This is a genomic window from Nonomuraea sp. NPDC049421, assembly GCF_040677005.1.
Classification (GTDB): domain Bacteria; phylum Actinomycetota; class Actinomycetes; order Streptosporangiales; family Streptosporangiaceae; genus Nonomuraea; species Nonomuraea salmonea.
Map to the genome: position 1 here is coordinate 415,504 of NZ_JBFAQA010000001.1, position 55,991 is coordinate 471,494.

The 55,991-nt window shown below is 72.4% G+C and carries 51 protein-coding genes and 1 riboswitch (2 of these 52 only partly in view); of the genes, 27 read left to right on the forward strand and 24 right to left on the reverse strand.

All coding sequences use genetic code 11. The annotated features are described in order from the left end of the window. Positions 1 to 1,333 carry the 3' portion of a ubiquinol-cytochrome c reductase cytochrome b subunit gene (locus AB0K18_RS01915; RefSeq protein ID WP_364908444.1) on the forward strand. The gene continues 362 nt to the left of window position 1, outside the view, so the window shows 1,333 of its 1,695 coding nt (coding positions 363-1,695); its start codon lies off the left edge, out of view; it ends in the stop codon at positions 1,331 to 1,333. 317 nt (positions 1,334 to 1,650) lie between these two features. Here AB0K18_RS01915 and AB0K18_RS01920 read toward each other — a convergent pair whose 3' ends face one another. Then, a complete protein-coding gene (locus AB0K18_RS01920; protein WP_345400981.1) occupies positions 1,651 to 1,938 on the reverse strand; it encodes an Lrp/AsnC ligand binding domain-containing protein in 288 nt (95 codons plus the stop codon). A 17-nt stretch (positions 1,939 to 1,955) separates the two neighbouring features. After that, entirely contained in the window at positions 1,956 to 3,680 is a 1,725-nt protein-coding gene (locus tag AB0K18_RS01925) for a DEDD exonuclease domain-containing protein (protein WP_364908448.1), read from the reverse strand. Between the two features lie 75 nt (positions 3,681 to 3,755). Between AB0K18_RS01925 and AB0K18_RS01930 the strand changes: the two genes are divergently transcribed. Then, on the forward strand, positions 3,756 to 5,267 hold the full coding sequence (locus AB0K18_RS01930) for a serine/threonine-protein kinase (protein ID WP_364908451.1): 1,512 nt from the start codon (positions 3,756 to 3,758) through the stop codon (positions 5,265 to 5,267). Next, positions 5,257 to 6,765, forward strand: a complete 1,509-nt coding sequence (locus tag AB0K18_RS01935) for a serine/threonine-protein kinase (protein ID WP_364908454.1) — start codon at positions 5,257 to 5,259, stop codon at positions 6,763 to 6,765. The genes AB0K18_RS01930 and AB0K18_RS01935 overlap by 11 nt, the downstream gene beginning before the upstream one ends. 726 nt (positions 6,766 to 7,491) lie before the next feature. On the opposite strand, the gene AB0K18_RS01940 is transcribed toward AB0K18_RS01935, so the two are convergent. Beyond that, positions 7,492 to 7,632 (reverse strand): hypothetical protein, encoded by a 141-nt coding sequence (locus AB0K18_RS01940; RefSeq protein WP_364908457.1) that lies wholly within the window; start codon positions 7,630 to 7,632, stop codon positions 7,492 to 7,494. A gap of 10 nt (positions 7,633 to 7,642) precedes the next feature. Between AB0K18_RS01940 and AB0K18_RS01945 the strand changes: the two genes are divergently transcribed. Continuing rightward, positions 7,643 to 9,085 carry a hypothetical protein gene (locus tag AB0K18_RS01945; protein ID WP_364908460.1) on the forward strand — a complete coding sequence of 481 codons (1,443 nt, stop codon included), beginning with the start codon at positions 7,643 to 7,645 and terminating at the stop codon, positions 9,083 to 9,085. A 107-nt stretch (positions 9,086 to 9,192) separates the two neighbouring features. Here the strand turns inward: AB0K18_RS01945 and AB0K18_RS01950 are convergent, their stop codons facing one another. From AB0K18_RS01950 to AB0K18_RS01975, 6 genes are all read right to left on the reverse strand, one after another. After that, the gene (locus tag AB0K18_RS01950; RefSeq protein ID WP_364908462.1) at positions 9,193 to 12,192 is read right to left on the reverse strand and encodes an FtsX-like permease family protein; all 3,000 of its coding nucleotides are present in this window, start codon (positions 12,190 to 12,192) and stop codon (positions 9,193 to 9,195) included. Beyond that, positions 12,189 to 13,001: an ATP-binding cassette domain-containing protein gene (locus tag AB0K18_RS01955; RefSeq protein WP_364908465.1), complete on the reverse strand. Its 813-nt coding sequence runs from the start codon at positions 12,999 to 13,001 to the stop codon at positions 12,189 to 12,191. Before AB0K18_RS01955 ends, AB0K18_RS01950 begins: the two co-directional genes overlap by 4 nt. A 136-nt stretch (positions 13,002 to 13,137) precedes the next feature. Further along, the gene (locus AB0K18_RS01960) at positions 13,138 to 13,800 is read right to left on the reverse strand and encodes an ATP-binding cassette domain-containing protein (RefSeq protein WP_364908468.1); all 663 of its coding nucleotides are present in this window, start codon (positions 13,798 to 13,800) and stop codon (positions 13,138 to 13,140) included. A 185-nt stretch (positions 13,801 to 13,985) separates the two neighbouring features. Further along, on the reverse strand, positions 13,986 to 15,716 hold the full coding sequence (locus AB0K18_RS01965; RefSeq protein WP_364908471.1) for a PH domain-containing protein: 1,731 nt from the start codon (positions 15,714 to 15,716) through the stop codon (positions 13,986 to 13,988). Further along, positions 15,713 to 16,204: a PH domain-containing protein gene (locus AB0K18_RS01970; protein ID WP_364908474.1), complete on the reverse strand. Its 492-nt coding sequence runs from the start codon at positions 16,202 to 16,204 to the stop codon at positions 15,713 to 15,715. Before AB0K18_RS01970 ends, AB0K18_RS01965 begins: the two co-directional genes overlap by 4 nt. Next, on the reverse strand, positions 16,201 to 16,425 hold the full coding sequence (locus AB0K18_RS01975) for a hypothetical protein (protein WP_364908477.1): 225 nt from the start codon (positions 16,423 to 16,425) through the stop codon (positions 16,201 to 16,203). Before AB0K18_RS01975 ends, AB0K18_RS01970 begins: the two co-directional genes overlap by 4 nt. A 111-nt stretch (positions 16,426 to 16,536) precedes the next feature. Here AB0K18_RS01975 and AB0K18_RS01980 point away from each other — a divergent pair, with 111 nt between their 5' ends. Both AB0K18_RS01980 and AB0K18_RS01985 read left to right on the forward strand, forming a co-directional pair. Continuing rightward, the gene (locus tag AB0K18_RS01980) at positions 16,537 to 17,781 is read left to right on the forward strand and encodes a histidine kinase (protein ID WP_364908480.1); all 1,245 of its coding nucleotides are present in this window, start codon (positions 16,537 to 16,539) and stop codon (positions 17,779 to 17,781) included. Next, positions 17,778 to 18,449, forward strand: a complete 672-nt coding sequence (locus tag AB0K18_RS01985) for a response regulator transcription factor (protein ID WP_364908483.1) — start codon at positions 17,778 to 17,780, stop codon at positions 18,447 to 18,449. Before AB0K18_RS01980 ends, AB0K18_RS01985 begins: the two co-directional genes overlap by 4 nt. Here AB0K18_RS01985 and AB0K18_RS01990 read toward each other — a convergent pair. Continuing rightward, a complete protein-coding gene (locus tag AB0K18_RS01990; protein WP_364908486.1) occupies positions 18,431 to 19,507 on the reverse strand; it encodes a phosphotransferase family protein in 1,077 nt (358 codons plus the stop codon). The two genes, AB0K18_RS01985 and AB0K18_RS01990, sit on opposite strands and share 19 nt — an antisense overlap. Before the next feature lie 144 nt (positions 19,508 to 19,651). On the opposite strand from AB0K18_RS01990, the gene AB0K18_RS01995 reads away from it, so the two are divergent. The 6 genes from AB0K18_RS01995 to AB0K18_RS02020 all read left to right on the forward strand — a co-directional run bounded on the left by AB0K18_RS01995 (position 19,652) and on the right by AB0K18_RS02020 (position 27,114). Continuing rightward, positions 19,652 to 20,974 (forward strand): NYN domain-containing protein, encoded by a 1,323-nt coding sequence (locus tag AB0K18_RS01995; protein ID WP_364908489.1) that lies wholly within the window; start codon positions 19,652 to 19,654, stop codon positions 20,972 to 20,974. A 146-nt stretch (positions 20,975 to 21,120) separates the two neighbouring features. Then, positions 21,121 to 22,035, forward strand: a complete 915-nt coding sequence (locus AB0K18_RS02000; RefSeq protein ID WP_364908491.1) for a C40 family peptidase — start codon at positions 21,121 to 21,123, stop codon at positions 22,033 to 22,035. Between the two features lie 735 nt (positions 22,036 to 22,770). Further along, positions 22,771 to 22,936: riboswitch (cyclic di-AMP (ydaO/yuaA leader) on the forward strand. Between the two features lie 94 nt (positions 22,937 to 23,030). Then, complete coding sequence (locus AB0K18_RS02005; protein WP_364908493.1) at positions 23,031 to 23,537, forward strand: C40 family peptidase; 507 nt, start codon at positions 23,031 to 23,033, stop codon at positions 23,535 to 23,537. Positions 23,538 to 23,669: 132 nt separating this feature from the next. Further along, entirely contained in the window at positions 23,670 to 24,503 is an 834-nt protein-coding gene (locus AB0K18_RS02010) for a hypothetical protein (RefSeq protein ID WP_364908495.1), read from the forward strand. An 11-nt stretch (positions 24,504 to 24,514) separates the two neighbouring features. After that, positions 24,515 to 26,017: a M48 family metallopeptidase gene (locus AB0K18_RS02015; protein ID WP_364908497.1), complete on the forward strand. Its 1,503-nt coding sequence runs from the start codon at positions 24,515 to 24,517 to the stop codon at positions 26,015 to 26,017. Then, positions 25,984 to 27,114, forward strand: a complete 1,131-nt coding sequence (locus tag AB0K18_RS02020) for a glycosyltransferase family 4 protein (RefSeq protein ID WP_364908500.1) — start codon at positions 25,984 to 25,986, stop codon at positions 27,112 to 27,114. The genes AB0K18_RS02015 and AB0K18_RS02020 overlap by 34 nt, the downstream gene beginning before the upstream one ends. 3 nt (positions 27,115 to 27,117) lie before the next feature. On the opposite strand, the gene AB0K18_RS02025 is transcribed toward AB0K18_RS02020, so the two are convergent. The 3 genes from AB0K18_RS02025 to AB0K18_RS02035 are packed head-to-tail and all read right to left on the reverse strand — an operon-like array spanning position 27,118 to position 30,124. Beyond that, positions 27,118 to 27,975, reverse strand: coding sequence for a carbohydrate ABC transporter permease (locus AB0K18_RS02025; protein ID WP_364908503.1), 858 nt, complete (start codon positions 27,973 to 27,975; stop codon positions 27,118 to 27,120). Then, positions 27,972 to 28,844: a sugar ABC transporter permease gene (locus tag AB0K18_RS02030; RefSeq protein ID WP_364373916.1), complete on the reverse strand. Its 873-nt coding sequence runs from the start codon at positions 28,842 to 28,844 to the stop codon at positions 27,972 to 27,974. The genes AB0K18_RS02025 and AB0K18_RS02030 overlap by 4 nt, the downstream gene beginning before the upstream one ends. Then, positions 28,844 to 30,124 carry an ABC transporter substrate-binding protein gene (locus AB0K18_RS02035; protein WP_364908505.1) on the reverse strand — a complete coding sequence of 427 codons (1,281 nt, stop codon included), beginning with the start codon at positions 30,122 to 30,124 and terminating at the stop codon, positions 28,844 to 28,846. Before AB0K18_RS02035 ends, AB0K18_RS02030 begins: the two co-directional genes overlap by 1 nt. A 133-nt stretch (positions 30,125 to 30,257) precedes the next feature. Here AB0K18_RS02035 and AB0K18_RS02040 point away from each other — a divergent pair, with 133 nt between their 5' ends. Next, entirely contained in the window at positions 30,258 to 31,547 is a 1,290-nt protein-coding gene (locus tag AB0K18_RS02040) for a hypothetical protein (RefSeq protein WP_364908507.1), read from the forward strand. Between the two features lie 5 nt (positions 31,548 to 31,552). Here AB0K18_RS02040 and AB0K18_RS02045 read toward each other — a convergent pair whose 3' ends face one another. Next, a complete protein-coding gene (locus AB0K18_RS02045; protein ID WP_364908510.1) occupies positions 31,553 to 33,304 on the reverse strand; it encodes an AMP-dependent synthetase/ligase in 1,752 nt (583 codons plus the stop codon). A gap of 165 nt (positions 33,305 to 33,469) precedes the next feature. Between AB0K18_RS02045 and AB0K18_RS02050 the strand changes: the two genes are divergently transcribed. The 7 genes from AB0K18_RS02050 to AB0K18_RS02080 all read left to right on the forward strand — a co-directional run bounded on the left by AB0K18_RS02050 (position 33,470) and on the right by AB0K18_RS02080 (position 39,418). After that, complete coding sequence (locus AB0K18_RS02050) at positions 33,470 to 34,237, forward strand: metallophosphoesterase (RefSeq protein WP_364908513.1); 768 nt, start codon at positions 33,470 to 33,472, stop codon at positions 34,235 to 34,237. Between the two features lie 49 nt (positions 34,238 to 34,286). Further along, the gene (locus tag AB0K18_RS02055; RefSeq protein ID WP_364908516.1) at positions 34,287 to 34,724 is read left to right on the forward strand and encodes an SRPBCC family protein; all 438 of its coding nucleotides are present in this window, start codon (positions 34,287 to 34,289) and stop codon (positions 34,722 to 34,724) included. Between the two features lies 1 nt (position 34,725). Beyond that, positions 34,726 to 35,907 carry an ArsA family ATPase gene (locus AB0K18_RS02060; RefSeq protein WP_364908519.1) on the forward strand — a complete coding sequence of 394 codons (1,182 nt, stop codon included), beginning with the start codon at positions 34,726 to 34,728 and terminating at the stop codon, positions 35,905 to 35,907. Between the two features lie 27 nt (positions 35,908 to 35,934). Then, entirely contained in the window at positions 35,935 to 36,486 is a 552-nt protein-coding gene (locus tag AB0K18_RS02065; protein WP_364908522.1) for a DUF5304 family protein, read from the forward strand. A gap of 14 nt (positions 36,487 to 36,500) precedes the next feature. Then, the gene (locus tag AB0K18_RS02070; RefSeq protein WP_364908524.1) at positions 36,501 to 37,433 is read left to right on the forward strand and encodes an ROK family glucokinase; all 933 of its coding nucleotides are present in this window, start codon (positions 36,501 to 36,503) and stop codon (positions 37,431 to 37,433) included. A 126-nt stretch (positions 37,434 to 37,559) separates the two neighbouring features. Continuing rightward, complete coding sequence (locus tag AB0K18_RS02075) at positions 37,560 to 38,270, forward strand: endonuclease/exonuclease/phosphatase family protein (RefSeq protein ID WP_364908527.1); 711 nt, start codon at positions 37,560 to 37,562, stop codon at positions 38,268 to 38,270. A gap of 38 nt (positions 38,271 to 38,308) precedes the next feature. Then, a complete protein-coding gene (locus tag AB0K18_RS02080; protein WP_364908530.1) occupies positions 38,309 to 39,418 on the forward strand; it encodes a hypothetical protein in 1,110 nt (369 codons plus the stop codon). A 25-nt stretch (positions 39,419 to 39,443) separates the two neighbouring features. Here AB0K18_RS02080 and AB0K18_RS02085 read toward each other — a convergent pair whose 3' ends face one another. Both AB0K18_RS02085 and AB0K18_RS02090 read right to left on the reverse strand, forming a co-directional pair. Beyond that, positions 39,444 to 39,920: a hypothetical protein gene (locus AB0K18_RS02085; protein WP_364908532.1), complete on the reverse strand. Its 477-nt coding sequence runs from the start codon at positions 39,918 to 39,920 to the stop codon at positions 39,444 to 39,446. Positions 39,921 to 39,966: 46 nt separating this feature from the next. Further along, entirely contained in the window at positions 39,967 to 40,725 is a 759-nt protein-coding gene (locus AB0K18_RS02090; RefSeq protein WP_364908534.1) for an alpha/beta fold hydrolase, read from the reverse strand. 162 nt (positions 40,726 to 40,887) lie between these two features. Here AB0K18_RS02090 and AB0K18_RS02095 point away from each other — a divergent pair, with 162 nt between their 5' ends. Beyond that, entirely contained in the window at positions 40,888 to 41,595 is a 708-nt protein-coding gene (locus AB0K18_RS02095) for a lysophospholipid acyltransferase family protein (protein ID WP_364908537.1), read from the forward strand. A gap of 63 nt (positions 41,596 to 41,658) precedes the next feature. On the opposite strand, the gene AB0K18_RS02100 is transcribed toward AB0K18_RS02095, so the two are convergent. Next, the gene (locus AB0K18_RS02100) at positions 41,659 to 42,120 is read right to left on the reverse strand and encodes a MarR family transcriptional regulator (RefSeq protein ID WP_364908538.1); all 462 of its coding nucleotides are present in this window, start codon (positions 42,118 to 42,120) and stop codon (positions 41,659 to 41,661) included. An 81-nt stretch (positions 42,121 to 42,201) separates the two neighbouring features. Between AB0K18_RS02100 and AB0K18_RS02105 the strand changes: the two genes are divergently transcribed. Then, positions 42,202 to 42,627 (forward strand): DoxX family protein, encoded by a 426-nt coding sequence (locus tag AB0K18_RS02105; RefSeq protein WP_364908540.1) that lies wholly within the window; start codon positions 42,202 to 42,204, stop codon positions 42,625 to 42,627. A 109-nt stretch (positions 42,628 to 42,736) separates the two neighbouring features. Here AB0K18_RS02105 and mmuM read toward each other — a convergent pair whose 3' ends face one another. The 3 genes from mmuM to AB0K18_RS02120 all read right to left on the reverse strand — a co-directional run bounded on the left by mmuM (position 42,737) and on the right by AB0K18_RS02120 (position 46,669). Continuing rightward, positions 42,737 to 43,603 (reverse strand): homocysteine S-methyltransferase, encoded by an 867-nt coding sequence (gene mmuM / locus AB0K18_RS02110; RefSeq protein WP_364908543.1) that lies wholly within the window; start codon positions 43,601 to 43,603, stop codon positions 42,737 to 42,739. Between the two features lie 61 nt (positions 43,604 to 43,664). After that, positions 43,665 to 46,073: a VIT domain-containing protein gene (locus tag AB0K18_RS02115; RefSeq protein ID WP_364908546.1), complete on the reverse strand. Its 2,409-nt coding sequence runs from the start codon at positions 46,071 to 46,073 to the stop codon at positions 43,665 to 43,667. After that, positions 46,070 to 46,669 carry a MerR family transcriptional regulator gene (locus AB0K18_RS02120; RefSeq protein ID WP_364908549.1) on the reverse strand — a complete coding sequence of 200 codons (600 nt, stop codon included), beginning with the start codon at positions 46,667 to 46,669 and terminating at the stop codon, positions 46,070 to 46,072. Before AB0K18_RS02120 ends, AB0K18_RS02115 begins: the two co-directional genes overlap by 4 nt. A gap of 116 nt (positions 46,670 to 46,785) precedes the next feature. On the opposite strand from AB0K18_RS02120, the gene AB0K18_RS02125 reads away from it, so the two are divergent. Together AB0K18_RS02125 and AB0K18_RS02130 are read left to right on the forward strand one after the other, a co-directional pair. Then, a complete protein-coding gene (locus tag AB0K18_RS02125) occupies positions 46,786 to 47,253 on the forward strand; it encodes a DNA starvation/stationary phase protection protein (RefSeq protein ID WP_355429387.1) in 468 nt (155 codons plus the stop codon). 255 nt (positions 47,254 to 47,508) lie between these two features. Further along, on the forward strand, positions 47,509 to 48,531 hold the full coding sequence (locus tag AB0K18_RS02130; protein WP_364908553.1) for an alkaline phosphatase PhoX: 1,023 nt from the start codon (positions 47,509 to 47,511) through the stop codon (positions 48,529 to 48,531). A gap of 4 nt (positions 48,532 to 48,535) precedes the next feature. On the opposite strand, the gene AB0K18_RS02135 is transcribed toward AB0K18_RS02130, so the two are convergent. Continuing rightward, entirely contained in the window at positions 48,536 to 49,390 is an 855-nt protein-coding gene (locus AB0K18_RS02135; protein WP_364908556.1) for a helix-turn-helix domain-containing GNAT family N-acetyltransferase, read from the reverse strand. A 103-nt stretch (positions 49,391 to 49,493) separates the two neighbouring features. On the opposite strand from AB0K18_RS02135, the gene AB0K18_RS02140 reads away from it, so the two are divergent. Next, the gene (locus tag AB0K18_RS02140; RefSeq protein WP_364908559.1) at positions 49,494 to 50,408 is read left to right on the forward strand and encodes a beta-propeller fold lactonase family protein; all 915 of its coding nucleotides are present in this window, start codon (positions 49,494 to 49,496) and stop codon (positions 50,406 to 50,408) included. 52 nt (positions 50,409 to 50,460) lie between these two features. Then, a complete protein-coding gene (locus AB0K18_RS02145; protein WP_364908561.1) occupies positions 50,461 to 51,786 on the forward strand; it encodes a N,N-dimethylformamidase beta subunit family domain-containing protein in 1,326 nt (441 codons plus the stop codon). 43 nt (positions 51,787 to 51,829) lie between these two features. Here AB0K18_RS02145 and AB0K18_RS02150 read toward each other — a convergent pair whose 3' ends face one another. After that, entirely contained in the window at positions 51,830 to 53,299 is a 1,470-nt protein-coding gene (locus AB0K18_RS02150; protein WP_364908562.1) for a glycerol kinase, read from the reverse strand. A gap of 152 nt (positions 53,300 to 53,451) precedes the next feature. Here AB0K18_RS02150 and AB0K18_RS02155 point away from each other — a divergent pair, with 152 nt between their 5' ends. Then, the gene (locus AB0K18_RS02155; RefSeq protein ID WP_355429403.1) at positions 53,452 to 54,477 is read left to right on the forward strand and encodes a 6-phosphofructokinase; all 1,026 of its coding nucleotides are present in this window, start codon (positions 53,452 to 53,454) and stop codon (positions 54,475 to 54,477) included. Between the two features lie 137 nt (positions 54,478 to 54,614). On the opposite strand, the gene AB0K18_RS02160 is transcribed toward AB0K18_RS02155, so the two are convergent. Together AB0K18_RS02160 and AB0K18_RS02165 are read right to left on the reverse strand one after the other, a co-directional pair. After that, positions 54,615 to 55,433 carry an MHYT domain-containing protein gene (locus tag AB0K18_RS02160; protein ID WP_364908565.1) on the reverse strand — a complete coding sequence of 273 codons (819 nt, stop codon included), beginning with the start codon at positions 55,431 to 55,433 and terminating at the stop codon, positions 54,615 to 54,617. 117 nt (positions 55,434 to 55,550) lie between these two features. Next, a protein-coding gene (locus AB0K18_RS02165) for an MHYT domain-containing protein (protein ID WP_364908568.1) crosses the window boundary here: on the reverse strand, positions 55,551 to 55,991 show its 3' end. The gene runs 555 nt beyond the window's last position; the window shows 441 of its 996 coding nt (coding positions 556-996); its start codon lies off the right edge, out of view; the stop codon is at positions 55,551 to 55,553.

Consider the following 55,991-nt stretch of genomic DNA (forward strand, 5'->3'; position numbering starts at 1 on the left):
CGGCATGATGGTCCACGCGCTGCGCGTGTTCTTCACCGGCGCCTACCGCAAGCCGCGCGAGATCAACTGGATCATCGGCGTGCTGCTGCTGACGCTGGCGCTGGCCGAGGGTCTGACCGGCTACTCCCTCCCCGACGACCTGCTCTCCGGCGCCGGTCTGCGGATCACCGAGGGTGTGGCGATCTCGCTGCCGCTGGTCGGCACGTACATCACGTTCTTCCTGTTCGGCGGCGAATATCCGGGTGAGGATGTCATCTCCCGGTTCTACTCGCTGCACATCCTGCTCATCCCGGGCATCATCCTGGCGCTGGTCTCCGCCCACATGGTCCTCATGTGGGTGCAGAAGCACACCCAGATGCCGGGCAAGGGCCGGACGAACAAGAACGTCGTCGGCGCGCCGTTCTACCCGGCCTTCATGGCGAAGGCGGGCGCGTACTTCCTGTTCACGCTGGGCGTCATCACCGGCCTGGCGACCTTCACCCAGATCAACCCGATCTGGCTGTTCGGTCCGTACACGCCGGCCGACGTCTCGGCGGGTTCGCAGCCCGACTTCTACATGGGCTTCCTCGAAGGCGCGCTGCGCATCATGCCGCCGTGGGAGATCAACCTCTTCGGCACCTCGCACGCCGGCACGTTGCCGCTGAGCGTCATCATCCCGGCGCTGGTGCCGATGGGCATCATCATGACCGGCCTGGCGCTCTACCCGTTCCTCGAACGCTGGGTCACCGGCGACAACCGTGAGCACCACGTCGTCGACCGTCCGCGCAACAACCCCCACCGCACCTCGATCGGCATCTCGGCGATCACCTTCTACGGGGTGCTGTGGCTGCTCGGCGCCAACGACGAGATCGCGGCGAACTTCCACATCAGCCTCAACGTGACGACCTACGCCGGTCGAGTGCTGATCTTCGTCGCCCCCGCGCTCGCCTACCTGATCACGTACCGCATGTGCCTCGGCCTGCAGCGCGCCGACCAGGCGATCATCTCGCACGGTGTGGAGTCCGGCGTGATCAAGCGGCTGCCGCACGGTGAGTTCATCGAGATCCACACGCCGCCGTCCGAGGACATGGAAGCGCACATGCGCGGCAAGGCGACCGTGCCGATGCTTCCGGTGGACGAGGACACCTCGGGCATCCCGCCGAAGGGGATGCGCGGGCCGCTCGGCAAGCTCCGCGGCCGGATGTCGCGTGCCTACGGCGGGGAGAAGATCCCGCTGGAGGACCCGCACGGGCACCACGGCCACGGCGAGCACGACGAGCACGGCGAGCACGAGGAAGAACACGCCGCCGTCGGCTCCGGTGCGAGCGACGAGCAGCACAGCATCACCCGCTGATATCTGACGCCACACAACCGACGGGCCCGGCCGAGCACCCGCTCGACCGGGCCCGTCGGCGTCCCCGGACATCCGCGATCCTGAGCACCGGGCCTCATCGGGGCAGCGTGAGGCGGCCCGGCGGCGTCAGGTGTGAGCGGTGAGGGCGCGGGATGCCCGGCGAATGGCTCAGGGAGCCACGGAAGTGTGGTCGGCAGCCCGGGGGTGGCCGTTCTGAGGCGCGCGGCCGGGGCGCGGTGCCTGGGCATGGATGCTCAAACCCCGTTCGCCGGGGTGCTGAGCCTTGGGCGTGGGGCCGGGGGTGGGGCCGGGGTGGATCAGTCGGCTTCGGGGAAGCCGATGGAGAAGGCGGCGTCGAGGTCGTGGCGGGAGTAGGCGCGGAAGGCGATGTGGGTCTCCGTGTGGAGCACGCCCGCCACCTTGTTGATCCGCCCCGGGACGACCTCGGCGATCTCCTCGTAGGCGGCGACCCTGACCATGGCCAGCAGGTCGTATTCGCCGGTGATGGAGTAGACCTCGCTGACTCCTTGAATCTCGGCGATCGTCTGGGCGACCTCCGGGATCCGGTCTACCTCTGCATTGATGTGGACGATAGCCGTGACCATGCATCAACTCTATCGTTTCACCTCAAAGGTCGCCCCTCCCGAGGACGACGCTGATCGAGATGCCGGTACGCGAGCTCGATGCGCGCCTTGTGCCGGGCCGCACCCCGCGCCGGCAGGCTCCACTCGCCGTCGACCTCCACCAGCCGCACCCCGGGCGACTCCAGCCAGCGCAGAATGCACTCGGTCTCCTCGGCGCTGGCCGCGGGGACCGGCCCGGGACCGGGCAGCACCGCCTCGGCGGCGGCCTTGAGCGAGGCCACGAAAGGGGTGGGGTGGGCGCCCTTGGGCATGACCCCGGCGGCGGCCAGGCGGCCGTGGCGGACGACGTGGATGTCCCAGCCGCCCCCGAAGGCGGGGCTGGCGGCCACCAGCTCGGGGATGCGGGTGATGGCGCTCAGCCGCTGCATGCGGGCCGCCGTACGGACGAAGGAGGCCAGCCGGTCGCGGTCGACCGAGGCCTCCTCGTAGCGCTGCTCGACCGACAGCCGCTCCATGCGGGCGGCCACGGCGCTGAAGACGGTGCCGGCGTCGAGCGTCATGGCGCGGCGCGCGGTCTCGACGTGGACGGCGTATTCCTCCGGGCTCTCACGCCCCTCGCACGGCGCCCCGCAGCGGCCCATCTCGTGCAGCACGCACGCCGGGCGCCGGGTGCGCAGCGTCACCGGCTGCGTGCACTGGCGCAGCGGGACGGCCTCGTGCAGCGCGATGCGGGCGTCGTCGGCCAGCCGGGCGCTGGTGAAGGGGCCGAGGTAGGTGGCGTCGTCGTCCTTGACCTCGCGCACGATCGACAGCCGGGGGAACACCTCGCGCGTCAGCTTCAGCCACACCATCTTCTCGGGGAAGCGGGAGCGGCGGTTGTAGCGCGGCTTGGCGCCGCCGATCAGGCGCAGCTCCCTGACCTCGGCCTCCAGCGCGGTGGCGCAGACGATGTGGCGCACCCGCTCGGCGATGCCGATCATCTCGCGGATGCGCGGCCGGGTCTCGCCGGCGGTGAAGTAGGAGCGTACGCGGTTGCGCAGGTTGGTGCTCTTGCCGATGTAGAGGACCTCGCCGCGCTCGTCCTCGAACATGTAGACGCCGGGCGCGTGGGGCACGGAGTCGGCGAGATGGCGTTTGCGCTGCTGCTCGGGCGTGGGGGCGCGGACGAACGACTTGAGCTCTTCGAGCGTGTGGACCTGGAACGACCCGGCCCGCTCGATCAGGCCGTGGAGCACGTCGACGGTGGCCCTGGCGTCCTGCAGCGCGCGGTGGCACGGCTCGACGGGGCTGCGGAAGAACCTGGCCAGCGTGGCCAGCTTGGCGTTGGGCGTCTCGTCGCGGGTCAGCACCCGCCTGGCCAGGTCGACGGTGTCGACCACCGGGTTGGCGGGCGGCGGATAGCCGAGCGCGGCGCAGGCCGCCTTGACGAAGCGGGTGTCGAACCCGGCGTTGTGCGCCACCAGCGTGGCGCCGCGGATGAACTCGAGGAAGCTCGGCAGCACCGACTCGATCTTGGGCGCGGCCATGACCATGGCGTCGGTGATGCCCGTCAGCACGGAGATGAACGGCGGGATCGGCCCCCCGGGATCGACCAAGGTGGAGAACTCGCCGAGCACCTCACCGGCCCGCACCTTGACCGCGCCGATCTCGGTGATCGCGTCCTCGGCGGGCGCGCCGCCGGTCGTCTCGAGGTCGAACACGACGAACGTGACGTCGCTCAGCGGCGTGCCGAGCTCGTCGAGAGTGCCTTGAACCGGGTCCACGAACCAAGACCATAGAAGGACGGACCGACAGGAACGAGTAAGCACCCCCCATGATCCTTAGTTACCCTTCCCTTTATGTCCGCGGGAAGACTTGCCGGCCGCTACTCCCTGCTGCGCCCGCTGGGCGCTGGTGGCATGGGGAAGGTGTGGCTGGCCAGGGACGAGATGCTTGAGCGCGACGTCGCGGTCAAGGAGCTCACGCTGCCCGAGGGCATGCCGGACAAAGAGCGCTCCGAGGCGGTGACGCGGGCGGTGCGCGAGGCGCAGGCCACCGCGCGGCTGCGCCACCCCGGCATCGTGGCCCTGCACGACGTGGTGGTCGAGCAGGACAGGCCGTGGCTGGTCATGGAGCTGCTGCGGGGCCGCACGCTGGGCGACACCGTACGCGACTTCGGCCCCATGCCCCCCGACTACGCGGCCAGGGTGGGCGCCGACGTGCTCGAGGCGCTGATGGTCGCCCACGCCCAGGGCCTGCAGCACCGCGACGTCAAGCCGGGCAACGTGTTCCTGACCGAGAGCGGCCGGGTGGTGCTGACCGACTTCGGCATCGCCAGGCAGGAGGGCCAGGCCACGCTCACCGAGCAGGGCCTGATGATCGGCTCGCCCGGGTTCATCGCGCCGGAGCGGCTCGAAGGCCACCCCGGCGGCCCCGCCAGTGACCTGTGGTCGCTCGGCGCCACCCTCTACGTCGCGCTGACCGGCGCGCCGGCCTACTCGGGGTCGATGGCCGACCGCGTACGCGCCACGCTCACCCAGCCGGTCCCGGTCGCGCCGGGCCCGCTCGGGCCCGTGGTGGCCGCCATGATGACCCAGCATCCCGGCGCCCGCCCCGACCCGCGGCTGGTCGTGGACGCGCTCAGGCAGGTCGCCGCCGGCCTGCCCGCACCCAAGCTGCCGGTCGGCGAGGTGGCGACCGCGCCCAGCGGCTCCGGGGGGCGCGGCAAGCTCGGCGTGCTGGCCGCCGCGGTCGTCGTGGTGGCGCTGGCCGCCGCGGCCACGACCGGGTTCCTGCTGCTGCGCGACCGCGACGGCGCCGCCGCCTCGGCGTTCACCACCCCCATGGACGTCTGCACGCTGATCGGCGCGCAGGACCTCGGCGGCATCCTGAAGACCGCCAACCCGCCCAAGGCGCAGCCCGACTCCGACGACGCGGGCCCGGAGTGCGGCTACCCGCTGTCGGCCGCGAAGACCGGCGTGAGCCTGCAGGTGCAGAAGGACTCCGACACCGTCGATCCGTGGTCGATGACCGAGGTGTCGGCGCGCAAGCTGTTCCAGAGCCAGAAGCGCACCTGGGGCAGGAACGACACGATCAGCTGGACCTGGCCCGAGATCGGCGTGGCGGGCAACCAGCGGGCCACCCGCACCCCGGTGCACGACGTCCAGGGAGTCGGAGAGGAGGCGTTCGGCTTCGAGCTGCAGGGCCCCGACGGCCGGACGCACTCCGCCTACGTCTTCTACCGGCTGGCCAACCTCGTCGTGAGCGTCTCGTACACCACGCTCAGCGACCGGCCGACCGACGACCAGATCATGCAGTCGGCGCTGAGAGCCGCGCAGGCGAGCGAGCGGACGTTGCGCGATGGTGGGTGACCTCTACCTCCTGGCGAGCCGCTACCGGCTGATCGAGCGGCTCGGGCAGGGCGGCGCGGGCACGGTGTGGCGGGCCATCGACGAGGTGCTCGACCGGCAGGTCGCCGTCAAGCAGGTACGCGTGCCCGAACGGCTGAGCCCGCAGGAGCACGCCGAGTTCATCGACCGCGCCATCCACGAGGCGCGGTCGGCGGGACGCCTGCGCGACCCGGCCATCGTGCTGGTCCACGACGTCGTCATCGAGGGCGCCCAGCCGTGGATCATCATGGACCTGGTCACCGGCCGCTCGCTCGACAAGGTGATCAAGCAGAGCGGGCCGCTGCCCCCCGAGTACGTCGCCGCGATCGGGCTGCGCGTGCTGTCGGCGCTGGAGGTCGCGCACGCCCACGGCATGCTGCACCAGGACGTCAAACCGGCCAACATCCTGCTCGACGGCGACGGCTCGGCGATGCTCACCGACTTCGGCATCGCGGCGCCCATCAGCGGGGTGGGCGACCGGTTCGGCAGCGCGGGCTCGCCCGGCTACATGGCTCCCGAGCGGCTCAACCAGCAGCCCTCGGGGCCCGCGTCCGACCTGTGGTCGCTGGGCGCCAGCCTGTACACCGCGGTCGAGGGGCGCGCGCCGTTCGAGCGCGGGCTGCCCGCCGCGATCGCCGCGGCGGTGCTGCTGCACGAGCCGCCCTACCCCGCACGTGCCGGCCGCCACCTGGGCGACCTGCTGATGGCCATGCTCGCCAAGGACCCCGCGGTACGCCCCACGGCGGCCCAGGTACGTCATGCGCTGCACAAGGTGGTCGGCATCTCCACGGGCACCTTCACCGGCACCGGCAATCTCCCCGGCACGGGCACGGGCACGGGCAGGGGCACCGGCACTGGGCCAGGGCCCGCCAAGGCGCGCCGCCGGTGGCTGCCGCCCGTCGTGCTCGCCGCCGTCGTGGTGCTGGGCGCGGGCGGCTGGGTCGCCGTCAACGCGCTCGGCACGTCCACCGCCCCGCCCGGCCGTTACGCCACCGCGCCCGAGCCCTGCCGGTTGCTCACCGACGACCAGGCCGCCGAGCTCGTGAAGGGCACGCCCCGGCGTTCGTCTCCCAAGTCAGGCGAGTGCGAGTGGCTGAACGACTCCACCCGCGGCAGGCTCATCGTGCGGGTCTGGGCCGAGCTGCCCACCGAGGACCTCAGCGGGCCCCAGGTGGCCGAGCGCCGCATGGCCAGCGAGGAGCGTACGCGGGCCGCCGCCAAGGGCACCAGCCAGCGCCAGTCGTGGGGAGGAGTCAACGAGGTCGCCGGCGTGGGGGAGCGGGCGATCGTCCAGAACGGCTTTCGGATCTATATCGACTCCAATGAATCGGGCATCGCGGACAGCCGGTTGCTTTTCCGTACCAGTAACCTGCTGGGCGAAGTCATCTGGCATCGTGAGGACGTCCCGTCCGACAAGCCCAACGATCAGAAGACCGCGATCGCCGCCGCCCGCCTAGTCGTCGCGGCACTGCCGGAGTGAGAGGCCTGCCGCGCCGCAAGCACCCCGCAAGGGGTGTGACTAGCATGTTCCCCCGCAAGCCAGGGCAACCTCAGGAGTCGCAGTGAATCCCGGTAGTGAGTACGGGCCGCCGAACCCCTATCAGGACCCCGGCAGGCAATCCCAGCCTCCACACCAGCCCCCGGACGGCCCCCCACCCCAGGACCCCCAGGCCGGCCCTCCAGGCGCGAACCCAAGCCCGCCTGCGAACACCGGATACGGCGGCCCTCCACCTGGCCCGCAGGCCGGCCCCCTGAACGGCCCCCTGAACAGCCCGCAGGGCGGCCCTCCGAACTGGCCACCGCACGGTCCCCAAGGCGGCCCTCATAACGCGCCGCAGGGCCGGCCGCAGGGCGGGCCTTACGGTGGTTTCCCGAGCGGCCCTCAAAGCGGGCCACCCAGCGATCCCCAGGGCGGACCCCAGCACGGCCCTCAAGGCGGCTCTCCGAGCTGGCCGCCCCACGGCCCCCAAAGCGGGCCTCCAGGTTGGTCTCCGAACGATCCTCAAGGCGGGCCTCCAGGCGGGCCTCCAGGCTGGCCCCCGCACGGCCCTCAGGGCGGCTCTCCGAGCTGGCCCCCGCACGGTCCCCAAGGCGGGCCCCCGAGCGGCCCTCAGGGTGGGCCGCCGAGCCGTCCTCAGGGTGGGCCGCCGAGCGGCCCTCAGGGTGGGCCGCCGAGCGGTCCTGAGAGCGGGCCGCAGGGGTGGCCTCAGGGTGGGGCGCAAGGTGGGGTGCCGTATCTGCCGCCCACCTTGCCGCCCACCTTGCCGCCCGCCATGCCGCCCGCCATGCCGTCGTCGATGCCGCCGCACATGCCGGACCAGGCGTTGCCGCCGACGTTGCCTCCCACCCTTCCCCCGATGCCCTCGCCGCAGGGCCCCCAGCGGCCGTCGTGGCTGATGCCCACGCTCGCCGCCGCGCTCGTGGTGCTGGTGGCCGCGACCGGGGTGGGGCTGTTCCTCCTGTACGGCAACAAGGACGACGAGGGCGGCGGTGGCACGCCCCCGGTGGCCGGTACGTCGTCCGCCTCCGGCAGCCCGTCCGCGGCGGGCGTGGGCGTGGACGTGTGCTCGATGCTGCCCAAGGACGAGGCCGACCGGCTGGTGCCCGACGCGACCGTGGACAAGCGGTCCCGCGACAGCGACTACACGGTCAACTTCTCCTGCAACTGGACGAACCGCCGCATCTCGTTCGGTGAGTTCTGGCGCAACAGGGAGATCGACGTCAAGGTCGACCAGCACAAGCCCGACGGCGTGAAGACGGGCCGCGCGATGGCGCAGAACTCGTACGAGGCCGACTACCGCAGCGGCAAGTACCGCGAGACCGCGAAGCCGACCCTCGACGAGGACGAGAAGGAGTACATCTCCCCGGTCAAGGACATCCCGAACGTCGGCGACAGCGCCTTCGCCCAGTACACGTGGCGCCGCTCGGGCAAGATGCTCTGGTACGCGTACGGCACCGCGTACGCGCGGGTCGGCGACATGACGATCGAGGTCAAGTACCAGGCGGGCCAGCAGCGTAAGGACGCCCGGATCCTGACGAACGAGTCCGCCCAGGCCGTCACGGAGGAGAACGCGATCCGCGAGGTGAGCGGCCTGGTCGTGCACTTCGCCAAGGGCGTCGCCGAGTGGCAGCGCAAGCACCCCGACGTGCTGGCCCAGGCCGAGCCGTCGGCCACGCCCACCGCGCCGCCCTCCCGCTCGCCGAGCTCCACGCCGACGCCGTCGCCGACCGTGCTGGCCTCGTTTCCCGCCGACTGCGGGGCCGTCGGCGGCACCGCCGTCAAGCTGGTGCCCGACGCCACCACCCGGGCGCGCGGCAACAAGATCGGCGACGACGACCGTACCGAGTGCCGCTGGCTCAACCTGGACCTGCCGGACGGCGAGGGCAGGAAGAAGGTCCGCAGCGCGCTCATCACCGTGCACCGGTTCACCAACCGGGCGGGGGCCGTGGACGAGCCGGCCGCCAAGGAGTTCTACGCGACGGACAGGGGCCGGTCCGCGGGCAGCGCCGAGTCCTCGCTCGGCGGCATCACCTGGGGCAAGCTGACCGACGTGAAGGGGCTGGGCGACCAGGCCCACCGGCAGTACGTCCAGTCGCGGGTCGGCGATGTGTCGGCCGGCAGCGGGTCGTACGTCATCCGCAAGGGCGCCGTGGTGATCGAGGTCGACTACACCGGCCATCAGCGGCCCGAGAACGCGGAGAAGAACGCGCCCAATGTCGTGCTGATGCCGGAGGAGGAGGCGTTCGAGGGCGCCCTCACCCTGGCCAAGGCCTACCTGAACGTCCTGGACGGCGGCTGAGGCCACCGGCCCGGTCGAGCGCGCCGGCCGCCCGTCCGGCCGCCCGTCCGGCCGCCCGTCCGGCCGCCCGTTCAGCCGTCCGTTCAGCCGTCCGTTCAGCCGCCCGGTCAGGCGGGGGCGTCGCGGAGGCGTTCGACGCGGATGCCGCGTAGCAGCAGCTCCGACACCGTCGCCGCGGCCAGCAGCGTCACGAGCAGGGCGGCGCCCACGACGAGCGCGACGGGCGCCGCCGCGATCTCGTGCGGCAGCGGCGGCGTGACCGGCGGCTCGGTGAACTGCGGGATGCGCCGCAGCGCGGCCTGCGCCGCGACGAGCCCGGCCAGCACCCCCGACAGCGTCCCCGCCATGACCGTGATGAGCTGTTCGAGCAGCAGCGACACCCGCAGCGCCCCCACCTTGGCGCCGGACGCCTCCAGCGCGGCCAGCTCGTAGCCGCGCCGCCGGGCCGCCGTGCGCAGCGCCAGCACCGTGCGTCCCAGCGCGAGCGCCGCCGCGGCCAGCGCCGACACCAGCAGCAGCAACAGCGCGAGCCCGGGACCGCGCGCCGCGAACGAGGCGGCCAGCTCGCTCGCGTGCCGCCGGCTCACCACCGACAGCCCCTGCTCGGCCAGCGCCCGCTCCAGCGCGGCCACGTCGGACGTCCGCGTCCACACCTGGAACTGGGCCTGCTCGTGCACGCCGTACGCCATCCTGTCGGCCTGCTCCAGGTCCACCACCGCGCCCGCCTCCGTCAGCCCCGGCGCGGCGGCGGAGGTGGCGACGGCGTGCGCGGGGGAGGCGTAGGCGTTGTCCAGCCCTGGCAGCGCCCGCCGGCCCAGGTCCGCGACCGCGAGGGCGGCCGGCTCGGCCCGGTAGGTGTCGGGGCGCAGTGTCTGGTTGCCGACCGGGGTGATGCCGAACGTGCCGCCGCGCTCGCGGGGGTTCTCGTCCACCCGCCAGGGCGGCAGGTCGAGCGCGGTCCAGCGGCCGTCGTCGCGTACGGACATGGCGGTGACCCGCACCCGCACGAACGCCGACTCGGTGTACTGGGCGGGCGGCACCGGCTCGCCCTGGAAGGCGCGCAGCTCGCAGGGGGTGTTCCGGCAGCTCGGCGGCAGGTTCCAGGCGTGCACGCCGGAGCGCCCGCGCAGCTCGCCGAGCGGGATCAGCGTGGGGCTCAGCCGGTCGGGTACGCGCAGCAGCGCCGTCAGCCGGATCGTCCAGCCCTCCGGCGGCAGGTCGTGGGTGACCGCGACGCGGAAGCGCTCGCCCTTCAGCCACACGCGCGGCGTGCCGGGCCCGGTCAGCCCCGACACCGCGGACGCCAGCGACCTGCCCCCCGCCAGCTCGGGACGCCAGTGGCCGACGGCGGCCAGCCTGGCCGGGTCGGTCGCGATGAGCTGCGGCGGACCCGGCATCCTGACCACCGGCGCGGCCAGGGTGCCCGACGGGTCGGCGGCGTCCACGGCGGCCAGCAGGCGGCTGGGCTCGACCGGGCGTACCGTGATGGCGGTGGGCGCGCCGTTGTGGAACCTCGCCGTCTCCGCGTAGTCGCCCGACGTGGCGCTCCACGCCGACACCGCGAACGTCGCCAGCCCGAACGCCGTACCCAGCACGATCACGCTGCCCGCCGTCACCGGGCCGCGCGCGACCTGCCGCAGCGCGAGGAACGGCCCCAGACCGCCGCGCCGCCTGGTCACCCCGAACAGCCGCCCGGCCAGCACCGGCACCGCCCGGCTCGCCAGCAGCGCCGTGCCGAGCGCGATCAGGCCGGGCACCGCCAGCGCGCCCGAGCTCTGCCCCGTCACGTCCGTGATCACGCCGGTGGCCAGCAGCTCGACCAGGCCGACCGCGGTCACCGCGAGCACCACCGCGTCCAGCACCCAGCCCCGTGCCGACCTGCGCGGCGTGCGCCGCCACTCCTCGGTGACCGGGCGGGTCGCCGTACGCCAGGCCGCCAGGGCCGCCGCCAGCACCCCGCCCAGCATGGCCGCCACCCCGGCCGCCACCGCCTCCACCGGGAACGTGACCGGGATGCCGGGGGGCAGCAGCACCTTCGCCATCGCGTCGGCCGCCACCCTGCCCAGCAGCAGGCCCAGCGGCACGGCGGCGGTCAGCAGCAGGACCGGCTCGCTCAGCGCGTAGCGCCACACCCGCGCCCGGCCGTGGCCGCGCAGCCGGGCCAGCGCCAATTCCGCGCTCCTCGCCCGTACCAGGTCGCCCACGGTCTGGAAGAGCAGCATCCAGCCGAGACCGACGAGCTGGGCCACCACCAGCAGCGTCGGGACGCCCAGCGAGCCGGTGTCGGCGGTCAGGCGCCTGAGCGTGTCGGCGACGCGCGAGTACACGATCGCCTCGCTCTGCCTGCCCGCCCGCTCCGCGCTCGCCTGGATCGCGGCCAGCTTCGGGACGTCGGCGCCCTCCACGCGCGACGGGTCCACGTAGACGATGCCGTAGTCGGTCCAGCCGTTCGGGCGGCCGGAGGCGTCGGTGCCGCCGCCGATCGCGTACGTGCCGAGCCGCGTCTCAGGCACCGTGAACAGCGCGTCCGTCTTGCCCTCGCCCGGCGCGCCCGAGGGGGAGAACAGCGTGCGGCCGAACCAGAACGGGTCCGACGGCGAGCCCGGACGGTAGATCCCCACGACGGTCAGCGGCGCGGGCACCCGCCGGGCCACCGCGCCGGGCTCCATCTCGACGATCGAGGTGAGCCGCAGCCGCTGCCCCACCTTGAACCCCGACGCCGCGCTCGCCATCACCTCCCTGGCCGCGCCCGGGCAGCGGCCCTTCGCCAGGGTCAGGTGCTCGCACTGGCCGTCCTGCCAGAGCAGCGTGTAGACGCTGTCGTCGTTCACCCTGCCGCTGGACGTCTCCATGCCCAGGATCGGCGGGGTGGTGAAGCGGGCGCCCGCCGTGAACGCCGCCAGCTTCTCCTCGACGCCGCCGAACCTCGTCGTGTACCGCCAGCCGCGGCCCTCCACCGGGGCCGTCTCCAGCGCGTTCCTGGCGATGGCGGTGCGGGCGGCGGCCGAGTAGACGGGACCGACGGCGGCCGACGCGATCGGGACGAGCGCGATGAGCAGCACGACGAGCGAGAGCGTACGGCGTTCCCAGAGGCCACGCAGGATCACGGCTCCGCCCTCCTGAGCGCGATGCCGTCCGGCAGTTCCTCGATCCTCGCCATCGAGCCAGGAGGCAGCAGGTGATGGTACTCGGGCGGCACCTGCACGCCGCCCTCCCTGCCCACCACCACGAAGTCCTCGCCGCGCCTGCCCTCGGCGCCGACCCGGCCGTCCCTGATCGTCACCGTACGGCTCAGCGCCGCGCTCACCGCCGTGTCGTGCGTGACCACCACCGCCGTCGTGCCGTCGCCCGCGGCCGCCCGCTTGATCAGCTCGACCACCCGCGTCCCGGACTCCTCGTCGAGCTGGCTCGTCGGCTCGTCGGCGAGCAGCAGCCTGGGCCGGTTCGCCAGCGCGACCGCCACCGCCAGGCGCTGCTGCTCGCCGCCCGACATCCGGCCCGCCGGCCGGTCGCCCGCCTCGCCGAGCCCCACTCTGCGCAGCAGCTCGGCGGCCCTGCGCCGGTCCCGCCGCACCGCCCGCTGGGCGAAGGCGACGTTCTGGGCGGCGCTGAGGTAGCCGATGAGGTTACGCGCCGGGTTCTGCAGCACCATGCCGATCCTGGACGCCCGCAACCGGTCCAGTCTGCGCTGGTCGAGCCGCCCCATGTCCGTGCCGTTGAACCACAACCGCCCCGCACTCGGCCGCACCAACCCCGCGAGCAACCACAACAACGTCGACTTCCCCGCCCCAGACGGCCCCAGCAACGCGACCGTCTCCCCCTCATCGATCACCAGATCCACATCCCGCAAGGCGACGACCTCGACATCGCGCGCCTTGTAGATCTGCACGATCCCGTCACACCTGACGAGACTCATGCCTGGCCCTCTCCGTAGCGGGTGTGGCGCGGGTGCGAGGTGACGGTGCGACACCGATGTGCGGCGGTGGCGGGTGGCGGGGGCGCGGCGGTCTCCCGTGCGGGCTTGGCGGTGTGCGTTGGGGGGTCGGGGGAGGTCACGGGGTGGTCCTGGCGGGGTGGGTGGGGGTGCGGAGGTCGATGATGCGGTCGCAGCGGTCGGCGACCTCCGTGTCATGGGTGGCGATCACCAGTGTGGTGCCCTCGTCCGCCGCTGCCAGGAGCTCGTCCAGGACGATCGCGCGGTGGTCGGCGTCCTGTTCGGCCGTCGGTTCGTCGGCCAGCAGGACCCGGGGGCGCAGGGCCAGTGCCCTGGCCACCGCCACTCGCTGCTGCTGCCCGCCGGACAGCTCCTCCACCAGGTGGTCGGCGAACTTGGCGACTTTCACGCGCTCCAGCGCCCGCGCCGCCAGCCGCACCGCCTCCGCCGGCGGGCGGCCCGCGGCGCGCAGCGCGACCTCGACGTTCTCGGCCGCCGTGAGCAGGCTCAGCAGCCCGTACGACTGGAACACCAGCGCCAGCTCGGCCCGCAGCGCCGGCTGCTCGTCCAGCGGCACCCCACGCACCAGGACCCGGCCCGCCACCGGCGGGAGCAGCCCGGCCAGCGTGGTCAGCAGCGTCGTCTTGCCCGATCCGGAAGGGCCCATGAGCGCGACACGCTCGGCGGGGAACAGCTCGAGCGTGAGGTCGGCGATGATCGTACGGCCGCCGGCACGGCAGGTGAGGGCGCGACACGCGAGCGCCGGTCCGCCAGTCGTCACGGGCGGATCATCACCTGACAGGACATCTCCGTCAACAGTTAATGCGGCTGCAACCCGGTTGCAAGTCGGACAAATAGCGTTATCAACGTAGGCGCTTGAGCCGCGCGATGGGGGTTGTCCAGTACAGGGGCATGGGCAAACCCCGGGGGATCGCGCGGCTCGCCTGCTTTCCCGGGCCTCCTGGGTCACCTCCGTGAGTGGGCGAGGAACGGGTCGAGCAGACCGGGGACGGTGGCGGCGGCCAGGTCGAGGCCGTCGGAGCGGCCGACGTCCACGACCTCGTAGTGGCCGCGCCCGGCCGCCGTCGTGGCCGAGACCGTCACCAGGCCGGAGCGGCGCTGGAAGAACGTCTCGGTGAACGTCCAGCCCGCGACGCCCCGGCGATCGAGCGCCACCGTACGCCGCACCAACGCGCCTCTCCTCGTGATCAGGTGCCGGGGGCTGAGCGCGTGCCCGAGGTTCGCGGCCCCCGCCGCGGCCATCCACAGCCCGTACGCCGGCACCACCAGCGTCCCCACGACCGCCACCACGGTCCAGCCCGCGCCCTCGGCCCACGGCACGGCTCCCGCCGCCACGGCCACCGGCAGTCCGGCCGCGACCCCGGTCGTCGCCAGCGCGCGCATCACCCGCCTGCGCCGGGCGGCGGGCGGGTGCCGCGTCAAGGTCACCATGGCCTCTCCCAAGGAAGACCCCGCCGGGGTGACCGCGGTGGCGATGCGGAGGGCGTCGGGGCGGGGGAGCGGCGGGGTGAGGGCGGCCGCGTCCTCGGTGTCCTTGGAGCCGGACTTGCTCAGCCCCGTGGCGACCGTCCTGACGCGGGCGGCCCCGGCCAGGCGGAGCAGGAGCGGCTCGCTGAGCTCGACGCCGCGCAGCCGGCGTTCCTCCATCGTCAGGGAGCGGGTGGTGAGCAGGCCGCGGCGCAGCCGGAGCCGGCCCGGCTCGCGGTCGAGCCGGTAACGCCCCCACGACTCGGCGAACAGCAGCATCGCCCCCGCCACCCCCACCGCCACGTTGACCGCCAGCAGCAGCGGGACGGCGAGCAGCGGCTGCGCCGCGATCCACGCCCACAGCTCGGACGCCAGCCGCGTGGTGAACCTCTTCATCCCCAACGAGTCGAACACCTTGTAGAGCGCGCCCAGCACCACCGCCGCGCCGGTGAACGTCCACACCGACAACGGCGCGTACCTGATCCACGACCACCGCAGCTCCGCCAGCGGCCCTTCGCCGGCCGGGTCGCCCCGGCGCAGCAGCGTGCGGCGCAGCGCCTCGGCGTCGTGCCTGGTCAGCGGGTCGAGTGTCAGCTGGGGCGCGTCGCCCGCGTGCTCGCCGGTGCCGACCTTGACCACGGCCAGCCCGAACATCCGGTGCACGGGGTCGGCGCGCAGGTCCACGCTGCGTACGCGGTCGCGCGGGATCGAGCGGTGCTGCCGGGTGGTGATGCCGGAGCGCAGCTCCAGCCGTTCGGGCGTCAGGCGCCAGCGGATGGCACGCACCCTGACCCCGTCGTACGCGACCGCGCCCGCCACGACGAGCACCACGGCCCCGGCGCACGCCGCCACGATGCCCCCGACCGGCCAGTCACGGCCGGCGAGGAACCGGACGAGCCCCAGCACGGCCCCCGCCGCGACCGCCAGCGACTTGACCCCGGTCACCCCCGAACTCCGCCGCGCCACCCCTCGCCACGCCACCCCCACTTCCACCCGCCCTTCCTGCCGCACCTCCGGTTGTGCCTCCGCCCCCATCTCCGGCCCCATCACCGCGCCCGGCTCCGGCCCCATCACCGCGCCCGGCTCCGGCCCCATCACCGCGCCCGGCTCCGGCCCCATCACCGCGCCCGGCTCCGGCCCCATCACCGCGCCCGGCTCCGGCCCGGGGGCGGGCCGGGGGGCGTCCGCGTTCGCCTCGCGTGTGTTCATGTGGCGTCCCCCGGGGTGGCCTGGGTGCGGGCGGTCAGGTGGGCGGCGAGGTCGGCGGCAAGCTCGTGGCCGAGCCCGCCGATGGTGATCGCGCCCGCCGAAGACGCCGTGGTCACCGTGACGTCGGCCAGCCCGAACAGCCGCTGCACCGGCCCCCGCGCGGTGTCGACCCGCTGGATCCGCGACATCGGCGCCACCTTCCACGTGTGCGTGAGCAGCCCCCGGCGGGTGTAGACGGCGTCGTCGGTGACCTCCCACCGCTCGACCCGGTAGGACATCCGCGGCGCCACCACGGCGAGCACCAGGCACCCCGCCGCGAACACCGCCACCAGCACCCCCAGCCAGCCGGGCCGCGCGGTGAACAGCAGGTAGGCGACGACGGCGGCCCCGGCCAGTGGGATCATGAGCATGAGCCACTGCGCCGTCCACCACGCCACCGCCCGGGGATCGGCCCGGTGGCGCGGCGGACGGAGCCCGGTCGCGCTCATGCCTCCCCCTCCCGCCGCAGCGACCCGGCCACGGACAGCAGCGCGAAGCCGAGCACGCCGATCACGATGGACCCGAACACCTCGTATCCCTTCAGCGCGGGCACCACGTTGACCACGAGCAGCCCGCGCGCCCATCCCCACCAGTTCCACAGGGCGTCGCCCAGGCCGGCCACTCCTTGCAGGAGCAGCAGCCAGCCCGACACCCTCAGCACCGCTTGCATGCCGCCAAGCCTCGCCGGGCCGGGGCGCCGGGCGCATCGGACCTAGGTCTCGCGCGGCATCGACTTTGGTCGCTGTCGCCGTACCTCCCGCAGGGCCTAACCTCGATGGACGTGACGGAACTGCGGGGAGACGGCGTGCCCGCCCACGAATACCGGTGGGCGCTGCCGTCGGTGCTGCTGGGCGACGCCCGTGAGGGCGGGCGCGTGCGCCGCTCCACCCGCGACTGGATCGTCGACACGCTGATGTTCCTGGCCGCCTGTCTCATCACCTATCTGTCGCTCGTCGAGCTGGACAAGAAGCCCGAGCCGGACCCGCTGATGGCGCTGGAGCAGGTGACGGGGGCGCTGGCGTGCGTGGCGGTGTGGCTGCGGCGCCGGTGGCCGGTGGCGCTGTCGGTGACCACCGCGCTGCTGTCGTCCTACCTGGAGCTGGTCGGCGGGGCGTGCGTGGTGGCGCTGTTCACGGTGGCGGTGCACCGGCCGCTGAAGATCTCGGGGCCGGTCGCGCTGCTCAACTTCCTCACCCTCGTCCCCTTCGTGGCCCTGCGCCCGGAGGACGACGACGAGCGGGCCTGGGCGGTGGCGCTGGGCGTGACGGTCGTGCTCATGGTGTTCGCGTGGGGCATCGTGGTCAGGGCGCGGCGGCAGCTCGTCTGGTCGCTCAGGCAGCGCGCCGACAGCGCCGCCGAGCAGGCCAAGCAGCTCGAACGCGAGCGCATCGCCAGGGAGATGCACGACGTGCTGGCCCACCGCATCTCGATTCTCAGCCTGCACGCGGGCGCGCTGGAGTTCCGTCCCGACGCGCCGCCCGCGGAGATCGCCAGGGCGGCGGGTGCCATCAGGACCAGCGCCCACCAGACGCTGCAGGACCTGCGCGAGGTGATCGGCGTGCTGCGGCACGCGGGCCCCGAGGCCGATGTCGTGCCCGACCGGCCGCAGCCCACGCTGGCCGACCTGCCCGCGCTGGTGGAGGAGTGCCGGCAGGCGGGCATGGACGTCCGGCTCGACCTGCGGGCCGGCGACGTGCCCGACGGGCAGGGCCGTAACCTCTACCGCATCGTCCAGGAGGCGCTGACCAACGCGCGCAAGCACGCGGGCGGCGTCCCGGTGAGCGTCGTGGTCGAGGGCGAGCGCGGCGAGGAGTTGTCGGTCGAGGTGCGCAACCCGCTCGGAGCACGCCCGGTGCGTCCGTCCGGAGCCCGTCTGCCCGGCGCGGGCGCCGGGCTCATCGGGCTGACCGAGCGGGCCGAGCTGGCAGGCGGCCGGCTGGAGCACGGCGCGACGCCGGAGGGGGAGTTCGTGGTACGCGCCTGGCTGCCGTGGCCGGTGGAGACGACGCGGGAGGACGTTTCATGACCGCAGCCGGCCAGGGCGGCCCGATCAGGGTGCTCATCGTCGACGACGACCCGATGGTGCGGGCCGGGCTGTCGATGATCCTCGGTGGCGCCGGCGACATCGAGATCGTCGGTGAGGCCGCCGACGGCGCCGAGGTGCCGCCGCTGGTCGCCGAGCACCGGCCGCGGGTGGTGCTGATGGACATCCGCATGCCGGGGGTCGACGGGCTGACCGCCACCGAGGCGCTGCGCCGCACGTCCGCGCCGCCTGAAGTGGTGGTGCTGACCACGTTCCACGCTGACGCGCAGGTGCTGCGGGCGCTGCGGGCGGGGGCGGCCGGGTTCCTGCTGAAGGACATCGCGCCGGTCGACCTCGTGGCGGCCATCAGGAAGGTCGCGGCGGGCGAGCCGATCCTGTCGCCCGCGGTGACGCGCCAGCTCATCAGCCATGTGGCCGACGGCGGGGCCGACGACCGCACCCAGCGGGCGAGGAAGCTGCTCGCCCGGCTCAGCGAGCGCGAGCGCGAGGTGGCGATGGCCGTCGGGCAGGGCAAGTCCAACGCGGAGATCGGGCGCGAGCTGTTCATGAGCGTGCCCACGGTCAAGGCACACGTCTCGCGCATCCTCACCAAGCTCGGCCTCAACAACCGGGTGCAGGTGGCGCTGCTGGTCTACGACGCCGCCTCGTAGCTCGCCAGCAACCGCTCGATGGTGGCGCGGTGCAGCACCAGGTCGTCCGGGTCGTCCGGCATGGCCTGCTCGCCGAAGTGGATGCGCCGCCGCCACACCCTGGCCATCACGATGCCGTGCCGCAGGGCGGCGTACAGCTCGTAGAAGTCCAGGTCGCGGGGCTCGTAGCCGGTCAGCTCGCGGTAGGTGCGGCAGACGTCGGCGCTGCGCATGAAGTCCGGCATGCCGGGCAGGCCGCCGCCCACGGTGAGGTCCTGGAAGAAGCGGTGCAAAAAGATCATCCAGGACACGTCCAGCTCGGGCGGCCCCACGGCGGCCATCTCCCAGTCGAGCACCGCGACGGGCGCGAAGTCCCGGTAGATGATGTTGCCGATCCTGGCGTCGCCCCAGCTCAGCACGTCGGGGCCGGGCTCTTTCGGCCAGTGCGCCTCCAGGCAGTCGAACGCGCGCTCCAGCAGCGGGACGCGGTACGTGCCGTGTGCCCACTCGTAGTAGGCCCGCTGCGCCTCGACGTGCGCGCGCAGCCCGGCGGGCCCGAGCGGGGCCAGCTCGGCCGGCGTGAACACCGTACGGTGCAGGGCCGCGAGGATCCCGACGCTCGCGGCCTGCAGCCGCCGCCGGTCGGTGGGGGAGGCGTCGTACAGCCAGCCCCCGAACGTGTACGGCATCACGTCCGGCGGCACCTCACCGTCCACCCGCTCCATGACCAGGAACGGCGTGCCCAGCGGCGCCGGGTCGGGCTCGAACCAGAGGGCCCTGGGCGCTGGGATCCCAGCTTTTTCCCTGGCCAGGCGCATCAGCTCGAACTGCGTGCGCAGATCGTAGGAGGGGAAGACGGGAACGGCCTCCTGCGCAGGTGCCAGGCGGGCCACGCAGCGGGTGGAGCGGCCGTCCCAGGTGGCGGTGAAGAACAGGGTCTCGCTGGACAGCCCGTTCTCCGCGGGCCTGGACATCTCCGACACCGACGCGCTCGCGCCGACCTGGGCACGGAGCCAGGCGGTGGCGCGTTCCCGCAGTTCGGCCAGGTCGCGGGTGGACGTACGAAGCTGCTCGGCCACGGTGGACCTCCCGGGGGGAGACGGGTCCTGCGACAGTCGTATACCGCCTAGCAAGCGCTTGTCCACAGATGGGTGGCCGTTACGGTCAGGTACGCAACAGCCGTACCCTTGTCTGAAAGGGCATGTCACGAAGGGACAAGTGGGATGAGTTCAGCGGGTGAAGGCCTGTCTCGCCCGCTTCCCGAGCAGGTGCGGCTCAACGTCGTCGATCTGGCGTCGCAGGTCCTCGGCACGATGCCGGCTGCGACGATCCCGCCACCCCTGCGCGGCATCGCCAAATTCGACCCCCGCAAACGCGCCAAACTCGGCAGCGCGCCCATCGCGGCGCAGCTCGAGAACGACAAGAAGTTCCGCGAGCTGGTCGCCGAGTCCGTCGCCGCGGGCTGGCCCGAGCTGGTCTCCGCGCTGGCCGAGGGCAACGTGCCACCGGCGGCCGATCCCGTGCTGGTGGCGGCGGCAGCCTATCTGACCCGGCCGCCGGGTTGGGCGGAAATGATCGAAACCGCCCGAGCCGACCTCGAACGTTCGGCCGTGGCGGCGGAGGGCTCCGAGCGCGAGGAGGTGGTCGCCCGCCTGCGCGAGCAGCTCGCCGCCCAGAAGACCGCCGCCAAGGAGGAGGCCGACCGGCTGCGCGAGCAGCTCAAGGCCGCCCGCGCGGAGAACTCCGACCTGCGCCGCAAGCTCCACGACGCCCGTGAGCGGGCCAAGGCGGCGGTGCGGCGGGCCGAGGAGATGGAGCACGCCGCCGAGGAGGCCAGGACCGCCGCCTCCCACGCGGGCAGCGGCGCCGAGGCCGAGCTGCGGCGGCTGCGCGAGCGCCTCGCCGACGTCGAGAAGCAGCTCGAAGCCTCGCGCCGGGCCGCCCGCGAGGGCAGGAGCATCGAGGACGCCCGCATCCGCGTGCTGCTCGACGCCCTCCAGGACGCCTCCGCCGGGCTGCGCCGCGAGCTGGCGCTGCCGACCACGATCAGCCGGCCCGCCGACTCGGTCGCGGCGGTCACCGGAGAGCGCCCCAACGTCCGCGGCGTGCCCGCCCGCGCGCTGGCCGACGACGACCCGCAGCTGCTCGACCAGCTCCTCGCGCTGCCGCAGGTGCACCTCATCATCGACGGCTACAACGTCACCAAGACCGGCTACGGCACGCTCACCCTCGCCGACCAGCGCACCCGGCTCATGAACGGGCTCGGCGGCCTCGTCGCCCAGACCCGCGTCGAGGTGACGGTGGTCTTCGACGGGGCGGAGCTCAACGCGCCGGTGCAGGTGGTGGCGCCGCGGGGGGTGCGGGTGCTGTTCAGCGCGCCGGGGGAGATCGCCGACGACCTGATCCGCCAGCTCGTCCGCGCCGAGCCGCCGGGCCGGGCCATCGCCGTCGTCTCGTCCGACCGCGAGGTGGCCGAGTCCGTACGCCGGATGGGAGCCAGACCCGTTCCGTCTGGTTTGCTGCTGCGCCGACTGAGTCGCGCCTAAGTTACGAATTGGTAGGTTTAGCACTAGCTCACCCGCCACTTCTGTACTATTTCGCCCCAGATGTAAATCCTGGGGAGGGCGATACAGTGAGGTTTGGCCGGGTGCCGATGGCCGCGGGTCTCGCGTTCGGACTGATGCTGACTCCGATGGGAGAGGCCCTCGCTGATCCCCAGCCCACGCTGGCCCAGGCGAAGGCCAAGCTGGAGAAGCTCAACGACAAGGCGGACAAGGTCGTCGACCGGTACAACACCGCCACCGAGCGCTACAAGAAGGCCAAGAGCACCTACTCCTCGCTCGACACGAGCTACAAGCGCAAGCTGGCCACCGTCGCCGACCTGCGCGCCCAGGTGGCCGGCATGGCCGTCGACAGCTACAAGCTGGGCGAGGACATCACCTCATGGCCCGGCATCTTCGGCTCGAACGATCCTCAGGGCCGCCTGTCCGGGCTCGCCGTGGCCGGGCAGCTCTCCCAGGAACGCCTGCAGAAGCTCGCCGCCTTCGACCGGGAGAACCGGGGGCTGAAGATCGAGCGGGACAAGGCGCAGAAGGCGCTCAAGTCCGCTGACAAGGAACGCGACGCCGTCCAGAAGGAACGCTCGGAGATCCTCAAGCTGATCGCGCAGCAGAAGAAGCTGCTGAAGAAGCTGGGGGCGTACAACCCGGGCAACCCCAACAGCACGGGCATCAAGTACACCGGGCCGGCGTCGGGGAGCGGGGCGGCGGTGCTGCGGTTCGCGTACGCGCAGGTCGGCAAGCCGTACGTGTTCGGCGGCACCGGGCCGGGCGGGTACGACTGCTCGGGTCTCACGCAGGCGGCCTGGCGGGCCGCCGGGGTCTCGCTGCCCCGGACGACGTGGCAGCAGTGGGCCTGGGGCCAGAGCCGGCGGGTCTCCCTGGACGCCCTGCAGCCCGGCGACCTCATCTTCTCCGAGGGCCTGGGACACGTCAGCATTTATGCGGGCAACGGGCAGATCGTCCACGCGCCGCAGACCGGCGACGTCGTCAAGGTCGTCAAACTCTCCGCCTACGGCCGCAACCTCGTCGGCGCCATCCGCCCGTAACCCGGCTCCCGGCTCCCGGCTCCCGGCATCCGGCATCCGGCTCCCGGTATCCGGGTGATTCGGCCGCTTAAGCCCGGCCGCGAAGGTTTTGGTCTGGCTGCGTAAGCCCCGGCGGTTCGGCCGCCGGGGCTTACTGCGTGACAGCGGGGGTTTCGGCCTGGCGTCGGCTCTTGGCGATCGCGTCTGGCACGCCCCTCATCGCAGTCGCGTTCAGCATCAGCGCTCTGCGCACGCGGTGGCCGCTCGGCTGTGATCCGTGTCGCAGCTCTTCTACGAAGATCTATAGTTGGCGGGCTCCTTGATCAACCTGGGCGCGATGGGCTTGACCTCCTGATCGGTCACTACTAGGGAGAGTCGTACAAAGGGTGGATTTTTCGGGGCGACGTCCCTCGCGTCCGGTCGGCAAGCGGGGCGAGAAGGGTGTTCGCGTTTGTGACTGGTGTGACTCCTGTGACTACTGGGACCTGACAAAAGCCCGCGAAAGCAAGTGTGAGTGAGGTCACATTTTGGTCACAAGACCTGGGGTTCCAGCAGGGGTTTCAAGTCTGACAAATCCTGCTATCTGATCTTTACAGGGCCATTCACGCTTTGCCGATCCTTGACCCTTCGGCGTAGCTTCTGGCGTCGTCGCGGTGAACAAGCCATGTCGCCGCGAACCGGCATCGGTCCCTCCCGATGTGAGACAGATAAAAATCCGCCGGTCGGCCCTGATATCCCCATCGCACTTCTGATCGGGGTGCCGACCTGCCGAATCCGTGCAGCCAGGAGGCACGGAGCCGGGGACCCAGCGATCCCACGTTCCCCGAGGGATCAGGGGTGAATCGGCGCGCCCATCGCGCCGTAGGGCGACTTCCACGCCCGAATCCGTCAGCTAACCCGGTAGGCGTTCGTGGAAGACACAAGGAGAAATCCTGTCTAACTCCCTGCAGAACCCCCGCCTGTCCCGCCTTGCCCTGAGTGGTGTTGCACTCACGATGACCGTGACGGCCGGAGGTATGGTCCTCCATGCCCCGGCGGCTCAGGCGGCGACGACCCGCGAGACCAGTGCGGCGGCCGGCACGACGGTGAAGGCGGCGACCACCGCCCGCACCACGGCGTCGGCGAAGGCCCGTAAGAGGGCCGCCAAAGCCGCCCGGCAGAAGGCGAGGGCCGGCAAGGCCGTCGCCGTGGCCAAGAAGCAGATCGGTGACCCGTACCGTTACGGGGGCACAGGACCTGGTGCGTTTGACTGCTCAGGCCTCGTCCAGTTCGCCTGGAAGAAGGCCGGCGTCAAACTCCCGCGCGTGGCGAGCAGCCAGTTCGTCCGCACGAGGAAGAAGGTCTCCTGGCGCCATCTCAAGCCAGGTGACCTGATGTTCTTCAACGGGCTCGGCCATGTGGGCATGTACGTCGGCAAGGGCAAGATGATCCATTCACCGCGGACAGGTGAACGGGTACGCATCGACAAGCTGAGCGGATGGCGAAGGTCGTCCTTCGTCGGCGCCGTCCGTCCCGGCGTGTGAAGAAGCCCCGTCCGGATCCTCCCCGATCCGGACGGGGCTCTCGCGTTCCCGAGCTTCACCTCGCGGGGTGCGTACGGGTGCTCTCGCGTTCCCGGCCCTTGACCCGCAAGGCAGCGCATACGATCGGGCACTGTGTCCGAGCAGGTGAGCCGACGAGCCGCGGTGACCGGGCTGGTGCTCCTCGCCGTCTCGGCCGCCGCCCCGCTGCCTGACGCGCCCGTCCTGCCCGCGCAGGCGCGCGACCTGTGGCCGGGGCCCCACGTCGTACGCCGCGGCAGGTGGTCCACCGTCGTGGGCCACGACGCCGGGTTCGACGCCGGGTTCGACGCCGCGGGGCTCGACGAGCTGGCGCGCGCGGCCGACACGGCGGGCCGGCGGGTGTCGGCGGTGCTCGCCCGCCCCGTACGTCCCCTGATCGTCGTCCCGGCCGACGCCCGCGAGGCCGCACGCCTGGCCCGGGTGGGCGGGGTGGACGGGCTCGCGGCGGTGGCCGACGGCGCACGGGTGATCGTCGTCCCCGAGGCGTTCGCCACCCTCAACCCCGTCGGCAGGGACGTCGTCCTCGCCCACGAGCTCACCCACGTCGTCGCCGGCACCGACGGACTGCCCGTCTGGCTGTACGAGGGTTTCGCCGACTACGTCGCCTACCGAGACGCCGGACTGCCCGTGGCGACGGCCGCCGCCGAGCTGGCCGCCGAAGTGCGCGCCGGGCGGCTCCCGACCGTTCTGCCCGGACCTGCGGCTTTCGCGGCGGACGGGGGTGACCCGGCCGGGCTCGCGCGGGCGTACCAGGAGGCGTGGCTGGCGTGTCGCTTCCTCGCTGACCGGTTCGGTGAGGGGACCCTGGTGAGGCTCTACCGTGCGGCCCGCGTGGACGGGGCCGATCGGGCACTCGCCGCGCTCGGGCTCTCCGTCGCGACGCTGACCGCGCGGTGGCGCGCGTACGTGCGGGATCAGCTCGTGTGAAGGGGAGGCAGATGAGCGAACGACAAGACCCGGACGACCGGGAGACGAACCACGCCCCGGAGGAGGAGGCCCGAGAAGCGGAGGGCGCCCTGACAGCGGTGGGCGCCTCAGGCGCACCGGCCACGGAACCCGCCGCGAGTGATCCGCCGATCAGCGGGCCGAACCAGGGGAAGGCCCGCAGCGGCGGGCCGGACAGCGGAGCGGCCGGCGGGCCGGACGGCGCGGGCGCCGGGGGCGGGGGGAAGGGTGCGGGGATGGACGAGCGGGGGGTGACCACGCCGGCGCTGCGCCGTCAGGCGGGCGTGGCGCTGGCGCTGCTGGGCATCGTGATCATCGCCGTGGCCGCGTTCACCACACCGTGGCACGTCCTGACGGGCGGCCCGCCCGACCCGGCGCGCGACTTCACCGCCGCCCAGATCGCCAGGGGAGAGGCGTTCGACGCGGCGACGAGCCTGCCGAGCTACCTCTCGCTCGCGCTCACCCTCATCTTCGCCGGCCTGCTGGTGGCGACCCCGTTCGGGGCGAAGGTGCTGGGCGTGCTGAAGGGCCCGTGGTGGCTGCGGGTGATCATCGGCACCGTGGTGATCACCGCGATCGTCGAGGCACTCAGGTGGCCGCTCGGCATGTGGTTCGAGACGATCATGCGCGAGTACGGCCTGTCCACCCAGGACTGGGCGGGCTGGACGGCGGACCGGCTGAAGAACCTGGGCGTGGAGACGGTCCTGCTCAGCCTCATGCTGCTGGTCCTGGTCGCGCTGGCCCGCCACGTGCGGCGCTGGTGGATCCCGGCGGCGCTGGGGGCGTTCGCGTTCACGGTGGCGGCCTCGTTCGTCTACCCGGTGGTGTTCGAGCCGCTGTTCAACGAGTTCACCCCCATGCAGCAGGGCACGCTGCGGACGAACCTGCTCGACCTGGCCGCGCGCGACGGCGTGCCGGTGGAGGACGTGCTGGTGGCCGACGCCTCACGCAGGACGACGGCGCTCAACGCGTACGTGTCGGGCTTCGGCGCCACGCGCCGCATCGTCGTCTACGACACGCTGCTCAAGGCCCCGCAGCGCGAGGTGGAGCTGGTCGTGGCGCACGAGCTGGGCCACGCCAAGTACGACGACGTCCTGCACGGCACGCTCATCGGCGCGCTCGGCTCGGCGTTCGGCGCGATCCTGCTCTACCTGGTGTTCGACCCGCTGCGGCGGCGGACGAAGGTCACCTCGATCACCGATCCGCGGGCGGTCGGCGCGCTGCTGGGGCTGATGACGATCGGCGGGTTCCTGCTGGGCCCGGCCCAGAACCTCATCAGCCGGCACATCGAGGCCAGGGCCGACGTGCACGCGCTGGACCTGACGCGGGACCCGGCCACGTTCATCGCCATGCAAAAACGCCTGGCAACGACCAACATTTCCGACTTGACGCCAAATGCGGTGGAATATGTGCTCTATGCCTCCCATCCGTCGAGTCCCGAGCGCATCGCCATGGCCCGCGTATGGGCCCGGCTGAACGGCGTGCCCATCCCGTGACGCCTTCCGCCGTGCTCTTCGTCACGAACGACTTCCCGCCCCGCACGGGCGGGATCCAGTCGTTCGTGCACGGGCTCGCGCTGCGCACGCCGGGCGTGACGGTCTACGCCCCCGCCTGGCCGGGCAGCGCCGAGTTCGACCGGCGCCAGCCGTTCCGCGTCGTGCGGCACCCCACGCGGCTCATGCTGCCCGTCCCGGCCGTCGCGCGCACGGCGGCCGGGCTGGTGGCCGCGCACGGCGTGCGGACCGTGGTGTTCGGGGCGGCGGCGCCGCTCGGCCTGCTCGCCCCGCGGCTGCGCGGGGCGGGCGCCGAGCGGGTGGTGATGCTCACCCACGGCCACGAGGCGTCGTGGGCGAGCGCGCCGGGCTTCCGCTCGGTGCTGCGCAGGATCGGCGGGCACGCGGACGTGGTGACGTACCTGGGGGAGTACACCCGCGCCAGGCTGGCTCCCGTCATCCCGCCGGGCAAGCTCGTCAGGCTCGCGCCCGGCGTGGACGCCGAGCAGTTCCAGCCCGCGGCGGGCGCGCCGGTCAGGGCCCGGCTGGGCCTCGGGGAGCGGCCCGTGGTGGTGTGCGTGTCGCGGCTGGTGCCGCGCAAGGGCCAGGACCGGCTCATCGCCGCCTGGCCGCGGGTGCTGCGCTCGGTGCCGGACGCGGTGCTGCTGCTGGTGGGCGGCGGCCCGTACCGGCGGCGGCTGGAACGGCTGGCGGGCGGGCACGAGTCGATCAGGTTCACCGGCACGGTCCCCGCCGCCGACCTGCCCGGCTACTACGCGGCGGCGGACGTCTTCGCGATGCCGTGCCGCACCCGGCTACGAGGCGTGGACGTGGAGGGCCTCGGCATCGTGTTCCTGGAGGCGTCCGCGACCGGCCTGCCGGTGGTGGCGGGCCGGTCGGGCGGGGCCCCCGACGCCGTACGCCCCGGCGAGACCGGCCTGGTCGTCAACGGCGAGAACCCCCGCGAGATCGCGCAGACCGTCGTCGAGCTGCTCACCGACCCCCAGAAGGCCCGCAAGATGGGCGCGGCCGGCCGCGACTGGATCACCGGCGAGTGGACCTGGGACGAGGTCGCCGCCCGCTTCCGCGCCCTGCTCTAGCTCTCACCCCTTCGTCGAGCCCAGCGTGAGCCCGGCCACGAACTGCTTGTGCAGGAGCTGGAAGACGATCAGCGTCGGCAGCGCCACCAGCATCGACCCGGCGGCCAGCAGGTTGTAGTCGGTGAAGAACTGGCCCCGCAGGTTGTTCAGCGCCGAGGTGACCGGCAGCTTGTCGCCCGACGACATCAGCACCAGCGCCCACAGGAAGTCGTTGTACATCCAGGTGAACTGCAGCGTGCCGAGCGCCGCCAGCGCGGGCCGGCACAGCGGCAGCGTCAGCGTCCAGTAGCGCCGCCACACCCCGGCGCCGTCCACCAGCGCCGCCTCGGAGATCTCCTCGGGGATCGTGCGCATGAAGTTGGCCAGCACGAAGACGCAGAAGCCGAACTGGAACGCCACGTGGATGAGGATCAGCCCCAGGTAGGAGTCGTAGAGCGACTGCGAGTCCGACAGCCACACGGGCAGCGGGACCAGCGTGTAGAGGGTGTAGAGCGGGGTGATGAGCACCTGCGGGGGCAGCAGGTTGCCCGCGGTGAACACGATCAGCAGCGTCCTGCGCCCCGGGATGCGCAGCCGGGCGATCGCGAACGCCGTGAACGAGGCCGTCAGCAGCGTCACCAGCACGCCGGGCACCACGATGTACAGCGTGTTGAGGTAGTAGCGGGGCAGCTCGGCCTGTGTCCACGCCTCCGCGTAGTAGGTGAGCGTCAGGCTCTCCGGCAGCGAGAAGTAGCCGAGGCGGGCGGTCTCCTCGTACGGCCGCAGCGAGGCGTACACGGCGAGCACCAGCGGCAGCAGCCACCCCAGGGCCACCAGCGCGAGGAAGGCGTGCAGCAGCACCCGCAGCGGCCGCCACCTCATCGCTCCTCCCTGAACAGCTGCGACAGGTACGTGACGATGAACCCCAGCGAGATCACCAGCAGGATCACCGCGATCGCCGAGCCGAACCCGATCCTGCTGGCCTCGCCCACGATGTTCTCGGTGACCAGCACCGACAGCAGCTCCAGCCCGTTCCTGCCCTTGTTGATGGCGTAGACGATGTCGAAGGCCCGCAGCGCCTCGATGACCGTGATCACCAGCACGATCACGTTGACCGGGCGCAACGTCGGGAACACCACCCGGAAGAACGCCTGCCGCTCGTTCGCCCCGTCGATGGCCGCGGCCTCCTTCAGCGCGGGATCGACCGCCTTGAGCCCGGCCAGATAGATGATCATGACGTACCCGACGTGCCGCCACGCCGCCGCCACCATGACGACCCAGATGTTGACCGCGCGGTCGCCCAGCCAGTCCACGCTCAGCCCGGTCACCGCGTTCAGCACGCCGTAGTCGGAGGAGTAGACGAGCTGCGCGATGAAGCCCACCACCGCCAGCGAGAGCACGACCGGCATGTAGAGGGCGCTCTGGTAGAAGCGCGACAGCCGCAGCCGCCGGTCCAGCAGCACCGCGCAGAACAGCCCGAACGGCGTCGCCACCAGCCCCAGGAAACCCAGCCACAGCACGTTGTTGCGGACCGCCGACCAGAACGGCGGATACTCCGCCGCCAGGTCGTGATAGTTCTCCCCGCCCACCCACTCGATGGGCCCGATGCCGTTCCAGCTCGTGCCGGAGAGCCAGACGGAGGCCAGCGTGGGCCCCCAGACGAGGCCCACGTTGACGACGATGGCCACCCCCAGCCCGATGACCAGGATGGTCACGTCGCGGGCGGAGTAGCGACGGGTCTTGGCGGCCATCAGCGGAAGATGTTCGCCTTCTGCTTCTCGATGCTCGCCAGCAAGGGGTCGATCTCGTCGGGTTTGCCGACGAACGTCTGCAAAGACGGGATCATCACGGTCGAGGCGAAGTCGGGCCTGGTGTCGCGGTCGAGGAACTGCGCGATGTGCGTGGCCTTCGACACCAGCTCGGCGCCGCGCTTCTGCAGCGCGCTGTAGCCGGAGGTGTCGGCCTTGGAGCTGGCGGCCAGCGTGCCGGGATCCAGCTTCGTGGCGATGTCCTGGGAGGACGCCTGCGCGAAGTGCTTGATCAGGGCCTTCGCGCCCTCGACGTTCTTGGCCTTGGCGGAGATCATGTAGCCGTCGATGGGGGCGTCGATCGAGTCGGTGCCGTACGCCGGGTTGATCGCGGGGAAGGTGAAGAAGTCCAGGTCGTCCCGGTCGGCCTCGGGGAACTGCTGGGCGACGAACATCCCGAGCAGGTACATCCCGGTCTTCTTCTGCGCCAGCGACTGCCCGGCCTCCTGCCACGTACGGCCCAGCGCGGCCGGCTGGTGGAACTCCATCAGCCCCCGCCAGGTGTCGAACACCTGCCTGACCCGGGGGTCGGTCCACGACTCCTTGCCGGCCATGAGGGAGATGTGGAAGTCGTAGCCGTTGATCCGCATGTTGAGGATGTCGAACGTGCCCATCGCCGGCCAGCCGTCCTTGTCGGCGAACGCGATCGGCACGATGCCGTCCGCCTTCATCTTCCTGGCCAGCGCGGTGAACTCGTCCAGCGTCGCGGGCGGCTCGTAGCCCCGCTCCCGCCACAGGCTCTTGCGGTAGAACACCGCCCACGGATAGTAGGTGAACGGGACGAAGTACTGCTTGCCGTCCACGCCCGTCGACTGGTCCTTGAACGCCTGCGTGTAGTCGCCGCCGATCTCCTGCCACACGTCGGAGATGTCCACCGCGAGGCCCTGCTCGGCGAAGAACTGCATCCGGTACCCGGCGAACCAGGTGAACACGTCCTCGGGGGTGCCGCGCAGGTAGCGGTTGATGTTCTCCTGGAACGTGTTGTGGTCGACGGTGTTGATCCTGGTCGTGGCCTGGGTGAAGCCCTTGACCACGGTGTCCAGCGTCTTCTTGGGGATCTCGTCGGAGGCGTTCGAGCCGATGGTGACCGTGCCCAGTCCGCCGCCGCCCTGACCGGCGGGCGACGGGGCGTCCGAGCCGCAGCCGGCCAGGACGGCGGGGACGCCGAAGGCGGCGGCTCCTAAGATGAGGTTGCGGCGGGAGATCGGCGATGGTCGGTCCATGTGGGTGCCTCCTTGCCGGAATTCCCCCGACTTCGCGCACTTTCCTTCATCGAAAAGGCCCCTTTTCGGACTGTCAACGCCCGTTTTCACGACAACCTGCGCCTCAGCAGGTCGTGTCCGGAATAATCCGCCTATGTTCTGGCGACCTGTGCCCGTGGTTCTGACGGCTGTGACGGTGCTCGCGGGCGCGGTCGGATGCGCGTCAGGAGGGCCGGAGCCGGCGGCCACGCCCGGGACGCCGGAGCGCGCGGCCACCTCCGGGCCGTCGCAGCGCGCGGCCGCCCCCGACTGCACGAAGGCCGGGCCGCGCGACTTCGACGGCGACGGCCGGGACGACGTCGCCGTGGGGAACAGGATGCTGTCGGGCGGCCAGGTCTCCCTGCTGACCGCCGGCAGGCTCGTCCGCCTGACCATCCAGGACGAGGCCGCCGACGCCGTCGGGTCGTCGGTGGCCCTGGCACGGGTGGACGCCGACGGCTGCGCCGACCTCGTCGTCGGAGCGCCGTACACGAAGGTGGACGGGAAGGGCGGCGCCGGCGCGGTCTACGTCCTGTACGGCGGCGGCACCCGCCCCCACCGCAAGCTCGTCGCCCCCGAGCCCCAGGAGAACGCCAGGTTCGGCAGCTCGGTCGCCGCGTACGGCGGCACCATCGCCGTCGGAGCGCCCCTGGAGAAGGAGCGGGGCGCCCGCGCGGCGGGAGCCGTGTACGTCTTCCCCGAGGGGGCCACCGGCGCCCGCCGCATCAGCCAGGAGACCGAGGGCGTCCCGGGCAACAGCGAGGTCGGCGACCGTTTCGGCCACGCCCTGGCGCTCGGCCCTCTGCCGGACGGGCGGCTGCGCCTGCTCGTCGGCGCCCCCGACGAGCGCAAGGACGGCACGGGCCGGCAGCTCGGACACGGGGGAGCGGGCCACACGGGCTCCGTCACCCTGATCGACGAGGTACGGGCGGAGCGCTACCAGGCACTCAAGTTCGACGGAGCATCGGAGGAGTGCGCCTACGGGGCGGCCGTGGCGCACCTGCCCGGCGACCGATGGGCGGTCACCGCGCCCCGCTGCGGCACCTTGCAGGTCAACGGCACGTCCGGCCCGGTCAGGACCGTCTCCTGCCAGGCCTGCGCGGGCTCCCAGGCCCTGTCGGCGCTGGCGGTCTCACCGGACGGCCGCCTGGCGGTGGCGTGGGGTGACTCGGCGGTGGTGCTGGTGCCGGACGACGAGGAGGGCGTACGCGACCAGGTCGTCCCGACGCTGCCCGGCGGCAACTGGCCGGTCGCCTTCTACGGCTCCAAGCTGGTCTTCGGCCGCCCCAGGGACACCCCGCCGCTGACCGTGACCGTCCACGACCCCGCCACCGGCACGTCGGAGGAGGTCGCCATCGAGGGCGGCCCCGGCGACGTGGAAGGCGTCGGCGAGGCACTCGGCTGACGTATCTACGATCGGGAGTCGTAGAGCGCTTCGATCTCGCCGGCGAAGTCGCGCATCACCAGGTTCCGCTTGACCTTGAGGGTCGGTGTGAGGTGGCCGCTCTCCTCGGTGATGTCCGCGTCGAGGATGACGAACTTCTTGATCTGCTCGGCCCTCGACACCATCGCGTTGGCCCGGTCGACCGCCCCCTGGATCTGCGCCAGCACCTCGGGGTCGGACTTGAGGCCAGCCACGGTGGCGCCTTCCGGCAGGGCCTCGGGGTCGAGGGTGATCAGGGCGGCCACGAACGGCCGCCCGTCGCCGATGATCATGGCCTGGGAGACCAGCGGGTGGGCGCGCAGCGCGTCCTCAAGGGGGCCGGGCGCGACGTTCTTGCCCGCCGCCGTCACCAGGATCTCCTTCATCCGCCCGGTGATGCGCAGGTAGCCGTCGGCGTCGAGCTCGCCCACGTCGCCGGTGTGGAACCAGCCGTCGGCGTCGATCACCTCGGCGGTGGCGTCCTCGTTCTTCCAGTAGCCGTGGAAGACGTTGCGGCCCTTGGCGAGGATCTCGCCGTTGTCGTCGATGCGCAGCGTGACGCCGGGCAGCGGCTTGCCGACCGTGCCGATCTTGTTGCCGCCCGGCATGTTGACCGAGACGGGCGCGGAGGTCTCGGTGAGGCCGTACCCTTCGAAGACCTCGATGCCGACGCCGCGGAAGAAGTGGCCGAGCCGGTCGCCGAGCGCGGAGCCGCCGCTGACCGCGGCGGACAGCCGCCCGCCGGTGGCCGCGCGCAGCTTCGCGTAGACCAGCTTGTCGAACACCGCCCGCTGCAGCCGCAGCCCGAGCGGGGCGCCGCCCGAGCTCTCCGCCTTGCTCCAGGCCACCGCGACGTCGGCCGCGCGGGCGAAGATCTTGCCCTTGCCGCCGGAGATCGCCTTCTGCTCGGCGGCGTTGTAGACCTTCTCGAACACGCGCGGCACGCCCAGCAGGAACGTCGGCTGGAAGTCCTGCAGGTCGGGGGCGACGTTCTTCATGTTGGGCGTGTGCGCCATGATCGCGCCCGCCTCGATGAGCACCACCTGGATCATCCGGGCGAAGATGTGCGCCAGCGGCAGGAACAGCAGCGCGGCCGGCTCCTTGCGGGCGAACATCGGCTCGAGCGGCCCGCGCAGCACGTTGAGCGCGGTGAACAGCAGGTTGTCGTGCGTGATGCGGCAGCCCTTGGGCCGCCCGGTGGTGCCCGAGGTGTAGACGACGGTGGCGAGGTCGGCGGAGGTGACCTGCTCCCTGCGCGCCTCGACGTCGGCGTCGGTGACGCCGCCGGTCTCCAGCGTGCCGTCCACCCGCCACAGCCCCTTGAGCTCGGGCGCGGCCTCCTTGACGGCCTGCTCGTGCGCGTCGAGCTCGACGAACGCCGCCTTGGCCGCGCTGTCGGCGAGGATCCACCTGATCTGCTCGACGGAGGAGGTCTCGTAGACCGGCACGGTGACCGCGCCGATCGTCCAGATGGCGTAGTCGACGAGCGTCCACTCGTAGCGGGTACGCGACATGAGCGCGACCCGGTCGCCGTGCTCGACGCCGGCCGCGATCAGGCCCTTGGCCACCTCGGCCACCTGGTCGCGGAACTCCGCCGCGGTCACCACCGGCCAGCCCGACCCGGCCTTGCGCCGCATCACCACGGCGCCCGGCTCCTGCTCCGCGCGCCGGAAGACGGTGTCGGCCAGGCCGGCGGAGGCAGGCACATCGACCAGGACGGGGACGCTGTACTCGCGCACGAACTCAACTCCTCTTCGGACTCCGCCTGGACGTTACCGCCTGAAGTTACGCGCCGGTAGCTCCGTCATTGAGGCGTTATGAAGGGCGTTTCACACGCTAGCAAGCCGAAGGGCGTCCTGCGGTGCGGCGCGGGCCCCGAGGAGACACCGCATAGGATCTGCCGCATGAGGGTCCACGTCGTCAGCGACGTCCACGGCAGGGCAGACGCGCTCGCCAGGGCGGGTGACGGCGCCGACGCGCTGATCTGCCTCGGCGACCTCATCCTGTTCGTCGACTACGACGACCACGCCCAGGGCATCTTCGCCGACCTGTTCGGCGCCGCCAACGCCGCCCAGTTCATCGCGTTGCGCACGGCCAAGCGCTTCGACGAGGCCAGGGCCATGTCGGCGCGGCTGTGGGCGACGCTCGACGGCGACCCGCGCGAGCACATCGAGCGCAACGTCCGCGCCCAGTACGCCGCCCTGTTCGCCGCCATGCCCACCCCCGCCTACCTCACCTACGGCAACGTCGACCTGCCGCGCCTGTGGTCCGACTACGTCAGGCCGGGCCACCAGGTGCTCGACGGGCAGGTGACGGAGATCGGCGGGCTGCGGTTCGGGTTCGTCGGCGGCGGGCTGAAGACCCCGTACCGCACGCCGCACGAGATCAGCGACGAGGAGTACGCCGCCAAGGTCGAGGCCGTCGGCGAGGTCGACGTCCTGTGCTGCCACATCCCGCCCGCCCTGCCCGAGCTGCTCTACGACGTGGTGGCCAGGCGGTTCGAACGCGGCAGCGAGGCCACGCTGGAGGCGATCAGGCGCACCCAGCCCCGCTACGCCCTCTTCGGCCACGTGCACAATCCCCTCCACGCGCGCGCCCGCGTGGGCCGCACCGAGTGCCTGAACGTGGGCCACTTCCGCAGCAGGGGCGTCCCGTACGTCCTCGAATGGTGATCTGGGCCCTTACGCCGTCACCGGCGGTTTGTGCACTAACGTGGTCGCCATGGCTGATCGGACCACTTCGAGCACCACGATCGGCGCCGGGCGCGCCGACGTCATGGCGGTCATCGCCGACTTCCCCAGCTACCCCCAATGGGCCGGCCAGGTCAAGAGCGCCGAGGTCCTGACCAGCGACGACGCCGGCCGGCCGAGCACCGTGCGGTTCACCCTCGACGCCGGGCCGATCAGCGACACCTACACGCTCGGCTACACCTGGCAGGGCGACGAGGGCGTGAGCTGGCAGGTCGTCGAGCCCGGCAAGATGGTCTCCGACCTGCGCGGAAGTTACCGGCTCTCCGAGTCGGGCAGTGGCACCGACGTGACGTACGAGCTGACGGTCGACCTCAGCGTCCCCATGATCGGCATGATCAGGCGCAAGGCCGAGAAGGTCATCGTGGACACCGCGCTCAAGGGCCTCAAGAAGCGCGTCGAAGGCCGCTGAGGTGCACCCGCGGGTTCTGCTCTTCACCGGCAAGGGCGGGGTGGGCAAGACGACGGCCGCTGCCGCGACGGCCACGCTGGCCGCCCGCCGCGGGCTGAAGACGCTGATCGTGTCCACCGACACGGCCCACTCGCTGGCCGACGCGCTCGCCGCCGAGCCCGGCGAGATCGCGCCCGGCCTGCACCTGCACCAGGTGGACACACAGAAGTCGATGGAACGCCACTGGGGCGAGCTGCGCGACTACGCGCGGGGCGTGCTGGCCGAGCTGGGCCTCGACGAGATCACCTCCGAGGAGATCACCGTCCTGCCGGGCGCGGAGGAGCTGATCGCCCTGCTGGAGCTGCGCCGCCACGCCCGCGACGGCTGCTGGGACGTCATCGTCGTCGACTGCGCGCCCACCGCCGAGACGCTGCGGCTGCTGGCGCTGCCCGAGGCGCTCGACTGGCACGTCAACCGGCTCATGCCGGTCGGGCGCCGGGTGCTGAAGCTGGTCTCGCCGTTCGTCCGCGGCGTGGCCCGCGTCAGCGCGCCGGGCGACGACGTCATGAACGCGGGCGAGCGCTTCCACCGCGGGCTGATGGAGGTGCGCGAGCTGCTCACCGGCGACCACGCCTCCGTGCGGCTCGTGCTCACGCCCGAGTCGGTCGTGCTGGCCGAGGCCAGGCGCACCCTCACCTCGCTCAGCCTGTACGGCTACCGCGTCGACGCCGTCATCGCCAACCGCGTCTTCCCGGGCGGCGACGGCTCCGACGCGTGGCGCGACGGATGGGTGAAGGCGCAGTCGAGGCTGCTGGCCGAGGCCGAGCAGTCCTTCGCGCCGCTGCCCGTCCACGTCGTGCCCTACCTGCCCGCCGAGCCCGTCGGCAAGGACGCGCTGGCCGAGGTGGGCGCCGCCATGTACGGCGACGCCGACCCGTTCGCCGCCCACTCCGTACGCCCGCCGCTGCGGATGAGCGCCGACGAGCTGGAGCTGGCCCTGCCCGGCGCCGACCGGGAGAACGTCGACCTGGCCCGCAAGGGTGACGAGCTGATCGTCACGGCGGGCCCGTACCGCAGGATCCTGGCCCTTCCCGCGGCGCTGGCCCGCAGGGAGATCAGCGGAGCGGCGCTGCGCGACGGTGTGCTTCGCGTCACGTGGTCCGCCGAGGGAGCGAATCCGCGACCTGATGAGTTGAATGGATGAGCGACCCCACGAGCTTGGAGGACCAGGATGAGCGACACCAGTGACAGGAACGGCAGAGACAACCATAGGGACACCGCGCGGGACACCGGACGGGAGACTGGGCGGGACACCGGGCGCGACACCGGGCGCGACACCTCAGGCCAGGCCGACAGGGACCCGATCGGCACGGTGGCCGACGAGGCGCGCAAGCTGTTCGAGTCGCTTCAGGGGCGGGCGACCCGCCAGGTCGGCAAGAGCGTGTTCGACTCCTTCACCGGCTCGCTGTCCGGAGCGGTCGGCGGTGGCCGTTCCCGCAGGGAGCGCGACGTGTGGGAGGAGGCCGTCTCCGAGCCCCACGACGAGTACATCTGCCGGGCCTGCCCGGTGTGCCGGGCGATCGCGGCGCAGCGCGAGTCGGGCGGCGACGTGACCGGCCACCTGGTGGCCGCCGGCGGTGAGCTGTTCGCCGCCTTCCGCGGCGCGCTCGACGCACTGAGCAAGCCCGCCTCCCGCGGACCCCGTGACCGGCGCGACACGCAGCGCGAGGACCGTGACAATCGCGACAATCGCGACAACGTTCAACACATAGATCTGGGATAGGGAGACACGCGGCAATGCTCACGATCGGTGTCGACATCGGCGGGACGAAGGTGGCCGCCGGTGTGGTCGACGACAACGGCGAGATCGTCGAACACACGCTGAGGCCCACCGCCGCAGACCGCCCCGACAAGGTGGCGGAGACGGTGGCCGACGTCGTTCGCGAGCTGTCCGAGGGCCGGGACGTCGAGGCGGTCGGGGTCGGCGCGGCCGGCTTCGTGGACGAGAGCCGTTCCGTCATCCGCTTCGCGCCCAACCTCGCCTGGCGCGAGGAGCCGCTGCAGAAGAAGATCAGCGGCCTCGTCGGCCTGCCGGTCGTCGTCGAGAACGACGCCAACGCCATGGCCTGGGGCGAGACCAGGTTCGGCGCGGGCAGGGGGCAGTCCCACGTCGTCTGCCTGACCCTCGGCACCGGCATCGGCGGCGGGCTCGTCTTCGACGGCGCCCTCTACCGCGGCCGCTGGGGCATGGGCGCCGAGCTGGGCCACATGCAGGTGCAGCCGGGCGGGCGCGAGTGCGGCTGCGGCAACATCGGCTGCTGGGAGCAGTACGCCAGCGGCCAGGCCCTGGTCAAGGAGGCCAGAGAGCTGGCCGACGCGCAGCCGGAGCGGGCCGCCACGCTGCTCGGGCTGGCCGGCGGCAAGATCGAGGGCGAAGAGGTCACCGAGGCCGCCAGGCTCGGCGACGAGGTCTCCCTGGCCGCCTTCGCCAACCTGGCCGACTGGCTCGGGCAGGGCATGGCCGACCTCGCCTCCATCCTCGACCCCGGCTGCTTCATCGTCGGCGGCGGCGTGTCCCGCGCCGCCGACCTGTTCATCGACCGCGCCAGGGAGGCGTTCGCCGAACGGCTCACCGGCCGCGGCCACCGGCCTCTGGCCGAGATCCGCCTGGCCGAGCTGGGCGCCTCGGCCGGCGTCGTGGGCGCCGCCGACCTCGCCCGCCGCCGCTAGGCCCCTGCCGCCGGTGGCGACCTCCCCAGCCGGTGCCGGGGCCTGGCGGCTCGTGGCCGCCTGGCCGGCCGGCCGGGCCCGGCCATCCGTGATGCCAGAACCCGGCGGCGCCGAAGGCGGCGACTTGTGACGCTTCCTGTGCACGTCCGGGTCGGGACGTACAACCTGCATGGGATGCGGGCCGGGCTCGCCGCGCTCGCGCCGGTCGTCGTCGCGCTGCGCGCCGACGTGCTGTGCGTGCAGGAGGTGCCGAGGTTCGTGCGGTGGCGGGCCAGAAGGGGCGCGCTGGCCGCCTCGGCGGGGCTCGCCGTCGCCACCCATGGCAGGGTGGGCGGCGTCGCCGTGCTCACCGGGCCGCGCATGCGCGTGCTGCACGCCGAGCACCACGCGCTGCGCCCCTTCCGTGGCCTGGAGCGCCGCGCCCTCGCCCTGGCCGTCGTGGAGCCGGTCGGGGACGGGGGCCGGCTGGTGGTGGGGTCGTTCCACCTCGACCTGGACGAGGCGGCGCGGGCGTACCACGTCGAGGAGATCATCGCCCTCATGGAGGACGCCGCCGCACGGCACGACGCCTCCATCGTGCTCGGCGGCGATCTCAACGAGCAGGACCACCAGCCGGCCTGGCGCCACATGGCGGCGCGGCTGGCCGACTGCCACGCCGAGGCGCCGGCGGGCGGCGGCCCGACGTTCAGGTCACCGCGCCCGCGCCGGCGCATCGACGCGGTGTTCGCCGCCCGCGAGATCGCCGTCGTGTCGTGCGGAGTGCCGCTCACCGGCACCGATCAGGCGGGCGCGAGTGACCATTTCCCGGTCGTGGCGGAGTTGAGAGTTGGGCACTAACGGGCAAGACAGGCGCGTGAGCCCGTAGCATTTCCCTCATGACCCGTCGCTCTCAGCGGCGTGCGCTCTCTCTGATCTTGGCGACGTCCGTGGCCTTGACGCAGGTCACGCCCGCCGCGCATGCCGATCCCCGGCCCGCCGCCGAAGCGTGGCAGCAGTCGACCAGCGTGCGCCTCCAGGCCGACGGCTCGCTCTCCGACGTGCTCGCGATCACCGCCGACAACGTCTGGGCGGTGGGCCAGCAGGAGATCTGGGACGTCTGGAAGAACCGCGGCACGATCCGCCACTGGAACGGCAGCAGATGGGCCGAGATCGGCATCCGCGACGCCACGGCCGCGGGCAGCCTGCGCAGCCTGGCCGCCGCGTCGGCCTCCGACGTCTGGGCGGTCGGCGACGGGCACGACGGCCTGCCCTACCTCGCCCACGGCGACACGGCCGGGTTCGACCGGGTCAGGCCCCAGGGGCTGCGCGCCGGCGACTGGCTCGGCGGCATCGACGCCAAGCCGGGCCGCGTCGTGGCCGTCGGCAGCCGTGAGAAGAACGGGCTCATCCTCACCGGCCAGGGCAACACCTGGACGGTGCAGCAGACCAAGGAGAAGGGCGCCCTCTACGCGGTCTCCGGCGGCTTCGCGGTCGGCGACACCGGCACCAGGCCGCTGGTCGTCCACTACTCGGGCGGATCGTGGAAGTCGATGACGCTGCCCTCCGTCCCCGGCGGCTATCTGCGCGACATCCAGGTCGACAGCTCCAAGCGGGCGGTGGCCGTGGGCGGCGTCTACCGCGGCCCCGGCGACATCTCGCCGCTCGCGCTGGTCTGGAACGGCAAGCGCTGGAGCCGCCTGCGGCTGCCCGGCTCGTCCGAGGCCAGGCTCTACGGCGTCACCGGCGACGGCAAGGGCCGCTACTGGATGACCGGCTACGACCCGGCCCACGCCGCCGTGCCGTTCATGCTGCGCTGTGAGAAGGGCTCCTGCACGATCATCCGCGGCGCCACCCAGAAAGACCGCGACAGCGTACGCCTGCAGGCCGTCACCTACCTCGCGGGCAAGGGCACGGTGTGGGCGGTCGGCCACGCGGTCGACCCCGACGACCAGTACACCGACGTGGTGGAGTCGTTCGTGCCCAGGACCAGCACCCAGAAGTCCTAGCCCCGGGCCCGCACCCCTTCAGCGCTCAGAGGACGGCGCCGTCGTCCCAGCCCGAGTCGTTGGGCGGGCCGTCGCCCATGCGCACGACCAGCGCCACGAACCCGCCGATGAACGCCGCCACCGCCGTGAACAGCGCCCACCCCTCCATGTGCCAGCTCGCCATGGCCGCCACCAGGAGGTAGGCGGGACCGCCGAACAGCGCGACCCACGCCAGCTTGGTCGCCAGGTCGAGCTTGGGCAGCGGAGGCGGCGGCGGAGGCACGAAGTGGCCCTCCTCCTCCTCGTCCTCGGAGCCCTCGCCCGTGCTGTCGTCGGCGTCGCGCGGCGGGTCGTCGTCCTCGCCCGGCTCGCCCTCGGGCGGCTTGACCACCCGGCGGGTCGGCTCGGCGGGGAGGTTTTCGCTGTCCGGCCACGGCTGGTCGGCCGAATCGCGCTCGGCTGTGTCGTTGAAGGACGCGACGATCTGCCGCCAGACCTCGTCCTCGTCACTCTGGGGCGTCACCTAGATGGGCCTCTCCGCAGCGATCGCGACTTCCCCCTGGGTGCGATCAGTCCCTCTGCAAGGGTACCGAGGCATGTGTCCGGATGAAGTCGAGGCTCCCGGCAAAGATCCTGTCGGCATCGTTGTCCAGCGTCGCAACATGGTAGCTATCGGTAAGCTCCTCGATCGTGGCCTGCGGGACCTTCGCGCGGATGATCGCGACACTCGTCGGCTTCACCACGTGGTCCTCCGTGCTGTGGAAGACCAGCAGCGGTTGTGTCACCTTCGCCAGGTCGGCCTGCACCAGCGACCACAGGCCCGGCAGCGAGGCCGCCGCCTTGACCGGGGTGCGCGTGTAGGCCAGCTCCGTCACGCCGGGCTTCTTGACGTCGTTGGCGACGCCAGGCACGGACGCGACGAACCACTTGAGCAGCGGAGCCAGCCTCAGCAGCGGCACGTCGAGCGCGATCGAGGGGTTGACGACCATCACGCCCCTGATCGCCGCGCCGTGCACCTCGGCCAGTCGCAGCGCGAGGCAGCCGCCCAGCGACAGCCCCGCCACGAACACCTCCGCGCAACGGCCCTGGAGATCGGCGAACGCCTTCTCCACCTCGGCGTACCAGTCCTCCCAGCGGGTGCGGTTCATCTCCTGCCACCTGGTGCCGTGACCGGGCTGGCGGGGCAGCGAAACGCTGAGCCCGTGCCCGGCCAGGTGTTCGGCCCACGGCCGCAGCGACTGCGGCGTGCCGGTGAACCCGTGGCACAACAGCACGCCCACCGGGCCTGCATCATGGTGGTAGGGCTCCGCGCCTGGCATGAGCGGCATAACAGCTCCTCCGTGCTGTTTCATTCCGGCAATTTCTGCCGGAACGGCCCGATCGTCGCACGTTCTGGGGTAATTGTGCGAGAGGTGAGGTAGGAGCATGGCCCGCGAGGTGGGAAGATGACTCTGCCGATCTCGACGACGTGATCAGGGAAGAGGTGCCAGGTGTTCTACTGGGTGGTCAAGGCCATCTTGGGGCCGTTCCTCCACCTCGTGTTCCGGCCCTGGACCGAGGGCGCGGAAAACGTGCCCAAGCAGGGGGCCGCGATCCTCGCCGGCAACCACCTGTCCTTCGCCGACCACTTCTTCGGCCCGCTGCAGATCCGCCGCAAGGTCATCTCGCTCGGCAAGGCCGACTACTTCACCGGCCGCGGCGTCAAGGGCTTCTTCACCAGGCTGTTCTTCAGCGGCGTCGGCACCGTGCCCATCGACCGCTCGGGCGGCAAGGCCAGTGAGGCCGCGCTGCGCACCGGGCTGCGCATCCTGCGCGAGGGCAACATCCTCGGCATCTACCCCGAGGGCACCCGCTCGCCCGACGGCCGCCTCTACAAGGGCAAGACCGGCGTGGCGCGGCTCGCGCTGGAGTCGCGGGTGCCGGTGATCCCGTGGGCGATGATCAACACGTACGAGATGATGCCGCCCGGGCGCCCGCTGCCCAAGCTGGGCATCCGTCCGGGCGTGAAGTTCGGCAAGCCGCTCGACTTCTCCCGCTACTACGGGATGGAGGACGACCGGCTGGTGCTGCGCGCGGTGACCGACGAGATCATGTACGCGCTCATGGAGCTGTCGGGCCAGGAATACGTCGACAAATACGCCGCGAGCGCCCGCGTCGAGATGGAGCGCGCGGCCCGCGCGGCGGCCGCCAAGAGCTGAGGGCCAGAGCTGAAGGCCAGAGCCTTGAGGGCCGGAGCTGAGGGCCGGAGCTGAGGGGGCCGTTCACGCGGAGGAGCGTAAGGCCTCCTCCGCCCTGCGCATGGCGCTCGTCATCGCCTGCAGCTCCTCCCTGCTGAGCCGGTCGATGAGGTACGCCCGCACCACCTCCAGGTGACCGGGCGCCACCCGCTCCAGGCAGCGCACGCCCGCCTCGGTGAGCACGGCCAGCACGCCCCTGTCGTCCGACGGGCAGGTCTCCCGCCCGACCAGCCCCGCCTTCTCCAGCTGGGTCACCTGGTACGTCAGCGCGCTCTTCGACACCACCACCCCCCTGGCCAGCTCGGTCATGCGCAGCCTGCGGCCGGGGGCGGCGGAGAGCCGCACGAGGATCTCGTACTGCGGGTGGGTGAGCCCGGCAGAGGCTTTGAGCTGCTCTTCGATGCGCCGCTCAAGCAGGTGGGAGGTGGCCAGGAAGGCACGCCATGCGGCCATCTCCGTCGAGTCCAGCCATCGGGGGTCCGTCACCGACTCAGTGTACTGTCGTTCGAATTTGAACCATCACTGCTAGAGTTGTCGTTCAAATCCGAACATCAAGAAGGAGCACGCATGGTGGATCAGGGGCGCCCCGTCGTCCTGCTGCTCGCCAGGGTCGCCGTCGGGGTGATCTTCCTGGTGCACGGCTATCAGAAGTTCGCGACCATGGGCATCGAGGGCACGACCAAGTTCTTCGAGTCGGTGGGCATCCCGCTGGCCGGCCTCGCCGCGCCCGCCGTGGCCGCGCTGGAGGTGCTCGGCGGGCTCGCGCTGATCCTCGGCGTCGCGCTGCCCGTCGCCGGGTCGCTGCTGGCCCTCGACATGCTCGGCGCCATCGTCTTCGTGCACGGCGCCAACGGGCTGGCCGGCGAGGGCGGCTACGAGTTCGTGCTGGCCCTGGCCGCGGCCAGCCTGGCGGTCGGCTTCACCGGCGGGGGAGCCTTCGCCCTCGACAACGTGCTCCTGCGCCGCCGCCGCACCGCCCCCGCGGTCGCCTGACCGGCTGAAGAACCCGGCGCCGCGTCACCCGAGACCGGGGAACGCGGCGCCGACGGAGTCCCTCACCTGTGTCCTCACCTGGGCCCGCAGCCAGGCGTGCGCTGGTGGCTCAGGACAGGTGGGCGCGGATCTGCCTGACGTAGTCCGGCGTCGTGCGGCAGCAGCCGCCGATCAGGGACGCGCCCGCCTGCTGCCACTCCTTGGCCGCCTGGCCGAACTCCACCGGGTCGGCCAGGCCCGCCCAGCGGCGGAGCCCGGCGTCCCACGTCTCGCCCGAGTTCGGGTAGACGACCACGGGCAGCCCGCCCGACAGGCAGCCGATCAGGCCGGGGATGTGGCGCGGCGCCGTGCAGTTCGCGCCCACGGCCACCACCTGCGGGTTGCCGCCGAACACGGCCGCCGCCCGCGCGATGGGCGTGCCGTCGTTGAGCCGCTCGCCGTCGCGGCACGAGAAGGCCACCCACGCCTTCACCTCGGGCGTGCCGGCCAGCAGCCGGGCCAGCGCCCGCGCCTCCGGATAGGACGGAATGGTCTCGCAGGCCAGCAGGTCGGCCCCGGCCGCCGCGAGGATCTCCCAGCGGGGGCGGTGCCAGGCGTACAGGCCGTCCTCGTCGAGGTCGTAGTCGCCGGTGTACTCGGCGCCGTTGGCCAGATAGGCGCCGTACGGGCCCACCGAGGCCGCCACGAGCCCGCGCCCGTGCTCGTCGCGGGCCTGCGCCGCCAGCTTCACCGACAGCCGCAGCAGCCGCTCCGCCTCGCCGGCGCCGAGCCCGCGCCGCTCGAACCCCGGCAGCGTCGCCTGGTAGCTGGCCGTGGTCGCCACGTCGGCGCCCGCCGCGAAGTAGCACGCGTGCGCGTGCCTGATCAGCTCGGGCTCCTCCAGCAGCAGCCGAGCCGACCACAACTCGTCGCGCAGGTCGGCGCCGAGGCTCTCGAGCTGGGTCGCCAGCCCTCCGTCCAGGACAAGTGTCGTCACCCGTTCAGCGTACGCAGCCGTGGCCCATGCCCGTCGCGACGGGCATAGGCCACGGCGTCCGTCAGGTGCGCTTCCAGAAGGGGCCGCGCCGGCCTCCGTCGCCGGGGACGCCCGGGGTGCCCGGAGTCCCGGGGTCGCCCGCCGGCCTCGGGTCGATCGCCGAGCGTGGGTCTCCCGCCGGAGGCGGGGGAGTGGGGCCGGTCAGGGCCGTGAGGACCTCGACGGCGCGGGCGTGCAGGGCGTGGGTGTCCGCGCCGGGACGCTCGGCCGCCGCCAGCTCGGCCGCCAGGCGTTCCAGTTGCTCGTTCCCCCCGAGGTACGCCGCCAGCGCCGCCAGCCGGGTGCCCAGGTCGGCCAGGTAGAGCAGGTCGGGCGCGGGCAGGGCCCTCAGGCGGTCGAGTTCGGCCGCGAGCTGGGGACGTACCGACTCCAGACGCCCGCCGGCCGCCCGGCCGCGACCCCGGCGCGGCCCGCCGGGAGCCATCGGCATGGGCGCCGGCGAGGGAGGCAGGGCGCCGCCGTCCTGCGGCCCTCCGGCGAGGAAGCCCCGCTCCATCTCCATTCCGCCCGCGCTGCTCAGCCCGGGCTGCGGCGTCCGCATCCTGGCCGGGCTCGCCGGCGCGGCGGCGAGCATGACGTTCGCCCCGAAGGCGCCCATCCCGGGCGACTGTGGCGGCTCCCACCCGCTCGGCGGCTCGACCGGCTGGATGACGCGGTGCCGCGGCCCTTCGCCGGCGACCTGCCGGGTGTCCACCGCCACGTACGCGGTGAACCGGCAGAGCACGCCGTACTCCAGCGAGGTGCGCACGATGCGCTCCTCCAGGTCGTGCTCGCCCATGGCGTACCGGTCCTCCAGCTCGCGCAGGTGAGCGCGGGCCCACACGGCCCTGATGGCCGGATTGTCCACCGCGACGCCGTCCACGCGCTCCTCCCACTGCCCCTGCGCGGTCAGCCCCCGCACGGTCACCGACGAGCCCTCGCGACAGCGCCCGTACGCGCGCAGCGGCACCCCCGGGAAGATCGACCCCAGGTGGGTGACGGTCTCCGGCTCGACCTCCAGGCCCTTGAGCGCCAGGTCGGTGACCAGGGGAGCGCCGATCCTGCGGTGGATGTGCTCCATGGCCGTGTCCAGCCGGTCCTCTGACTCGACCAGCTCGCACCGGCCCGCGCCGAGCCCCGCGAGACGGCCGAGGAACCCGGCGTTCACCGCCCTGTCGATGCCCACCGCGTGCACCCGCATGGCCGACAGCGCGCCGCCCGCCTGCTCCAGGATCTGGTCCTCGTTGCCGACCTGCCCGTCGGTGACGAGCACGACGACCCGCTCGCGGCCCTCCGTACGGCCGTCGAGCAGCGCGACGGCCCGCCGCAGCGGCTCCAGCAGCTCGGTGCCGCCCCGGGCGTCCACCCTCGCGAGGTGCTCGACCGCGCGGTAACGGTTGCGGTCGGACGCTTCTGCCAGCCCCTCGAACGCCTCCTCCACCACTGAATCGAACGTCAGCACCGCGAACCTGTCGTGCGAGGTCAGCGTGTCGACGATGCGCGCGGCGGCCCGGCGGGCGCAGACCATCTTCCAGCCGCCCATGCTGCCCGAGCGGTCGAGCAGCAGCACCAGGTCGCGCGGCGTGCGGGCGCCCTCCAGCGGCGGCGGCAGCACGGTCAGCGCGAACGTGCCCCGCCCGTCCAGTTGCAGGGCGGTGGACGCCGCGAACGTCAGCCGCAGCACGAAGTCGCGGTCCAGCCGCTCGCCTGGGCGCAGGCGTACCGTGCCGCCCTCCTCCTCGACCACGTGCAGGCTGGAGGCGAGCTCGCGCAGCTCCAGCCCGGCCGCGTCCACCGTGGCCGTCAGCGACAGGCGTACGGGGTGGGGGAAGCCGGGCAGCAGCACCGGCGGGCTGATCCTGGAGGCGTCGGGCACGGCGTCGGTGTCGGGCGCCACGCCGTCACCGGCCGGCGGGCCGTCGATCGGGCGGCCGGGGATGTAGCGCGGCGCCACGACCAGCGGGAACCTGAACGTGGCGGCGCCGTCCTCGTACGGCAGCGGCTGGCTCATGCTCAGGCGTACCGAGACGCGCTCCCCGGGCAGGATGTTGCCCACCCTGATCGTGAACACGTCGGGCCGGTCCTCCTCGGCGATCGCCGCCCGCCTGCCCTCGCGCAGCGCCTGGTCGTAGTCGGCCCTGGCCTGGCCGCGCTCCTTGAGCACGCCCTCCACGACCCGGTCGTCGGCCTCCATGCGGAAGCCGGTCACCGCCGCCCTGTCGGGCAGCGGGAAGACGTACGTGGCCTCCAGCGTCACGTCGTACGGGTTCGTGAACCCCTGCGTGACCTCGACCCCGGCGATCAGGCCCGAGATGGCGGCGGTCACGTCCACGCTCTCCAGCGGCAGGTTGCCGCGCTCGGTCAGCAGCGCGCCGAACCCGGCGTCCGGCACCGGCAGGCACCGCGCGGGCTCCAGCGAAGTGATCTTCATGTCAGCTTCCTCTCTTCGAGCACCGCGAGCAGCGGCCCGGCCGCCGCCAGCACCGCCTGAACGTCCTCATCCGACAGCGCCCGCCTCCCGTCGAGCACCAACCGCACCCCATCGCCCAGCCTGACCCCCGTGACGGCCCCGGCCGCCTCTTGGGCACGGGCGGCGACGTGACGCAACGGCTCCTCCGGTGGGCTACCCGGCCGCTCAGCCCAGAAGCGCGCCCGCTCCCCGCCCCCTGCGGCGGCCGGGGCGGGGCCGGGGCGGGGGAGTGCCCCGTTCAGGCCGGACGCCTGCTCCAGGGTGTGGTCGGTGGCGCCGGTCAGGGTGGTCTGGATCTCGGCGATCGAGTGGCCGGCGGCCTGCATGCGTTTGACGGCCACGAGCTGCAGGAGGTGGCGGCGGCCGTAGCGGGCGATCCTGCCGCGCCGGGTGAGCGGCGGGTCGAGCAGCCCGATCGTCGTGTACCACCTGATCAGCCGCTCCCCGGGCACGTCACGGACCCGTCCGTTCGCGGAGTGTCCGGCGGCCGCCGCGCCGTCGCGCAGCGCGCGGGCCGCGTGCTCGGCCAGCTCGCCGATCGTCCAGGTCTCGCTCATATCTCCACAATGACACTGTCATTGTTACAGTGTCAACGTGCTCGTGTGGCGGAAGAACGGCAGGCCGAAAACCGTTCTAAATGTGTAAAAGCCGACCGACGGGGAGGAAAGTACGCATGGCTACAATCACCGGACCACTCACGGGCGACGCCAAGAACACCGTCGTCGAGGCCCTGCAGGGCGCCCTGGTCGATCTCATCGATCTGTCCCTGGTCGCCAAGCAGTCGCACTGGAACCTCATCGGCTCCCACTTCCGCCCCATCCATCTGCAGCTCGACGAGGTCACCGACCTCGCCAGGACCCACATGGACACCATCGCCGAGCGCATGGTGGCCCTGGGCGCCAACCCGGACGGCCGCGCCGCGACCGTCTCCCGCGAGACCAAGCTCCAGCAGCCGGACGGCGGCTGGCTGGAGGACGGCAAGGTCGTGGCGACCATGACCGACATCCTGGGCGGCATCAGCAAGCGCATGTACGAGCGCATCGCCGCCACCGAGGAGGCCGACCCGGTCAGCCAGGACCTGCTCATCGCCGTGGCGCAGGAAGTCGACAAGCAGCACTGGATGTTCCAGGCACAGCGCTGATCCGAAGGCGCGCGCGACGAAGGAGAGCCCGGGCGTACGGCCCGGGCTTTCGTGTGCCCGGGCCGTTGCCCGGTCCGCCGCCCGAGCCGTTGCCCGGTCCGCCGCCCGAGCCGTTGCCCGGGCCGCCGCCCGGGCCGTTGTCCGGGCCGTCCCACGCGCACCGGTGGCGAGGTTTGCGCAGAGTTTGGTTTCGCGAGTCCTTGTCATTCATGTCGGTGCGGTCGACTAGCGTGGCACCTAGAGGGAGGCCCCACGATGTCGCACAAGACTCTCCTCCGCACGGGCCCGCTCTTGCCGGGCGGCATCAGCCCGTACGGTCCGCTCGGACTTCCGGGCCCCGACGGCCTGGCGCTGCCCCCTGGGTTCACCGGCCGGGCGGTGGCCCGCAGCGGTCACAAGGTCGCCGGCCTGACCTGGCACGCGGCCCCCGACGGCGGCGCCTGTTTCCCCGACGGCGCCGGCTGGATCTACGTCTCCAACTCCGAGCTGCCCCTGCTCGGCGGCGCGTCGGCGCTGCGGTTCAGGGCCGACGGCAGCATCGGCGACGCCTACCGCATCCTGTCGGGCACCGACCTCAACTGCGCGGGCGGCGCCACGCCGTGGCACACGTGGCTGTCGTGCGAGCTCGGCCACCGCGGCCGCGTCTTCGAATGCGACCCCTACGGCGCCCGCGCCGCGCGTCCCCGGCTGGCGATGGGCCGCTTCAAGCACGAGGCCGCCGCCTGCGACCCGGAGCGGCGGGTCATCTACATGACCGAGGACGAGCCCGACGGCTGCTTCTACCGGTTCAGGCCGGGCGACTGGGGCGACCTGACGGAGGGCACGCTCGAGGTGCTGTGCTCGTCGGGCCGCTGGCAGGCGGTGCCGTCGCCGGCCGCCCTGCTCAAGGAGGCCCGCCACCAGGTCGAGGACGCCCGCCACTTCGACGGCGGCGACGGTTGCCACTACGCCGGCGGGGTGTGTTATTTCACGACGAAGGGCGACACCGGGCTGTGGGCGTACGACGCGCAGACCGCCACGCTCGACCGGCTGTGCGAGGGCGTGCGGGCCATCACCGCCGCGCCCTCCGGTGACCTCTACGTCGCCAGAGAGCGCGCCGAGATCGACGTGATCGCGCCCGACCGGGCGGTCACCCCGTTCCTGCGCCTGGAGGGCCACCACGGGGCCGAGCTGACCGGGCTCGCGTTCTCGCCCAGCGGAGAGCGCCTCTACTTCTCGGCCAGGCGCGGCCGCACCGAGGGCCACACCTTCGAGGTGACGGGCCCCTTCCGTCCCTGAGCGCTCAGGCGGGGCGGCCGTCCAGGTCGAGGGTCCACATCTCCTCGACCAGTTCGACCCCGTTCTCCGAGCCCTTCTCCGCCGACTCCAGCTCGAACCCGGCCGCCCGGTAGATGCGCCGCGCGCTGGTCAGGCAGTCGCGGGTCCACAGCGTGACGCGCCGGTAGCCCTCGTTGCGGGCGTGCCGTACGCACTCCTCCACCAGCCGCCGCCCGATGCCGAGACCACGCGCGGACGGCTCGACCAGCAGCAGCCGCAGCTTCGCCGTCTCGTCGTCCTGCCGCATGCAGAAGACGCAGCCGGCCCGCTCGCCGTTCACCTCGGCGATCCACCCGGCGTCGCGGGCGGGGTCGAAGCCGGCCACGATGCCGGCGACGAGCTGCTCGAACGCCGTGCCCCAGCCGTACTCGGCGCTGTAGAGCACGCCGTGCCGGTAGGCGACCCAGCCGAGGTCGCCGGTGCGCGGGGGCCTGATCACGTACGAGCGGGGCTCGCGCGCCCCGTCGAGCACCTGCCTGATCGCCGCCATGCCGCCGACCAGCCGGGCCTGGTCCTCCTCGGCCAGCTCGCCGAGCAGCTGCGCGATCTCCTCGCCCGAACGCCGGTCGAGTGCCGTGAAGACCTCGGCCCCGCCGGGGGTGAGCCGGACGAGCTGCTTGCGCGCGTCGAAGGCCGAGCGCTCGCGCTCCACGAGCCCGTCGTTCTCGAAGCGGGTCAGGATGCGGCTGAGATAGCCGGCGTCGAGGCCGAGCAGGCCGCGCAGCTCCCCGGTCTCGACCCGGTCGGTCTGCGCCAGCTCGAACAGCACGCGTGCCTCGGTCAGCGAGTACGGCGAGTCGTGCATACCCGCCTGGAGCACGCCGATCACTTTCGTATAGAACCGGTTGAAGGCCCTGATCTCAGCAACCCTTGCTTCTGTCAACGAACTCATTGCTTCAGTCAACCATAGGAGGATCCCCGCTGTGAAGCACCTGCGCATAGGCGGATACGGCCCGGGCGTCGTCACGATCGATGACGGAAAGGAGCACGGCCTCGCGCGGGTGACGGCGCCGTCCTTCCTCGCCGCCCACCCCACGCTCCCGGTGCTGTACGCCGTGGGCGAGCTCGAACGCGGCTGGCTCACCGCCTTCGAGGCCACCAGCGAGCTGACCCCCTTCGACGAGCGCCCGAGCGAGGGCCACAGCCCCTGCCACGTCGCCGTCGACCCGACCGGCACGCTGCTCGCGGCGGCCAACTACGGCGACGGCACGGCGGTCGTGTACCACCTGGACGAGCGCGGCGCGTTCACGGGCGAGCCGCTCGTGCTGCGCAACGAGGGCTCGGGGCCCGACGCGGAGCGCCAGGAGGGCCCGCACGCCCACCAGTGCGTCTTCCACGACGGCCTGCTGCACGTCTCCGACCTCGGCACCGACGAGATCCGCCGCTACCGTCCCGACGGCACCCGGCTGGAGTCGATCACGCTGAGCCCCGGCACGGGCCCGCGTCACTTCGCGTTCGCCGGCGACCGCCTCTACGTCGCCGGCGAGCTCGACGGCACCGTCACGCTCATCGACGGCGAGCGCCGCACCAGCGTGCCCGCCTCCCGGCAGGAGGGGGCCAACTCGCCCTCCCACCTCCAGCTCGACGGCGACTTCGTCTACGTCGCCAACCGCGGCCCCAACACCGTCTCCGTGCTGCGCGCCGGCGACCTGTCGCACGTGGCCGAGGTGCCGACCGGCGGCGACTGGCCCCGGCACTTCGCCATCGACGGCGAGCACATGTACGTGGCCAACCAGTACGCGAACACGGTCACCCGCTTCACCCTGCGCGACGGGGTGCCCGCGCCGGACGGGGAGGCGTACGAGGTGGACAGCCCGGCCTGCGTCCTGGTCATGTAAGGACTTCACCAAGTCACGGCCGGAGGAGGCGCGCCACGCCGACCATGGGCGCGTGCGCAAGGTGCTGCTCGTCGTCCTCCTGCTCGTCGCCGGTTGCGGCGAGCCTCCTCCCGCCGCGCCGCGACCCGTCGCGCCGCCCGCTCCCGTCGTGGGGGCGGACGTGCAGGAGTCCTGGCGGATCCACAAGCTCGGCGCCGAGCACGAGATCGAGGGGTACGCCGACCGGGTGAGCGTGCTGCCGGGCGAGCGGCTGCGGCTGCACGTCTCCACGACCGCGCCGCGCTTCACCGCCCGCGCCTTCCGCATGGGCGCCAACCCGGCGAAGGTGTGGGAGTCCGACCCGGTCGAGGGGGTGCGCCAGACGCCCGCCGAGGTCGTGGACGGCACCGTCACCGCCGCCCACTGGACGCCGTCGCTGACCGTGGACACCGACGGCTGGCCAGAAGGCTCGTACCTCATCAGGCTCGACGCCTCCACCGGCGCCCAGCGCTACGTGCCCGTCACCGTGCGCTCGGCCTCCACCGCGGGGCGCGTCGTCCTGGTGAACGCGGTCACCACCTGGCAGGCGTACAACCTGTGGGGCGGGCGCAGCCTCTACCAGGGCCCCGGCGGGTACGCCGACCGCTCGCGCGCCGTCACCTTCGACCGGCCGTACGACCGCGGCGGCGCCCGCCTCTTCCTCGACTTCGAGAGTGAGGCGCTGGCGGTGGCCGAGCAGAGCGGCGTGCCGCTGGCGTACCTGACGAACCTCGACCTCGTCCCCGGCGCGCTCGACGGCGCCCGCGCGGTGATCTCGCTCGGCCACGACGAGTACTGGTCGCCCGGCATGCGCCAGGTCGTCACCCGGGCCAGGGACGGCGGCACCAACCTCGCCTTCCTCGGCGCGAACGCCGTCTACTGGCGCATCGCCGTGCACGGCAGGACGGTCGCCTGCGACAAGGAGCGCGACTGCCGGCTCTGGCGCGACACTCGGCCGGAGAGCGCGCTGGTGGGGCAGATGTACGACTGCTTCCCCGCCGAGGGCGTCTACCGGGTCAGCAGGCCCGACCACTGGATCTTCGCCGGGACCAAGGGGCGCAGCTTCCCCGGGCTCGTCGGCGTGGAGACCGACCGGGTCTCGCGCGGCTCGCCCGACGGGGTGCAGGTGCTGGCCGAGTCGCCGTTCTCGTGCGGCGGGCGGCGCAGCGTCACGCACAGCACGTACTACACGGCGCCCAGCGGGGCAGGGGTGTTCGCGTCGGGCACGATGCGGTGGGTGTGCGGGCTGCGCGGCAAGCGCTGCGGTCACGGCGTCACCGACTCCGCCGCCGCCTTCACCCGCCGCGCCACCCTGAACCTCCTCACCCGCTTCGCCCAGGGCCCCGCCGGCAAACCCTGACCCCACGACCCCACCCCCGCACCGGACGCTCGGAGGGGGCGGGTCAGGTGGGGCGGGCGGCGGTGCGGGTCAGGTTCACCGCGGCCTGCCAGCGGGCGTAGGCGGCCTCGTCACGCTCGCCGGGCTCGAAGCGGCGGTCGAGGCGCCAGGTTTCGCGTAGCTCCGTCTGGGAGCCCCATACGCCCGCCCCCAGGCCGGCCAGGAAGGCCGCGCCCAGCGCCGTGGTCTCCTGGACGGCGGGCCGCTCCACGGCGGTGCCGAGCTGGTCGGCCTGGACCTGCATGAGCAGGTCGTTGGCGCTGGCCCCGCCGTCGGCCTTGAGCACCTGCACCGACCCGGCCGTCATCGACTCCACCACGTCGCGCACCTCGAACGCGATGGCCTCCAGCGTCGCCCTGACCAGGTGCGCCCGGGTCGTGCCGCGCGTGAGCCCGGTGATCAGCCCGCGCGCCTCGGGCTCCCAGTGCGGCGCGCCGAGCCCGGTCAGCGCGGGCACGAACACCACCCCGCCGCTGTCGGCCACCGTACGCGCCAGCGCCTCCGACTCCGGCGCCGAGCCGATCAGCCCCAGTCCGTCGCGCAGCCACTGCACCGCCGCCCCGGTGACGAAGATCGACCCCTCCAGCGCGAACGTGCGCTCACCGGCGGGCGTCTGCCAGGCCACCGTGGTCAGCAGCCCGTTCTCCGGCCGGGCGATCTTCTCGCCGAGGTTCGCCAGCACGAACGAGCCGGTGCCGTAGGTGCACTTCACGTCGCCCACGTCGAAGCACGTCTGCCCGAACAACGCCGCCTGCTGGTCACCGGCGACCCCGCTGATCGGCAGGTCGAGCCCGAGGAAGGAGGACGGGTCGGTCCGGCCGAGCGGCCCGAAGTTGGGCACGATCTCCGGCAGCGCCGATTCAGGCACCCCGAACAGCTCGCACAGCTCCGGCTCCCAGCCGCCGGACGCGAGCCCGTACAGCAGGGTGCGCGAGGCGTTGGACGGGTCGGTGACGTGCCGCGCGCCCGCCGTCAGCCGGGCGATGAGGTACGAGTCCACCGTCCCCACGGCGACGGCCCCCGACGTGACGCCCGCCCACACCCCGGGGTCGTGCTCGGCCAGCCAGGTGAGCTTGGTGGCGGTGAAGTAGGGGTCGAGCCGCAACCCGGTCATCTCGCTCACCCGCGGCTCGTGCCCGGCGTCGCGCAGCCGCCCGCACAGGCTCGCGGTGCGGCGGTCCTGCCAGACGATGGCGCGGCGCGGCGCGGCCAGCGTGCGGCGGTCCCACAGCACGGCGGTCTCGCGCTGGTTGGTGATGCCGACGCAGGACGGCCGCAGCGAGGTGCCGCGCAGCGCTGCGGCGCAGGCCGACAGCGTGGCCTGCCAGATGTCCTCGGGGTTGTGCTCGACCTGGCCCGGCTCGGGGAAGTGCTGGGCGAACTCCTCGTACCCCTTGCTCGCGACGCTTCCGTCCTCCGTGACGACGAGCGCCGTCACTCCCGTCGTCCCGGCGTCGATGGCCAACACGGTCACGGACATTCCTCCTCTAACGATCACGACACGACCGGGCGCCCAGGTTTAATTCCGCAGCCTCGCGTTTGGTCTAGACCACTGCGTGTGATGCCGGGCACAATGCGAGTCTGACATCAGGTCTGGTTCGTGACCCCAATCGGGAGGAACCCGCCATGCGTATTGGAGTGCTCACCGGAGGCGGCGACTGCCCCGGGCTCAACGCCGTCATCAGGGCAGTGGTGCGTAAGGGGGTGAGCGTCTACGGGCACGAGTTCGTCGGCTTCCGTGACGGCTGGCGCGGCCCCCTGGAAGGCGACACGATGCCGCTCGACATACAAGCCGTACGCGGCATCCTGCCGCGCGGCGGCACCATCCTGGGCTCTTCCCGCACCAACCCGATCAAGATCGAGGGCGGTGTCGACCGGATCAAGGAGAATCTCGCCGCGACCGGCGTCGACGCGCTGATCGCCATCGGCGGCGAGGACACCCTGGGCGTCGCCAAGCAGCTCTACGACCGTGACGTCCACGTGGTGGGCGTGCCCAAGACCATCGACAACGACCTGTCCGGCACCGACTACACCTTCGGCTTCGACACCGCCGTCAACATCGCGACGGAGGCCATCGACCGGCTGCACACCACCGCCGAGTCCCACCACAGGGCGCTCATCTGCGAGGTCATGGGCCGCCACGCCGGCTGGATCGCGCTGCACGCGGGCATGGCGGGCGGCGCCAACGTCATCCTCATCCCGGAGAAGCCGTTCGACATCGACCGGGTCTGCGAATACGTCGAGTCCCGCTTCCGCACCCGCTACTCGCCGATCATCGTGGTCGCCGAGGGCGCCCACCCCGTCGAGGGGCAGATGGAGCTGCAGACGGGCACGCTCGACGCGTTCGGGCACGTCCGGCTGGGCGGCATCGGCGAGGTGCTGGCCAAGGAGATCGAGAAGCGCACCGGCAAGGAGGCCCGCACCACCGTGCTCGGCCACATCCAGCGCGGCGGCACCCCGACGGCCTACGACCGGGTGCTGGCCACCAGGTTCGGGCTGCAGGCCATCGACGCGGCCCACGAGGGCGACTTCGGCAAGATGGTCGCGCTGCGCGGCACCGACATCATCCGCGTCGGGCTCGACGAGGCCACGGCCGAGCTGAAGACCGTGCCGGTCGAGCGCTACTCCGAGGCCGAGGTGTTCTTCGGCTGACTGTAAGCCGGTTGCAAGCGGGCGGCCGTACCGTCGAGGGCAGCGGGGTTATCCGCTACAACCCCCTCGGGGTACGGCTTGCGCCGCGCCACGTCGGCGGCCCACCTGTGCGCCGCAAGCCGTACCCATGACATAGCTCAACCGCGGGGCGTGCCGAAGAGATCCACCTCCGGCGCGCCCTCAGCGTTTCCGCGGCGCAACCGCTCCTTGAACTCCGCCTCGCTGCGCAGCTCCTTCTCTGACGGCGACAGGACGACGGCGAGCAGCAGCCCCACCGTGACCAGGCTGATGCCGACGATGAGCGGCAGCAGGAAGTCGATGCCCTGAGCGCCGGCCACCGGCACCATGTCCGAGTGCGTCTGCACCGACATCGACGCCATGCCGGTGTAGTGCATGCCGGCCACCGCGATGCCCATGACGAGCGCGGCGCCGCCGATCTTCAGCGCGCCGGTCACCCGCAGCGCGAACCACAGCGCCGCCGTCGCCGCCGCCACCGCGATGAGCACCGACAGCGCGACGACGGGCGGGTCGTAGGAGACGTGGCCTGACATGTTCATCGCGGCCATGCCCAGGTAGTGCATGCCGGCCACGCCCGCGCCGGTCAGCACGCCGCCCGCGATCAGCCGGCTCGGCCGCTCGCCGCCGTGCGAGGCGAGGAACAGACCGGCGCCCACGACGACGATCGCGAGCAGCGCCGACGCCACGGTGAGCGGCACGTCGTAGCGGATCACCATGCCGGGCGCGGAGAAGCCCAGCATGGCGATGAAGTGCATGGTCCAGATGCCGGTGCCGCCGATCGCGACGGCCGCGCCGGCCAGCCAGTACTTGGCCTCACGGCCGCCGGTGAGCCGGGCCCGCGCGGTCAGCAGCAACCCCAGCATCGAGCCCACGCTGGAGACGGCGTACGCGAGTACGGGCGTCAGCAGCCCGTGCGAGAAATGATCGATCGGCGACATGCCCCACCCATCCCCTTACCGCATCGATGAGGGGAGTATGAGTGGGGCTCAGCTCTTCGCGCAAGTATCAGCAGGCACGGCCTTCCGCCGCGCCTGCTCACGCCTCCTGCGTTCTTCCTAGCGGCGCCTGCCTCTTGATCGCGCGGGCTGCTGGCGGGGCGCCGGGGCCGGCTGCGGCTGGGCCGGCTGCGTCGGCGGCATCGGCTGCATCGGCTGCCGGCGGTCCTGCATCGGCTGCATGGCCTGCTGGCGGCCCTGCATCGGCTGCGGCCGGCCGGGCACGGGAGCGGCCAGCGGCGCCGGGTAGGCGGCCAGTTGCTGCTGTTGCTCGGCGTTGCGCCGGCGCAGCTCCAGCTTGGCGAGCAGCTCGGCGTCCTCGCTGAGCTCCTCCTCCGACGGGGACAGGATCACCATGAGGAGCATGGTCAGGGTGATCAGGCTGATGACGGTCATGAGCGGGACGAGGAAGTCCAGCGCGTCGGCGCCAGGGACCTCGCCGGTCACCGGGTCGACCGTGACGTGCATGGCGTACATGCCGGTGTAGTGCATGCCGGCCAC

Excerpts from the sequence above, each read along its gene's own strand:
- AB0K18_RS01930 (WP_364908451.1), top strand. The coding sequence starts at position 3,756 with ATGTCCGCGGGAAGACTTGCCGGCCGCTACTCCCTGCTGCGCCCGCTG.
- AB0K18_RS02125 (WP_355429387.1), top strand. The coding sequence starts at position 46,786 with ATGGCTACAATCACCGGACCACTCACGGGCGACGCCAAGAACACCGTC.
- AB0K18_RS02115 (WP_364908546.1), bottom strand. The coding sequence starts at position 46,073 with ATGAAGATCACTTCGCTGGAGCCCGCGCGGTGCCTGCCGGTGCCGGAC.
- AB0K18_RS01945 (WP_364908460.1), top strand. The coding sequence starts at position 7,643 with ATGCCCTCGCCGCAGGGCCCCCAGCGGCCGTCGTGGCTGATGCCCACG.
- AB0K18_RS02120 (WP_364908549.1), bottom strand. The coding sequence starts at position 46,669 with ATGAGCGAGACCTGGACGATCGGCGAGCTGGCCGAGCACGCGGCCCGC.
- AB0K18_RS02000 (WP_364908491.1), top strand. The coding sequence starts at position 21,121 with ATGGGAGAGGCCCTCGCTGATCCCCAGCCCACGCTGGCCCAGGCGAAG.
- AB0K18_RS01920 (WP_345400981.1), bottom strand. The coding sequence starts at position 1,938 with ATGGTCACGGCTATCGTCCACATCAATGCAGAGGTAGACCGGATCCCG.
- AB0K18_RS02025 (WP_364908503.1), bottom strand. The coding sequence starts at position 27,975 with ATGAGGTGGCGGCCGCTGCGGGTGCTGCTGCACGCCTTCCTCGCGCTG.
- AB0K18_RS01955 (WP_364908465.1), bottom strand. The coding sequence starts at position 13,001 with ATGAGTCTCGTCAGGTGTGACGGGATCGTGCAGATCTACAAGGCGCGC.
- AB0K18_RS02065 (WP_364908522.1), top strand. The coding sequence starts at position 35,935 with ATGAGCGACACCAGTGACAGGAACGGCAGAGACAACCATAGGGACACC.
- AB0K18_RS02160 (WP_364908565.1), bottom strand. The coding sequence starts at position 55,433 with ATGTCGCCGATCGATCATTTCTCGCACGGGCTGCTGACGCCCGTACTC.
- AB0K18_RS02080 (WP_364908530.1), top strand. The coding sequence starts at position 38,309 with ATGACCCGTCGCTCTCAGCGGCGTGCGCTCTCTCTGATCTTGGCGACG.
- AB0K18_RS01935 (WP_364908454.1), top strand. The coding sequence starts at position 5,257 with ATGGTGGGTGACCTCTACCTCCTGGCGAGCCGCTACCGGCTGATCGAG.
- AB0K18_RS01985 (WP_364908483.1), top strand. The coding sequence starts at position 17,778 with ATGACCGCAGCCGGCCAGGGCGGCCCGATCAGGGTGCTCATCGTCGAC.
- AB0K18_RS02020 (WP_364908500.1), top strand. The coding sequence starts at position 25,984 with ATGGGCCCGGCTGAACGGCGTGCCCATCCCGTGACGCCTTCCGCCGTG.
- AB0K18_RS02105 (WP_364908540.1), top strand. The coding sequence starts at position 42,202 with ATGGTGGATCAGGGGCGCCCCGTCGTCCTGCTGCTCGCCAGGGTCGCC.
- AB0K18_RS02070 (WP_364908524.1), top strand. The coding sequence starts at position 36,501 with ATGCTCACGATCGGTGTCGACATCGGCGGGACGAAGGTGGCCGCCGGT.
- AB0K18_RS02005 (WP_364908493.1), top strand. The coding sequence starts at position 23,031 with ATGGTCCTCCATGCCCCGGCGGCTCAGGCGGCGACGACCCGCGAGACC.
- AB0K18_RS02040 (WP_364908507.1), top strand. The coding sequence starts at position 30,258 with ATGTTCTGGCGACCTGTGCCCGTGGTTCTGACGGCTGTGACGGTGCTC.
- AB0K18_RS02015 (WP_364908497.1), top strand. The coding sequence starts at position 24,515 with ATGAGCGAACGACAAGACCCGGACGACCGGGAGACGAACCACGCCCCG.
- AB0K18_RS02035 (WP_364908505.1), bottom strand. The coding sequence starts at position 30,124 with ATGGACCGACCATCGCCGATCTCCCGCCGCAACCTCATCTTAGGAGCC.
- AB0K18_RS02130 (WP_364908553.1), top strand. The coding sequence starts at position 47,509 with ATGTCGCACAAGACTCTCCTCCGCACGGGCCCGCTCTTGCCGGGCGGC.
- AB0K18_RS01970 (WP_364908474.1), bottom strand. The coding sequence starts at position 16,204 with ATGAGCGCGACCGGGCTCCGTCCGCCGCGCCACCGGGCCGATCCCCGG.
- AB0K18_RS02090 (WP_364908534.1), bottom strand. The coding sequence starts at position 40,725 with ATGCCGCTCATGCCAGGCGCGGAGCCCTACCACCATGATGCAGGCCCG.
- AB0K18_RS01965 (WP_364908471.1), bottom strand. The coding sequence starts at position 15,716 with ATGAACACACGCGAGGCGAACGCGGACGCCCCCCGGCCCGCCCCCGGG.
- AB0K18_RS02055 (WP_364908516.1), top strand. The coding sequence starts at position 34,287 with ATGGCTGATCGGACCACTTCGAGCACCACGATCGGCGCCGGGCGCGCC.
- AB0K18_RS02030 (WP_364373916.1), bottom strand. The coding sequence starts at position 28,844 with ATGGCCGCCAAGACCCGTCGCTACTCCGCCCGCGACGTGACCATCCTG.
- AB0K18_RS02155 (WP_355429403.1), top strand. The coding sequence starts at position 53,452 with ATGCGTATTGGAGTGCTCACCGGAGGCGGCGACTGCCCCGGGCTCAAC.
- AB0K18_RS01995 (WP_364908489.1), top strand. The coding sequence starts at position 19,652 with ATGAGTTCAGCGGGTGAAGGCCTGTCTCGCCCGCTTCCCGAGCAGGTG.
- AB0K18_RS01975 (WP_364908477.1), bottom strand. The coding sequence starts at position 16,425 with ATGCAAGCGGTGCTGAGGGTGTCGGGCTGGCTGCTGCTCCTGCAAGGA.
- AB0K18_RS02050 (WP_364908513.1), top strand. The coding sequence starts at position 33,470 with ATGAGGGTCCACGTCGTCAGCGACGTCCACGGCAGGGCAGACGCGCTC.